We start from the raw sequence: 56,375 nt of genomic DNA, 5'->3' as shown, positions 1-56,375 counted from the left end.
ACAGGAAGAGAGTTCGAGAAGATGAAAATTGCGGTCATTCCCGGTGACGGCATCGGCGTCGAGGTCACGGCCGAGGCCCTGAAGGTGCTGGGCAAGCTCGTAACCGATCTGGACACCACCGAGTACGACCTCGGTGCGCGCCGCTACAACCGGACCGGTGAGCTGCTGCCCGCGGCCGATCTCGCCGCGATCCGCGAGCACGACGCGATCCTGCTCGGTGCGATCGGCGACCCGTCCGTCACCCCCGGTGTGCTCGAACGCGGTCTGCTGCTCAACATGCGGTTCGCGCTCGATCACCATGTCAATCTTCGGCCGTCGCGTCTGTACCCGGGATCGTCGTCACCGCTCGCCGCGAACCCCGATATCGACTTCGTCGTGGTGCGTGAGGGCACGGAGGGGCCGTACACGGGCAACGGCGGTGCGATCCGCGTGGGCACCGACCACGAGATCGCCACCGAGGTGTCGATCAACACGTGGTTCGGCGCCGAGCGCGTCGTCCGGTACGCATTCGAGCTCGCCCGGTCGCGGCGCAAGCATCTGACGTTGATCCACAAGACCAACGTGCTGTCGAACGCCGGGGCGATCTGGACGCGCGCCGTCGAAACCGTCGGCAAGGAGTACCCGGACGTGCAGACCGCGTACTGCCACATCGACGCCGCGACGATCTACATGGTCGACGATCCGGGCCGGTTCGACGTCATCGTCACCGACAACCTCTTCGGCGACATCATCACCGATCTGGCGGGTGCGGTCACCGGTGGAATCGGCCTGGCCGCGAGCGGCAACATCGACGCCTCGGGCACGAACCCGTCGATGTTCGAGCCGGTGCACGGCTCGGCACCGGACATCGCGGGCAAGGGCATCGCCGATCCGACGGCGGCGATCCTGTCCACGGCGCTGCTGTTGCGTCACCTCGGTCGTGAGGACGACGCCGTGCGCGTCGAGCGTGCGGTCGAAGCGGACCTCGCGTCGCGCGGCGACCTGCCGATCGTGACCTCCGAGATCGGCGACCGCATCACCGCCGCCCTGTAGGACACCCCGCGTCCGGTCCACCGTCGCGTCCGGCCCACCCACTTCCGAGCGAATGTATCGTCGGCTCGATTCAATCGAGCGAGTGTACCGTTCGCTCGGGGGTGGGGACCGCCGGATCGGTCGGGACCACCGGGACGGCAGCCGCGGGTGCGATCGCGGAGAGCGCGAACGCCGCCGGGAACCCCACCGCGGCGATCAATGCGCCGAACACCGGGCCCACCGCGGCGGCGAAGACGAACTGGCCGGTGTTCTGGACACCGAGCGCGCGTCCACCCCAGTAGGGTCCGGCGATCTCGGCGACCGCGGTGAACGCCAGCCCGTTGGGGCTCGAGGTCGCGACCGACGCGACGAGCAGTACGGCGACGGCGAGCGCCCCGTTCGGCATCATCGACACCCCCGACAGCGCGAGCATCGACACCGCGACGGCCATCGCCACCGTGCGCAACGGAGCGAGTCGGCTGCCCACCCGATCCGACCACGCTCCCGCCGCGACACGGCCGAGCGCTCCGAGGATCTGCGCTGCGGTGATGACCAGTCCCGCGGAGGTTTCCGACCAGCCCCGGTCGGTGATCAGCCACACCAGGGCGTAGGTCCACACGACGTACTGCGGAATGACGAGCAGGATCGACGCGGCATGGATCCGGGCGAGGACGGATCCCGTCCGGTACGGATTGTCGAGTGCCCCGGTGCGCGCCGCCTCGGACCGTTCGGGACGGGGCGGATCGACGATTCCGACGGCGCAGGCAACCGCGGCGACACCGCACACGACGGCGGGAAATGCCAGAGCCCAAGAGATCCCGTGACCGCTGGCCAGTTGCGGGACGGCCAGCGCCGACGCGGCGACGCCGAGCGGAACCGACATCTGCCGGATGCCCATCGCGAGCCCACGCCGGTGGGGAGGAAACCATCCCACGACGACGCGCCCGCTGGCGGCGTTGGCGCTGACGGCACCGGCACCGCCGACGACGAGAAGGACCGCGAGCACCGGCAGCGACGTGGTGAAGGCTGCGGCAGTGACCGCGGCGGACGTGATGCCGAGCCCGGCCGTGAGCGCGAGTCTCTCACCGTGACGGTCGGCGACCGCGCCCCACAGGACGAGCGTGAACATTCCGCCGAAGAGCGGTGCACCGGCGAGCGTTCCGGCCTGCGCGAGTGTGAATCCGGCATCCTCGTGAAGTGTCGGGATGAGGAACGCGACACCGTTGACGATGGTTGCCTGCGCCGCCTGCGCGAGGACGCCGATCGCAAGGATCAACCATCGCCGGGCACCGATCGTGCGTACGTCCGTCATTAAATCCCACTATCTGAGACTTCGTTCTCGAATCGTAAAATACTGTTCGCACTGTATACCCGTCTCGCCCGGACGTCGATCGGGGAGCGCGGTGCACACCGATAGACTTCCGAACATGCGCCTTGGTCGAATTGCCAGCCCGGACGGTGTCGCCTTCGTCAGTATCGAAGGGGAGGGGGACTCCGCCGTTGCGAAGGAGATCGCCGAACACCCGTTCGGCACACCCACCTTCACCGGCCGTAGCTGGCCCCTCGCCGACGTCCGACTGCTCGCGCCGATCCTTGCGAGCAAGGTGATCGCCGTCGGCCGCAACTACGCGGCGCACGCTGCGGAGTCCGGCAACGAAGTCCCCGACGAGCCCGTGATCTTCCTCAAGCCCAACACGTCCATCATCGGACCCGGTGTCCCGATCGTGATTCCACCCACGTCCACCCTCGTCCACCACGAGGCGGAACTCGCCGTCGTCATCGGACGTCCGTGCAAGGACGTTCCGGTGGCCAAGGCCCGCGACGTCGTGCTCGGATACACCGTCGCCAACGACGTCTCCGCGCGCGACCATCAGAAACAGGACGGCCAGTGGGCGCGCGCCAAGGGGCACGACACGTTCTGCCCGCTCGGCCCGTGGATCGAGACCGACCTCGACCCGTCCGACCTCGCGATCGGCGCCGAGGTCAACGGCGCGGTTCGGCAGAGCAGCCGAACGTCGGCGATGGTCCACGACATTCCGTCGCTCATCGCGTGGGTGTCGGCCGTGATGACGCTGCTGCCCGGCGACGTGATCCTCACCGGCACACCGGAGGGCGTCGGCCCGATCACCGCCGGCGACACCGTGTCCGTCACCGTCGAGGGGATCGGCACGCTGACCAACCCGGTCGTCGCGAAGGGATCCTGACCTGCCGGTCCGGCGATCTCCGGGTCGGGGATGGGGCTAGCCTGAAAGGGTCTCCAACCGTCCCTCGACCCGAGTGAGCCGATGACCTCCAGCGATGTTCGCGTCCGATTCTGTCCGTCCCCGACCGGAACCCCGCACGTGGGTCTCGTCCGTACCGCCCTGTTCAACTGGGCGTTCGCACGGCACCACGGCGGCACCTTCGTGTTCCGCATCGAAGACACCGACGCCGCCCGCGACAGTGAAGAGTCGTATCAGTCGATCCTCGACGCGCTGCGCTGGCTCGGCCTCGAGTGGGACGAGGGTCCCGAGGTCGGCGGCCCGTACGAGCCGTACCGGCAGTCGCAGCGTCGCGACCTGCATCTCGATGTCGTCGCGAAGCTGGTCGAGGCGGGGGAGGCCTACGAGTCGTTCTCGACGCCCGAGGAGGTCGAGGCCCGGCACAGGGCGGCCGGTCGCGACCCGAAGCTCGGATACGACAACTTCGACCGTGATCTGACGCCCGAGCAGCGTCAGGCGTATCTCGACGAGGGTCGCAAGCCGGTGGTGCGACTGCGGATGCCCGATTCCGATCTCACGTGGAACGATCTGGTGCGGGGCGAAACCACGTTCAAGGCCGGCACGGTGCCCGATTTCGCGCTCACGCGCGGCAACGGTATTCCGCTCTACACGCTCGTCAATCCGGTCGACGACGCCCTGATGAGGATCACGCACGTGCTCCGCGGCGAGGACCTGCTGTCGTCGACGCCGCGACAGCTCGCCCTGTATGCCGCGCTGCAGCGCATCGGCGTGACCGACTTCACGCCGGAGTTCGGTCATCTGCCGTTCGTGATGGGGCAGGGCAACAAGAAGCTGTCCAAGCGCGACCCCGAGTCGAACCTGTTCCTGCACCGTGACCGCGGGTTCATCCCCGAGGGGCTGCTCAATTACCTGGCGTTGCTCGGCTGGGGGCTCGCCGACGACCGCGACGTGTTCTCCCTCGACGAGATGGTCGCCGCGTTCGACATCTCCAAGGTCAACTCCAATCCTGCCCGCTTCGACCAGAAGAAGGCGGACGCGATCAACGCCGAGCACATCAGGCTCCTCGAGCCGGCGGATTTCGCAGCCCGGTTGAAGACGTTCCTCATCGACCACGGTCACCTCACCGGCGACGTCGACGACGCGTTGTTCGCGACCGCAGCCGACCTCGTGCAGACGCGCATCGTCGTGTTGTCGGATGCGTGGGGTCTGCTGAAATTCCTGTTCGTCGACGACGCGGATTTCCGGATCGACGAAGCATCCGCTGCCAAGAATCTCGGGGACGGTGCCGCGCCGGTGCTGGACGCGGCGATCGCGGCGGTCGAGGGGCTCGACGCGTGGACCACCGAGGCACTCGAAGGAGCCCTGAAGACAGCGCTGATCGACGAACTGGGACTCAAACCCCGCAAGGCGTTCGCACCGGTGCGGGTGGGTGTCACCGGCTCGCACGTGAGCCCGCCGCTGTACGAGTCGATGGAGTTGCTCGGTCGCGACCGGTCGCTGGCGCGCCTCCGGGCGGCCCGCGCGACCATCTCCTGATCGACGACCGGCGAGCACGCCCGAGCCGGGGTGCTCGCCGGTCGACCGGCCGCATATGGATGCGCCCTGACCAGGCGATTTGTAGTTCATCCCCGGTTTGGTGTTAATCTTTCTCTCGGTTCGGAACGGAGGCCACAGCGCGCGGAGCGCAGGCGTTCGAGACAGACCATTGGGGTATGGTGTAATTGGCAACACAGCTGATTCTGGTTCAGCCATTCTAGGTTCGAGTCCTGGTACCCCAGCTGAGGCACGGTGGTTTGCCCACCGTGTCCCGGCCAGCTAAGCTGGCTGAGCCTCCTTCGGGAGGCAACAGGAGAAGAATGTCTCAGGCCCCCGTCGTCTAGCGGCCTAGGACGCCGCCCTCTCACGGCGGTAGCGTGGGTTCGAATCCCATCGGGGGTACATCGGATCGTCTCCGGTCGCAAGACCGGGGGCGCTCTTTTCCTGAGGCTCGACGACCGGATGCGGTGCCGTCGAGTTGCAAGTTCCAGGCCCCCGTCGTCTAGCGGCCTAGGACGCCGCCCTCTCACGGCGGTAGCGTGGGTTCGAATCCCATCGGGGGTACATCGAAATGGGCGCGTCCGGAATCCGGACGCGCCCATTTTCCGTTCCCGTGAGCGAACGTGCCGGTCGTCTCGTCGGATCGATCGAACGTGCCCTTCGCTCACCTGCGTGGGGACGGAACGCGCGGGGCGGGTGGTGGAGACCGGTGCGCTCAGCTCTCGAAGCGGGGCAGGTACTGCGCCGTGCTGCCACCGATCGGCATCGCAGGCATTCCGAGTTTCCGATGGTCCCACGATCGGGTGCGTTTCGGGACGACGCGCACGGCGACCCGCTTGTGCATCATCTGCTCGACGGCCGACCGGGCATCCTCGGAGTAGGGGCCCGTATAGCGCTCCCACACGTCGCGGCAGACGTCGAACACGACCCCAGGGTCCTCGACGATCTCGGCGCGCCCTTCGACGGACACACCACGGAGTTGGTCGTAGGTGTCGCCCGCCTCGACCAGTGCGGTGATGCGGTCGTCGCGACGCAGATTGACCACCTTCTGCGATTTCGACTTCGTCTCGAACCAGATCTCGCCGTCGAGGACGGCGTACCACATGGCGACGAGATGCGGCGTGCCGCCCGGACCCATCGACGCGAGTGTCGCCACCCGACTCCGGTGGAGGAAGTCGTCGATCTCCGTGCCGGTCATCTCGATCTCGGTGCGGCGCTTGATTCCCATTTCTGCACTGTGACACATCTCGCACATGCCGACAAAACGCCCTCCCGCGGACGATCCGTGGGAGGGTGGGGTGTCAGAGTCGTTTGTGCAGAGCCTCGGCCGCGGCCAGGAGATCGGCCGCCCATCGGGAGCCGGGGCGGCGCCCCATCCGGTCGATGGGGCCCGACACCGAGATCGCGGCGACCACGGTGCCGGTGCGATCCCGGACCGGTGCGGAGACGGAGGCGACGCCGGATTCACGTTCGGCCGCAGACTGCGCCCAGCCGCGGCGCCGAACCTCGGCGAGCACCCGTTCACCGAAAGCGGCTTCGGGCAGCAGCGCTCGCTGGGTGGCGGTATCGGCCCATGCAAGAAGCACTTTCGCGCCGGAACCGGCGGTCATGGGGAGGCGGGCACCCACGAGCACGGTGTCGCGCAGGCCGGTGGGAGGTTCGAGCGCGGCGATGCACACCCGCTGGGTTCCCTCGCGTCGATACAGTTGCACACTCTCCCCGGTGATCTCGCGCAACCGCGGAAGGACGAGAGACGCGGCCTCGACGAGTGGATCCCCGGCGCCGGCGGACAGTTCTGCGAGCCCGGGGCCCGGGCGCCATTGGCCGTCGCCGTCCCGCATGAGGAGGCGATGGACCTCGAGGCCGACCGCGAGGCGATGTGCGGTGGCGCGAGGAAGTCCGGTGCGTTCACACAACTCGTTGAGGTTGCACGGTTGTTCCGCCACCGCGTGGAGTACGGACACCGCTTTGTCCAGAACCCCGATCCCGCTATGCTGTCTCACAGGTCGATACCTCCGTCTCGCATAATGGGAAGCATAGCGCATTGGGCGAATCGGGGACGACACCAGACGCGGACCGGACAGCCCCCGATCCGGGGCCGCGTTCGTCACGGACGACAGGTGGAGATGATGGCTGGAAAAACTCTGGCGGAGAAGGTGTGGGATCAGCACGTGGTCGTGCGCGGTGAAGGTGAGGGTGCAGGGCGTCGGCCCGACCTGATCTACATCGATCTGCATCTCGTACACGAGGTGACCAGCCCGCAGGCGTTCGACGGCCTGCGGCTGGCCGGGCGGCCCCTGCGTCGCCCCGATCTCACCATCGCGACCGAGGACCACAACGTGCCGACGGTCGACATCGACGAACCGATCGCGGATCCGGTGTCGCGCACGCAGGTCGAGACCCTCCGGCGCAACTGTGAGGAATTCGGTGTCCGACTGCACCCGATGGGCGATCTCGATCAGGGGATCGTCCACGTCGTCGGCCCGCAGCTGGGACTCACACAACCCGGCATGACCGTGGTGTGCGGCGACAGTCACACCTCGACGCACGGCGCGTTCGGCGCTCTCGCAATGGGAATCGGCACCAGTGAAGTCGAACACGTCATGGCGACGCAGACGCTGTCGTTGCGACCCTTCAAGACGATGGCGATCACCGTGGACGGTGAGCTGCAGCCCGGAGTGACGAGCAAGGATCTCATCCTCGCGATCATCGCGAAGATCGGTACCGGTGGCGGGCAGGGGTACGTCCTCGAATACCGCGGCGAAGCCATCCGCAAGCTGTCGATGGAAGCGCGGATGACCATCTGCAACATGTCGATCGAGGCGGGTGCCCGCGCGGGGATGATCGCCCCCGACGAGATCACCTACGAATTCGTCAAGGGCCGCCCGCACGCCCCACAGGGCGCCGACTGGGACGCCGCCGTCGTCGCGTGGGAGCAGCTGAAGACCGACGACGACGCGGTGTTCGACGCCGAGGTCCACATCGACGGCAGCGCGCTCACGCCTTTCGTGACGTGGGGGACGAATCCCGGTCAGGGTGCACCGCTCGGTGATCGTGTCCCCGTACCGGCGGAGATCGCGGACGAGACCGAGCGTCAGGCCGCGGAGAAGGCGTTGCGCTACATGGATCTCGAGCCCGGGATGCCGCTGCGCGAGGTCAAGGTGGATACCGTCTTCGTCGGCTCGTGCACCAACGGCCGCATCGAGGATCTTCGTGCCGTCGCCGATGTGTTGAAGGGGCGCAAGGTCGCCGACGGCGTGCGCATGCTCGTCGTTCCCGGTTCGATGCGTGTTCGTGCCCAGGCCGAGTCCGAAGGTCTCGGAGAGATATTCACCGCGGCCGGTGCCGAGTGGCGTCAGGCCGGGTGTTCGATGTGCCTGGGAATGAACCCGGATCAGCTTGCGCCGGGCGAACGGTCGGCGTCGACGTCGAATCGCAACTTCGAGGGTCGGCAGGGCAAGGGGGGACGGACCCACCTGGTGTCGCCCGCAGTGGCCGCGGCGACGGCCGTCCGAGGCACTCTGTCGGCGCCGGCCGACCTGGTTTAGCACACGGGACCCGAGGAGAGAGATTCCATGAAAGCCTTCACCACCCACAAGGGCATCGGCGTCCCGCTGCGCCGATCCAACGTCGACACCGACCAGATCATTCCCGCCGTCTACCTCAAGCGCGTCACGCGGAGTGGTTTCGAGGACGGACTTTTCGCGGCGTGGCGCACCGACCCCTCGTTCGTGCTCAACACCGCACCGTTCGACCGGGGTTCGGTACTCGTCGCCGGCCCGGACTTCGGAACCGGCTCGTCGCGGGAGCACGCCGTGTGGGCCCTGTCGGATTACGGGTTCCGGGTCGTGATCTCGTCGCGGTTCGCCGACATCTTCCGCGGCAACGCCGGTAAGGCAGGTCTGCTCGCCGCTCAGGTCTCGCAGGACGACGTCGAACTGCTGTGGAAGCTCATCGAGCAGCAGCCCGGGCTGGAACTCGAAGTCGATCTGAACAATCGGACGGTCACCGCCGGAACGACCGTGGTGCCGTTCGCCATTGACGACTACACGCGGTGGCGCCTGCTCGAGGGTCTCGACGACATCGGATTGACATTGCGCCAGGTAGAAGCGATTTCCGAGTACGAGAAGTCGCGTCCGGACTGGAAGCCGAAGACTCTGCCGGCACCCTGAGAATCCCTGTCGAATCGGACTGTTCGGGCCCGCACGGATGTGACATCCGATGCGGGCCCGACCTGTTAGTTGCATGAGAATTGGCGTGGCACATAGACTCTTGCCCGTTTGCGGGTTTACCGTGGACTCGAGACGGTCTGACGGTGGACCGTGATGTGCGGAGGATTTCAATGAACAAAGCAGAATTGATCGACGTTCTGACCGAGAAGCTCGGTTCGGATCGGCGTACGGCGACGGCTGCTGTCGAGCACATCGTCGACGCGATCGTGCGTGCCGTGCACGCGGGCAACAGTGTCACGATCACCGGATTCGGTGTCTTCGAACAGCGTCGGCGCGCTGCCCGAGTCGCGCGCAACCCGCGCACCGGCGAGACCGTCAAGGTCAAGCCGACGTCGGTTCCCGCGTTCCGCCCCGGCGCTCAGTTCAAGGCAGTGATCGCCGGCACGCAGAAGCTGCCCGCGACCGGCCCTGCCGTCAAGCGCGGTGCCGCAGCCGCCGCGAAGAAGACCGCCGCGAAGAAGTCCGCGGCCAAGAAGACGGCGGCGGCTAAGAAGACGGCGGCGGCGAAGAAGACCACCGCCGCAGCGAAGAAGACCACGGCGGCGAAGAAGACCACCGCCGCAGCGAAGAAGACCACGGCGGCGAAGAAGACCACCGCCGCAGCGAAGAAGACCACGGCGGCGAAGAAGACCACCGCCGCAGCGAAGAAGACCACGGCGGCGAAGAAGACCACCACCGCGGCCAAGAAGACCACGGCGGCCAAGAAGACCGCAGCCAAGACGACTGCGGCGAAGAAGACCGCAGCCAAGACCACCGCGGCGAAGAAGACCGCAGCGAAGAAGGCTCCGGCCCGGCGGACCGCGAAGAAGTAGGTCGCACTGCGCCATCACCCGGCCCGTTCCGCATGTGCGTCGAGCCGATGCGGAACGGGCGGGGTCGTCACCCGGATGTCCCCGACGCCTCGGGACGAGCGGGAACGGGACCGGCTGTCCCGGGCTCAGGGCCTCGAGGCGGGGAGTGGACTGTCGATGTGATCGGCGGCGACGAGCCGACCGTCGCGCAGTGACAGCACCCACATACTCGCTTTCCTGTTGCGCGCGGCAGGAAGCCGCACGCCGTCCCGGTCGGCCCACCAGCGGATCAGATCGGGAATCACCTTTCCCTGGCTGCTGACGGCCGGTGTGCCGTCGGCCTTCGCGATCTCGAGGATTCGGGCGCGTGTCCGGTCGGGGTCGGCGGCGAACGCCTCCTCCGACAGCGCCGGATCGACGTCGACGGTGATTCCGCGGCTCTGCGCGAAGGGTTCGACGGTGCGGATGCAGCGCACACGATCGGCGGAGACGACCGTGTCCGCGCCGAACGCTCCCAGCTGGGCGACGAGCGCGTCCGCCTGCTCCCGACCTTTCGGGTCGAGTGGGCGGTCGGCATCGTCACCGCGGTACTTCTTCCGGCTTCCGGCCTTGGCATGCCGGACGATCAGCACGGTGTCGGTGTCGGCGGGCTGCGCGAGGAATCGGCGGAGCACCGTGCAGTCCATCGGATACGACAACTGCGCGAACGCGTCCCGCGGCCGAAGCCAACGAAGTTCGTCGACCTCGTGGTTCGGCACGAACCGTCCGTCACCGCATCGGGCCGACCAGTAGTCGACCCGCTTGAGCTTGCGGTGACCCACCACCGGATAGGTGACCTTCCCGAGATAGCGGCCGAGTGTCGACGCGAATCCCGTTTCCTCCTCGATTTCGCGCACCGCCGCCGCGACGGCGGTCTCGCCCGGGTCGAGTTTGCCCTTGGGCATCGACCAGTCGTCGTACCGGGGTCGGTGCACGACGGCGATCTCGATGTCGTCGGTGCCGCCGACGGGGCGCCACAACACGGCACCGGCCGCGAAGATGTTGGCTCGCATGGAATTGTCGGTGGTGGTGTTCACGCTCTCACCCACAGGGCCTCCCGTGTCACAGCATTGTGCATTGCACTGCAAGGACCCGCGTCACGATGTGCGGCTGCGCATCAACTCGACCTGGTGGTCGCGGGCCACCGCCCCCGGTGCCGGTGAGGCCGTCCAGGTGCCGTCCGCCTCGAGGGTCCAGCAGCGGGTCGCCGGATCCAGCGCGGAATCGAAGATTCCGGCCAGTTGCACGCACAGTGTGGGGTCTTTCACCTGCACCATGACCTCGACACGACGGTCGAGGTTGCGGTGCATCATGTCGGCGCTGCCGATCCAGAACTCGTTCCCTCCGCGGAAGTGGAGGATGCGGGAGTGCTCCAGGAATCGGCCGAGTATCGAGCGCACCGTGATGGTCTCGCTCAGACCGGGGACACCGGGTCGGAGCGAACAGATGCCGCGGACGACGACCTCGACCGGGACACCGGCGCGGGACGCGCGGTAGAGCGCGTCGATCACCTGCTCGTCGACGAGCGCGTTGGCCTTGAGCCGGATCCCGGTGGGCTTACCGCTCTCGTGGTGCTCGATCTCGCGGTCGATGCGCTCGATGATGCCCTTGCGGACCCCGTGCGGAGCCACCAGCAGGTTGCGGTAGTGGGCCTTCCGGGAATACCCGGTGAGGGTGTTGAACAGATCCGTCAGGTCCGCGCCGATCTCCGGTGAGCACGTCAGCAGGCCGACGTCCTCGTACAGGCGGGCCGTCTTCGGATTGTAGTTTCCGGTCCCGATGTGGCAGTACCGCCGGATCGTCGAACCTTCACGTCGCACGACCAGCGCGGTCTTGCAATGGGTCTTGAGTCCGACGAGCCCGTAGACGACGTGGACGCCGGCCTGTTCGAGTTCGCGCGCCCACTTGATGTTCGCCTGCTCGTCGAAGCGGGCTTTGATCTCGACGAGCGCCACCACCTGTTTACCGGCCTCGGCGGCGGCGATCAGGGCGTTGACGATGGGCGAATCACCGGACGTGCGATAGAGGGTCTGCTTGATCGCCAGCACCTGATCGTCCGCCGCGGCCTGCTCGATGAACCGCTGCACGCTCGTCGAGAACGACTCGTACGGGTGATGGACGAGCACATCGCTCTCGCGGAGGGCGGAGAAGACGCTCTTCGGGGTCTCCCGTTCGCCGAACGCCGGATGGGTCGCCGGCACGAACGGGATGTCCTTGAGGTCGGGGCGTTCCACCGAGTGGATCTGCCACAGGCTCGACAGGTCGAGCAGCCCGGGCAGCTGCACGACGTCGGCGGGATCGACGTCGAGCTCACGCAACAGCAGTTCGAGCATGTGCTCGGTCATGTCGTCGGACACCTCGAGGCGCACCGGAGATCCGAACCGGCGTCGCGCCAGTTCACGTTCGAGGGCCTGCAGGAGGTCCTCGTCGCGGTCCTCCTCGACATCGAAGTCGGCGTTGCGGGTGACGCGGAACGCGTGATGCTCGACGACGACCATGCCGGGGAACAGCACGTCGAGGTGAGCGGCGATGAGCTCCTCGAGCGGAAGGAACGCCGGGATGCCCGACGTGGAGGCCCCGCGCTCGACACGCACGTACCGGTCGACGTTGTCGGGGACCTTGACCCGAGCGAAATGCTCGCCGGACGAATTGGAGTCCTTCACGGTCACAGCAAGATTGAGGCTCAATCCGCTGATGTACGGGAACGGGTGGGCGGGATCCACGGCGAGAGGCGTGAGGACAGGGAAGATCTGCTCCGCGAAATACCGTGTCAGATCGGTGTGCTCGTCCTCGGTGAGATCGGCCCAGCGGATGATCGAGATGCCCTCGTCGGCGAGCGCCGGGATCACCGAGTCGAGGAAGACCTGGGCGTGACGCCCGGCGAGTTCCTGCGTGCTCGAGGCGATCAACGCCAGCTGCGCCCGCGGCGACAGCCCGTCGGCGGACCGCACCGACAATCCGGTCTCCGCGCGCCGCTTGAGCCCCGCGACCCGCACCATGTAGAACTCGTCGAGATTCGACGCGAAGATCGCCAGGAACTTCGCGCGTTCGAGCAGGGGAATGGACGTGTCCTCGGCGAGGGCCAGCACGCGCGCGTTGAACTCGAGCCAGCTCAACTCCCGGTTCAGATACCGGTCGACGGGTAGACCGTCCGCTCGGGGCTCGAACGAACCCGACGCGGCGGGAGGAGCGGCCGGCGCCGCGGGGGTGCGGCCACGTCGCAGCACAGTGGGGGACGGTCCTGACTGATCGGATCCGACGCGCGCGTCGGTGGTGTCGCCGTGGGTCACCGCCCCATTGTTGCAGGGTCCATCACGGTCCGCGGCCTGTCGGTGCCGTGGCGATCACGACGCCGACACGAACCCGATCCGCGCGAGCATCGCCGACGTCGCGGCCCCCGCCCCGATCCGCGCGACCGCCACGAGATCGTCGACGGTGTCCACATCGTGACGCAGCCCCGGCCGGTCGCCGGTGAGCACGAGAGCGCCCGATGCGGCGTGCCGTGCCGCCGAACCCGGGCCGAAGGCCGGTCGCAGCGGTGTATCGGGTGTGCAGTGCAACAGGGCCGTCGTCCCGTCGCCGTCGTGGTCGGGCACCATGGCGCGGCCTGCGCGTCGCGCTTCGGCGAGCGCGGACGCCAACTCCGTCGAACGCAGCGCGGGAAGGTCCGCCTGGAGTGCGATCAGATCGGTCCCGGGATCCCGGGCGCGGACGGTGGCCGCGGCGGCGCCGAGCGCCGCGTTGAGCCGCGCGGCGGACCCGTGATCGTCCGGGCCGGGTGCGCCCGCCGGATCGGGGAGGAGCCGTGCCCCGTGCGCCGACGCCACCTCGGCGACGTCCGGATCGGACGTCACGACGGTCGGTATCGCGCCGTCGACGCCCCCGACCGCGGCGAGGGTGTCGACGAGCATCGCGACGACCAGGTCGCCGCGCAGATCGGGTTCGAGGGCGTGCGCGAGCCGCGTCTTCGCCAGGCGGAGTCCCTTGACGGGGACGAGCACGTGCACCGCGGTCATGGGCGCCGATTCTGCCAGCACCGGGCTCGCGAGGGCATCTCGACGGTGCCGGCAGGTCCGAGCGGGGCCGCTGCGCGATACTGGGGAAGTACGCGCACCCGAGGGATGCGCGGAGACGGGACAGGACGAACGGACCGAAACGATGTACGGAGAAGGGGGACGCCGGTGACGAGAGCGGCGATGCTGGGGGCCGGTTCGTGGGGAACGGCCTTCGCGAAGGTACTGGCAGAGGCGGGAACGGACGTCACGATCTGGGCGCGCCGCGAGGAGATGGCGCGGGCGATCACCGAGACCCACGAGAACCCCGACTATCTGCCGGGTGTGCAACTGCCCGAGACCCTGTCGGCGACGACCGATCACAGGGTCGCGCTCGACGGCGCGGATTTCGTGGTGCTCGCCGTCCCGTCGCAGACGCTGCGCACCAACCTGACGCGGTGGCGGGACGACATCGATCCGGGTGTGACGCTGCTCAGCCTGGCGAAGGGCATCGAGAGCGGGACCCTGCTGCGGATGAGTCAGGTGATCGCGCAGGTGGCCGAGGTGGACCAGAACCGCATCGCGGTGTTGTCGGGGCCCAATCTGGCGCGGGAGATCGCCGCCGGTCAGCCGGCGGCCACCGTGATCGCGTGCCCCGACTCCGCCCGGGCCATGGAGATCCAGAAGTCCTGTGCCACCGGCTACTTCCGCCCGTACACGAACACCGATGTGGTGGGGTGCGAGATCGGGGGAGCCTGCAAGAACGTCATCGCGCTGGCGTGCGGGATGGCGTCGGGCGTGGGGTTGGGGGAGAACACGGTCGCGTCCATCATCACGCGGGGTCTGGCCGAGATCATCCGGCTCGGAACCGCGCTCGGCGCCAAACCCGCCACTCTCGCGGGCCTGGCCGGTGTCGGTGACCTCGTCGCCACGTGCACGTCGCCGCTCTCGCGTAACCGGTCCTTCGGTGAGCGGCTCGGTCTCGGCGGCTCGTTGCAGAGCGCCCAGGAGGCCACACACGGTCAGGTCGCCGAGGGTGTCAAGTCGTGCACGTCGGTGCGTGCCCTGGCCGCCGCCTACGACGTGGAGATGCCGCTGACCGACGCGGTGCACCGCGTGTGTCACGAGGGCATGTCGGTGCCCGACGCGATCGGTTTGTTGCTGGGACGGCGGATCAAGCCGGAGTGACCGACCCCGTCGGCGGTGGCCGGGCTGCGGGTGCCTCGTCGGGAGGTCTCCGGCCCGGCCTCACGGCGATCGCGGACCCGTGTGAGTCGGGTCCGCGGGAAACCGGCTGGGCCCGCCACCACCGGTACCGGTACGGTTTGTGCCGTGAGTGAGTCCCGCACCCGGGTGGCCGTCGTCTTCGGCGGCCGCAGCAACGAGCATTCCGTGTCCTGCGTCTCGGCAGGCAGCATCCTGAGCAACCTCGACCCGGAGGAATACGAGGTCGTGGCGATCGGGATCACCCCCGACGGTTCGTGGGTCCTCGGCGACACCGACCCCCAGCGCCTCGCCCGGGCGGGACGCGAGTTGCCCACGGTCGACCCGAGCGGATCCGCGCTCGTGCTCACGGCGGATCCCACCCGCAGCGGCGACATCGTGGCCCTCGACGAGGGCGAGTTCGGCAGGGTCCTCGCCTCCGTCGACGTCGTCTTCCCGGTTCTCCACGGTGCCTACGGTGAGGACGGGACCATCCAGGGGCTCCTCGAGCTCGCCGGCATCCCGTACGTCGGACCGGGTGTGCTCGCCAGCGCCGCGGGCATGGACAAGGAGTTCACCAAGAAGCTCCTCGCCGCCGAAGGTCTGCCCGTCGGATTCCAGGTGGTACTCCGCCCCGGCGTCGCCACCGTCACCGACGAGCAGCGACGGCAACTCGGGCTGCCCGTGTTCGTCAAACCGGCCCGCGGTGGGTCGTCGATCGGTGTCAGCCGCGTCGCCGACTGGGCTTCCTTCGACGCCGCGGTGACCGAGGCCCGCCGGCACGATCCGAAGGTCATCGTCGAATCCGCCGTGATCGGCCGCGAGGTCGAGTGCGGTGTGCTCGAGTTCCCCGACGGCGACGTGCGCGCCAGCGTCGTCGCAGAGATCCGCATGCCGGAGTCCCCGGGCGACGACACGGCGTTCTACGACTTCGACACCAAATATCTCGACGACGTGTGCGAGTTCGACGTGCCGGCGAAGATCGACGACGACGTCGCCGACGAGATCCGGGAACTCGCCGTGCGGGCCTTCCGGGCGCTGGACTGTCAGGGCCTGTCCCGGGTCGACTTCTTCGTCACCGACGACGGACCGGTCATCAACGAGATCAACACGATGCCCGGATTCACCTCCATCTCGATGTACCCGCGGATGTGGGAGGCCAGCGGCATCGATTACCGAGAACTCGTCTCGGTTCTCGTGGCGACGGCGCTGCAGCGCGGTACCGGACTGCGCTGACCCCGCGCACCGGAACCGGCCCCGGACCGTGACACGGACCGCTGCCTGTCGGTGTACCCGCCACCCCGGCTAGGCTGGGGCAATGACCGCCGTGACCCCCGACTCCACCGAGACCGGCGCCGCCACCGGCGCCGGAGCCGCATCCGACACCCGCGCAGAGGTGCACGCCGCCGCGCGGCGCGCGCGCGTCGCATCCCGTCGGTTGGCGCTGCTGACCACCGCGCAGAAGGACGCCGCGTTGCACGCGGCCGCTGATGCGGTCCTCGCGGCGACCGACGCCGTCCTCGCGGCCAACGACGCGGACGTGGAGGCCGCGCGCGCCGCCGGCACCGACGAATCCCTGATCGACCGGCTCCGGTTGACCACGGACCGCATCGAGGGCATCGCATCCGGTCTGCGTCAGGTCGCAGGACTGCCCGACCCGATCGGAGAGGTCGTGCGCGGATCCACCCTGCCGAACGGCCTGGAACTGCGTCAGCTCAGGGTGCCGCTCGGCGTCGTCGGCATGGTGTACGAGGCCCGGCCCAACGTCACGGTCGACGCGTTCGGTCTCGCGTTGAAGTCCGGCAACGCAGCGCTGCTGCGCGGCTCGTCGTCGGCGGCGAACTCCAACGCGGCACTCGTCGAGGCGCTGCGCGGGGCGCTCGCCGAGCAGGGGCTGCCGACGGACGCCGTGCAGCTGCTGCCCAGCGCCGACCGGTCATCGGTGACCCATCTGATCCAGGCACGGGGCCTCGTCGACGTCGTCATCCCGCGCGGTGGCGCCGGGCTGATCTCGGCGGTGGTACGCGACGCGACCGTCCCCACCATCGAGACGGGTGTGGGCAACTGCCACGTGTACGTCCACGCGGCGGCGGACCTCGCGACCGCCGAGAAGATCGTCGTCAACGCGAAGACCCGACGACCCAGCGTGTGCAACACGGCCGAGACGATCCTCGTCGACAAGGCGATCGCCGACACTGCGGTGCCGCACCTGCTGCAGGTGCTCCAGACACACAGCGTCACCGTGCACGGTGACCTCCCCGGGCTCGTCCCGGCCACCGAGTCGGATTGGGCCGAGGAGTATCTGACGCTCGACGTCGCGCTGGCCGTCGTCGACGACCTGAATGCGGCGGTCGAACACATCGATCGCTACGGCACCGGACACACCGAGGCCATCGTCACGGCGGATCTCGCGGCGGCCCGCGAGTTCACCGCGCGTGTCGACGCGGCCGCGGTGATGGTGAACGCCTCGACCGCGTTCACGGACGGGGAACAGTTCGGATTCGGTGCCGAGATCGGCATCTCCACACAGAAGCTGCACGCCCGGGGGCCGATGGGGCTGCCGGAACTGACCTCCACCAAGTGGATCGTCTGGGGCGACGGACACACCCGTCCCGCCTGACCCGACCGGGTGGGGTAGCCCCACCCGACGACGAAAGGACCGAGCGTGGATCGTGCGTTGCCGACCACCCCGCCGATCTTCGCGGACGTCGACGACGTCGTGGCCCGTCTCGCCGAGACCGGCTACCTCGCCGACAAGGCCACCGCGACCGCCGTGTTCCTGGCGGACCGCCTCGGCAAGCCGCTGCTGATCGAGGGACCGGCCGGGGTCGGGAAGACGGAACTGGCGCGTGCGGTGGCGCAGACGGCCGGTGCCGAACTGGTCCGCCTGCAGTGTTACGAAGGCGTCGACGAAGCGCGGGCCCTGTACGAGTGGAACCACGCCAAGCAGATCCTGCGGATCCAGGCGGCGGGGGCGAGTGCCGCGGCGGGCGACTCGTGGGACACCACCCGCGAGGACGTCTTCTCCGAGGAATTCCTCCTGCCGCGTCCGCTGCTCACCGCGATCCGCCGCGACGACCCGACGGTGCTGCTCGTCGACGAGGTGGACAAGGCGGATGTCGAGATCGAGGGTCTTCTCCTCGAGGTGCTCAGCGATTTCGCGGTCACCGTGCCCGAACTCGGCACGATCCGCGCCACCCGCGCACCGTTCGCGGTCCTCACCTCCAACGCGACCCGCGAGCTCTCCGAGGCACTGAAACGACGGTGCCTGTTCCTGCACCTGGACTTCCCCGACGCCGACCTCGAACGCCGCATCCTCGCGAGCCGCGTGCCGGAGCTGCCGTCCGCGCTCGCCGACCAACTCGTGCGCACGGTGGGGGTGCTGCGGGACATGCAGCTCAAGAAGGTGCCGTCGGTCGCGGAGACGATCGACTGGGGTCGGACACTGCTCGCGCTCGGCATGGACACGCTCGACGACACCGCCGTGCGCACCACCTTGGGGGTGGTCCTCAAACACCGCTCCGACCAGGTGCGGGCCGCGTCCGAACTGCGGCTGAACTGACATGGGTGCCGTGCATCCCGCCGGGCACGCCGGTGCACCGCTCGCGCCGCACGGCATCCCCGGGCATCTCGTCGGATTCGTCGAGTCGTTGCGGCGCCGCGGGATCGCGGTGGGTCCGTCCGAGACGATCGACGCGGGGCGTGTCATGTCCGTGATCGATCTCCTCGACCGGGATGCCCTCCGGGAAGGACTGGCCTGCACCCTGTTGCGCAGGCCCACCCACCGACCGGCCTTCGATGCGTTGTTCGACCTGTGGTTCCCCGCGGCGATCGGCACGCGGGCCGACGCGGGGCCGGTCGTCGCACTGCCGCGCACTCCCGACGGCGAGGTCGATCTCGACGCTCTGCGTGACGTGCTCGCCGAACTGCTCGCCGACGACTCACCGGACGCCCTGGACACCGCGCAGGCGCTCACCGCGCAGATCGTCGACGAACTCGGCCGATACAACTCGTCGGGTGGTCCGTCCTTCTCGGCGTACCAGGCGCTCCGCGAGGTCGCGCCGGACACCCTGCTCACCCGCATCCTCGAAGGGCTGCTCGGCAACGCGGCACGCGACGACCACGACGGCGGCGCGTACGCCACCGAGGTCGCCCGCCGCACCGCGGCCCGCCGCATCGCCGACTTCCGCGCAATGGTCGAACGAGAGACCCGGCGTCGCTCCGCCGAGCAGCTGGGGCGTGAGCGCGTCGAACGATACGGTGTGCCCAAGCTCGCCGAGGAGGTCGACTTCCTGCGTGCGTCCGACGCGGAGCTGACGGCCCTGCGGCGCAGTGTGCAGCCACTCGCGCGCCTGCTCGCCAGTCGTCTCGCCGTGCGCCGACGCCGGGCCCGGGCGGGCTCGATCGACCTGCGACGCACCCTGCGCAGGTCCATGTCGACCGGCGGTGTGCCGATCGACCTCGTGAACCGCAAGCCGCGCCCGGCACGCCCCGAACTGGTGGTGCTGTGCGACGTGTCGGGCTCGGTGGCCGGTTTCTCCCACTTCACGCTGCTGCTCGTGCATGCGCTGCGCGAGCAGTTCTCGCGGGTGCGGGTGTTCGCGTTCATCGACACCACCGACGAGGTGACCCACCACTTCTCGGCCGGTGCCGAACTCGGTGCGGCGATGTCGACGATGCTGCGTGAGGCGGAGCTGATCACCTACGACGGGCATTCCGACTACGGCAATGCGTTCGCGAGCTTCGTCGAGCAGCACTCCCACAGCCTCACGTCCCGCAGCTCGCTGCTGATCCTCGGCGACGGACGCACCAACTTCCGCAACCCCGACGTCGGCTCCCTCGAACAGATGGTGGCGGTGGCGCGTCACGCGCACTGGCTCAACCCCGAGCCGCGGGGTCAGTGGGGATCCGGTGATTCGGCCGCTCTCGTGTACGGCGACGTCGTCACCATGCACGAATGCCGCTCCGCGGAACAGCTCGCGGCGGTGGTGGCGGGGCTGCTGCCGGTGTGAACCCGTAAGCTGGACAATCGTGCATCGACCAACCGACGGGAACCCGGAGCCCATCCGACGCCTGGGTGTCATGGGTGGGACGTTCGATCCCATCCACAACGGTCACCTCGTCGCGGCCAGCGAGGTCGCCGACCGTTTCGGCCTGGACGAGGTGATCTTCGTCCCGACCGGCCAGCCCTGGCAGAAGGCCGGACGGCAGGTGAGCGCCGCCGAGGACCGCTACCTCATGACGGTCGTCGCGACCGCCTCCAACCCCCGATTCCACGTCAGCCGGGTCGACATCGACCGACGCACCGTCACCTACACCGTCGACACGCTGCGTGACCTGCGCGCGCAACACCCGGACGCGCAGCTCTACTTCATCACCGGTGCCGACGCCCTCGCCTCCATCCTGTCCTGGCAGGACTGGCCCACCCTCTTCGAACTCGCACGGTTCGTCGGGGTGTCACGACCCGGCTATGACCTGAACGTCGAACACCTCGCCCCGCATCTCGAGGGGCTGCCCCCGGAATCGGTGAGCCTCGTCGAGATCCCGGCACTGGCGATCTCGTCGACCGACTGCCGGTCGCGGGTGCGTCACAACCGGCCGGTGTGGTACCTCGTGCCCGACGGTGTGGTGCAGTACATCAGCAAGCGTCATCTCTACGTCGACTTCCCGTCCGACGTCGGTTCCACCATCGAGAGGAAGAACATCCAGTGAGCGCAACGGCAGAATCGATCGAGATGGCCCGTATCGCGGCCCTCGCGGCCGACGAGAAGCTGGCAACCGACGTCGTGGTGCTCGACGTGTCGGAGCAACTCGTGATCACCGACTGCTTCGTCATCGCGTCGGCACCCAACGAACGTCAGGTCAACGCGATCGTCGACAACATCGAGGAGAAGCTCCGCGACGCGGGTCACAAACCGGCCAGGCGGGAAGGTACCCGTGAAGGACGGTGGACGCTCCTCGACTACGTCGACATCGTCGTACACATCCAGCACGAGGAGGAACGGCACTTCTACGCGCTCGAGCGGTTGTGGAAGGACTGCCCCACGGTGACCGTCGACGGTATCGGAGCCCCGAGGTCCGCTGCCGACACCGACGCATCCGGCGGGGATGCGGAGGGCCTGTGACGGCCTCCGTCCGCGTGCGGCACCTCATCCTGCTACGGCACGGACAGACCGGCTACAACGCGACCCGACGGATGCAGGGGCAACTCGACACCGACCTGTCGGATCTCGGGCGGCGGCAGGCGCTTGCCATCGCGCACACCATCGCCGACTTCGAGCCGATCTCGATCGTGTCGTCCGACCTCCGGCGGGCCTACGACACGGCGGTGGCGATCGGTGATCGCGCGTCGCTGCCCGTCGAGATCGACCCCCGCCTGCGGGAGACGCACCTCGGTGAGTGGCAGGGACTGACACACACCGAGGTCGACGCCCGCGCACCCGGGGCACGCGCCCGATGGCGCGGGGACGCCGAGTGGGCACCGCCGGGTGGGGAGAGCCGCATCGACGTGGCGCGGCGCAGCCGCCCGGTCGTCGAGGAACTGCTCGACAAGCAGGAGCGGTGGGCCGACCGGCCGGTGGTCCTCGTGGCCCACGGCGGTCTGATCGCCGCGTTGACCGCGTCACTGCTCGACCTGCCCGTGAACCGGTGGCCCGCCCTCGGCGGACTCGGCAACACCGGGTGGGTGCGGCTCAGCGGCTACGGTGACGATCCCACGTGGCGCCTCGACGTGTGGAACGCCTCGGCGACGGTGTCACCCGATGACGTCCTCTGAACCGCGCGCGGTGTCGGAGCCCCGCCCCACGCTGCTGGTCATCGGTGACTCCCTCAGCTACTACGGGCCGAAAGGTGGCCTGCCCGCTGACGATCCGAGAATCTGGCCGAATCTCGTCGCCGACTCCCTCGGTTGGGACGTCGAACTGATCGCGCGGATCGGATGGACCACCCGCGACGCATGGTGGGCGATGACGCAGGATCCGCGGGTGTGGGCGGCGATTCCCCGCGCGGGAGCCGTCGTCCTCGCCGTCGGCGGGATGGACACCCTGCCGTCACCCCTGCCCACGGCGCTGCGCGAAGGACTGCGCTACGTGCGACCGCCGGCGCTGCGCCGGGTCGCGCGCAACGCCTACGGGTGGCTGCAGCCGCGACTGGCACCGCTCGGACGGCCCGTCGCGTTGCCTCCGAGGGTGAGCGTCGAGTACCTCGAGACGATCCGGGACTCCGTGGCATACATGCGCCCCGATCTGCCGCTGATCGCGTCGTTGCCGTCGGTGCACCGCAGCGAGCAGTACCGGTCGGTGCACGCCGGGCGGATTCCCGCCGTCCGCGCCGTCTCGCGGTGGGCGACCGAGAAGTCCGTGCCCCTCGTCGATCTCGGAGAGGCCGTTCGGGAGGACATCGCCTCGGATGCGGCCAACCCCGACGGGATCCACTGGGGGTGGGAAGGGCATCGGCGGGTCGCCGAGGCGATGCTCGACACGGTTCGGATGGCCCGTCGGGATGCGCGTCCCGCAGTGGACGACATACGGTAGTCGACGTGTCAGTTGTGGTGGTGACCGATTCTTCGTGCTGTCTCGACCCGGATACGGCGACCTCGTTCGACATCCGGATCGTGCCGCTCCATGTGATCGTGGACGGCCGTGACCTGCGGGAGGGCATCGACGAATTACCGGAGGACCTCGCGGGAGTCACGACGTCCGGGCCGTCCCTCGCGGAACTCGAGGAGATCTACTCGACTGCGCTCGACGACAGCGGCGGCGACGGGGTCGTCGCGGTGCACCTGTCGAGGCTGCTGTCCGGAACGTGGGGGGCCGCGAAGAACGCGGCGGAAGCGTTCGGCGGTAGGGTGCGGCTCGTCGATTCGCGGAACACCGCGATGGGGCTCGGGTTCGCCGCGCTCGAGGCGGCCCGCGCAGCCCGCGGCGGGACCGACCTCGACGGGGTGTACGAGCGGGCCGTCGAGGTGGCGGAGTCCGCGCGGACACTGCTCGTGGTCGACCGACTCGACCATCTGCGTCGCGGAGGTCGGATCGGCACCGCCGCAGCACTTCTCGGAACCGCGTTGTCGATGAAACCGGTGTTGCATCTCGTGGACGGAAAGCTGGCGCTGCGCGAGAAGACACGCACCATGACCAAGGCGATGGCCAAACTCGTCGACGGTGTCGTCGCCGAGGCAGGCGACTCCGCGCTCATCGCGGTGCACCATCGGCGGGCCCCGGAACGGGCACGGGAACTCGCCGACCGCATCGCCGAACGTCTCCCGGACGCCGCCGCCCCCACCGTGTCGGAACTCGACGACGTGCTCGGCGCGCACGTCGGACCGGGCGCCGTCGGGGTGGTCGTGTCGCGACGCTGACCGTCCGTGTCCGGCGAACCCGCGGCCCGCGGGAGTGCTGGAGACCCGCGCCGAACGGCGAGTTGTCCACAACCCCCCGATTCATCCACAGGTAGGCGGTCCGGCGGGACGAACACGGTTCTGCGCCGATCGGCGAGGCTACCGTCACCGCATGCGCAGCGACCACGAGGACCTCGCGAGGACGCGGCTCGACGCGATCGCCCACGGGGGTCGAGAGATCCGGCGCGACGAACCGGACGTGTGGGCCACGGACCCGACGGAGGACGACGACGAACACGGCGGTGGCGCGCGCCGGATCGGCGTTTCCGAGCGGCTCGCCGCGGCCCGATGGGATGTCGGACGGCGCGGGATGGCCGCGGTGGCCGCGGTGGCCTGCACCGCGGCGCTCGTCGCTGCCGTCGTCGCGTGGCGCGAGCGTGCCGTGCCCGATCCGGTGCCGCCGTTGCCGTCGATCGCGACGGTCGATGTCGCGCAGCAGGATGTGCCGTCGCGGGACGCGCTGCCCGGTGGCGCCGCATCGGACGCGGCAGCCGTTCCCGGTGCGGCGCCGTCCGTCGTCGCCGAACTCGTCGTCAGCGTCGTAGGGCTCGTCGCACGACCGGGATTGGTGCACCTGCCACCGGGATCGAGGGTTGCCGATGCCCTCGACGCCGCCGGGGGCACCCTCGATGGTGCAGACCTGCTCGGCCTCAACCTCGCCCGACGGGTCGCGGACGGCGACCAGATCGTGGTCGGAGTCGTCGCACCGGAACCCGAGCCGCCGGAGAGCGGGGTGTCGGGAGACTCCGGAACCGATCCGGGTGCCGGGGGCTCCGAGCCGGATCCGCGGTCGCCGCTGAACCTGAACACGTGCGACGAAGCCGATCTCGATGCACTGCCCGGCGTCGGCCCCGTCACGGCCTCGGCCATCGTCGAATGGCGGCGGGTCAACGGGCCCTTCACGCACGTCGACCAACTCGCCGAGGTGGACGGCATCGGTCCGGCCCGCCTCGCGCGGCTCCGCGAACTGGTGACGGTGTGAGTGCCGGTCCCGCACCACAACTCGATGCCCGGCTCCTACCCGCAGCGTTCGCGGCGTGGGCGGTGACGCTGGCGGGATTGTGGACGGGCCCGGCGGTCACCCTGACGCTTGGCGTGTCCGTCACCGGAATCGCCCTCCTCGCACTGGGATTCCGGATCCCCGTCGACCGGCACGTGCGAGTCGGACTCGTCGTGCTCGTCGTCGCCGCCGGATTCTCCGGTGCGATCACGATCCGGATGTGGTCCGCGCAGACCCACCCGCTCGCGGAATGGGAGGCGGGAACGCGGGTCACCGTCGTCGCGGCACCCACCGACGACCCACGGCCGGTCCGCAGCGGTTTCGACGGAGCACCGCGAGTGCGGCTACCCGTCGCGCTCCACCATGTGAGTCGAGGCCCGGAATCGATGTCGGTCGGTGGTCGCGCCGTCGTCTTCGCGCCCGCCGAAGGTTGGTCGGAACTTCTTCCCGGCCAACAGATCACGATGCGCGCGCGAGTGCATCCCGCATCCGGATCCGGAACCGACGTCGCGATCCTGCGCGTCGAGGGTGCACCCCGCGCGATCGCGGATCCTCCACCGTGGCAACGCTGGGCCGGAACGATCCGCGACCGCTTCGCCGCCGCGTGCGCGTCCGCGTTGACACCCGCCGCCGCCGGACTGCTGCCCGGGCTCGTCGTCGGTGACACCCGCGGTCTCGCCGACGACGTCCGCGAGGATTTCCGGGTGGCGGGACTGGCCCACCTGACGGCCGTATCCGGTGCCAACGTGAGCATCGTCCTGGGCGCGGTTCTTCTCCTGGTGCGCGGTGCGGGGGTCGGCCCGAGAACCGGCGCCGTGCTCGCCGCGATCGCGCTCGTCGCCTTCGTGATCGTGGTGCGACCGACCCCGAGCGTGGTCCGCGCCGCCGCGATGGGTTCGGTGGCCCTGCTCGCGCTCGTCGCGGGGAGGGAACGCGCGGCGCTGCCGGCGCTCGCCGCCTCGGTCGGTGTGCTGCTGCTGATCTGGCCGGATCTCGCGGCCGACGTGGGGTTCGCGCTGTCGGTCGTCGCGACGGGTGCGCTGGTGGTCGTCGCCCCGGTGTGGGTGCAACGACTACGGGCCCGACGGTGGCCGCGCGCGGTCGCCGAAACGTGCGCGATGTCCCTCGCGGCGTACGTCGTCACCGCGCCCGTCATTGCGGCCGCGACCGGCACCGTCAGCCTCGTCGCGGTCGCGGCGAACATCCTCGTCGCCCCGGTCGTCGCGCCACTGGCCGTACTCGGCTCGTTCGTGAGCGTGCTCGCCGCGGTGTGGCCCGCCGCGGCGGAGATCGCGGCGCGTGGTGCGGCACCGATGCTGTGGTGGATGCTCACCGTCGCCGACCGTGCAGCCGATCTGCCGTCCGCGGAAGTATCCGTGCCGCAGGGAGTTCCGGGGGCGTCGCTGGTGCATGCCGTGACGGTCGCAGGGTGGTGGGTGACCCGGTCCGCCGGTGCGCGACGGTTCGGCGCGATCGTCGCCGCGGTGGGGTTGGTCGTGTGGCTGACGGTACGCGCGGTGCTGCCGAGTTGGCCCGGTCCGGAATGGGTGCTGGTGGCCTGCGACGTCGGTCAGGGGGACGCATTGGTGTTCTCCGCCGGGGCGGGCCGAGCGGTGGTCGTCGACACCGGAACCGAGGAGCGGTCCGTCGATCGGTGCCTGCGGCGGTTGGGGATCGGGGAGGTGCCCCACGTGGTACTGACCCACCTCCACGCCGACCATGCGGGAGGTCTCGCCGACGTCCTTCGCGGACGGAACGTCGGTGAGATCGTCGTGGGTGCCGCCGCGTCGGCGGGCGGGACGGCGCCGCTCGATCCCGCCGCCGGGTCGGGTGTCCCGGTCCGGGAGGCACGTGCGGGGGACGTGATCGCCGCCGGGCGGTCGACGCTGCGGGTGATCGGTCCACCGGAATCGACGTGGGTGACGACCGAGAACGACGGGTCGCTGATCGTGCTCGCGGACACCGTGGTGGGTACGGTTCTGGTGGCGGGCGACGCCGAGGCCCCCGGGCTCGACGCGCTACTGCGCAGCGGTGTCGATGTGCGCGCCGACGTGCTCGTCGTCCCGCATCACGGATCCCGGACGACCCCGGAGCGATTCGTCACGGCCGTCGGACCGAGGGTCGCGGTGATCAGCGTCGGCGCCGACAACCCGTACGGGCATCCGCACCCCGACGTCGTGGCCGCGCTGGACGGTTTGGGGGTGCGTGTGCTCAGGACGGACGTCGACGGGGATGTCGCGGTGGTCCGCTCGGGCGGCGGCGCGTTGGCCGTCGTCACCGACCGCTGACCGCCGTGTCGGCGCGGCGTGGCACGATCGAGCGATGAGCGACACCGGTCTGCACCTCGTGCTGGGAGACGAAGACCTTCTGATCGACCGGGCGGTCGCGCGGATCGTCACCGACATCCGTTCCCGCAGCGGCGCCGGCAACGATCTGCCGGTGTCGCGGCTGCGGGCCGGGGACGCGAGCGTCGCGGAACTCGCGGAACTGCTGAGCCCGTCACTGTTCGCGGAGGACCGCGTGGTGATCCTCGAATCGGCGGCGGAGGCCGGCAAGGACGCCGTGTCGGTGATCCTCGACGCGGCGTCCGCGCCGCCGGACGGGGTCACGCTCGTCGTCCTGCACAGCGGTGGGGGTCGGGCCAAGGCGATGGTCGGTGCGTTGCGTAAGGTCGGCGCCGCCGAACACGATTGTCAGGGTCCGTCGTCGAAGTCCGCGCGGGATCGCGTCGAGTGGATCCGGCGTTTCGTGCACGGCGAGTTCGCCGCGGCGGACGTCCGGGTGTCCGGACCCGTCGAACAACAACTCATCGAGGCCGTCGGGTCGGATCTGCGGGAACTCGCCGCGGCGTGCAGCCAACTCGTCGCCGACACCGGAGGCAGGATCGACGCGGCCGCGGTGCGGCGGTACTACTCGGGCAAGGCCGAGGTGAACGGCTTCGACATCGCGGACGCCGCGGTGGCCGGTGACGTGCCGGGCGCCCTCGAGGCCCTGCAGTGGGCGACCCATCGCGGTGTCGCGCACGTCGTGCTGGCCGATGCACTCGCCGATGCGGTGCACACGATCGCGAAGGTCGGTTCCGCGGGTGGGGGAGACCCGAACGCTCTCGCTTCGGGGCTCGGGATGCCGCCGTGGAAGGTCCGTAAGGCGCAGGGGCAGGCGCGACGATGGACCCCGTCGTCGATCGCCGACGCGCTGCAGATCGTCGCGACACTCAACTTCGAGGTCAAAGGTGGCGCAGCCGACGCGGGTTACGCCCTCGAACGCGCGGTGCGGACCGTCGCCGAACTCGCCCGCTGACCCGCCGGCCTCCGGCCGGCCCGAGCGAGTGTATCGTTCGCTCGATTGATTCGAGCGAACGATACACTCGCTTGCTCGGATGGACGACCGGAACAGACGAAGGCCGCCCCGATACGGGGCGGCCTTCGTCCAGCAGAGCTTGCGTCGTCTACCGCGGGTGAACGTGCTCGCATTCACCGATTCGGGGACGTCCGGGTGAACGCGCGGGCACGCTCAGAGCTGGTTGGCGACCTTCGCGAGAGCCGACTTCTTGTTGGCGGCCTGGTTGGGGTGGATGATCCCCTTGCTGGCGGCCTTGTCGAGCTGACGGCTGGTGGAGACGAGGAGCTCGGTGGCCTTGCCCTTGTCGCCGGCGGCCGCGGCCTCGCGGAACGAACGGATCGCTGTGCGCAGCGAGGACTTCACCGACTGGTTCCGGAGCCGGTTGCGCTCGTTGGTGCGAATCCGCTTCACCTGGGACTTGATGTTGGCCACGCGTAAAATCCTGTCGTCTTGCTGGTAGCTGGTATGAAAGCTCTGGGTGCACTACGGCACGACGACCGACGATACCAGCGACGGCCACCGAACCCCAAACCGGTGCTGCGGATCGGTCCCCGCGATGGCTCCGGCCGCACCTCGTGAACCCGGCGAAGCGCCGGGATCGTGCGCTTCGGTCGGGACGCCGGGGTCAGGCCCAGCCGTAGTCGTCCCGCAGTCGTCGGGCGACGTCGTCGAAACGTGACCGGTCGAGGACGGCGCCCTCACGGCGGATGCCGTCCTCCGGAACGTCGAGGACGCGGTCGAGGCGGATCCACGACGGTCGCCCCTGCGAATCCCACGCACCGGTGCCGATGCCCACCCAGTCGCGTTGGCCGTCGCGGTCGCCGTTCGACGACAGCATCAGCCCGAGCAGGGTGGACCGATCGCGGCCGACGACGAGTACGGGACGGTCCTTGCCCTGGGTGGCATCCTCCTCGTACTCCACCCACGTCCACACGATCTCGCCGGGATCGGCCTGCCCGTCGAGATCGGGCGCGTACTCGACCCGTCGGGCTCGCTGCGCGGTGGGCATCGTCCGCGACGCGACGGGGCGTCCCGGCATCGGGCCGGGTTTCGGTGATGCGGGCGCGGACGGTGTCGACGGAGCATCCTTCCCCGATGCGCTCGACACCGCGCCGATCGCCCGATCGATCACACCGGACCGCTGGAGTTGCCGGTACAGCTGCGGTCCGCGCGCGACCGCGAGACGTCCGAGTTCCTTGCCCAACTTCATCCACTTACCCGCCACGGGCGACGAGCTTAGCGGCGTGTGTCGTGGCCGATCGTCCGGGCACCGCGCGTCTTGGATATTCTGCAGGGGTGACCGCGGCCTGCAGGGCCGCCGCCGGCCCGAGTCAGGAGCACGACATCACCACCTTCGCCGACACCACGTTCACGGACCCGTCGAAGATCCGGAACTTCTGCATCATCGCGCACATCGACCACGGCAAGTCGACGTTGGCCGATCGCATGCTGCAGCTCACCGGTGTCGTCGAGGAACGGCAGATGCGCGCGCAGTACCTCGACCGCATGGACATCGAGCGGGAACGCGGCATCACCATCAAGGCGCAGAACGTGAGATTGCCGTGGAAGCTCGACGGCGAGGACTACGTGATGCACCTGATCGACACGCCCGGGCACGTCGACTTCACCTACGAGGTGTCCCGCGCGCTCGAGGCGTGTGAGGGTGCCGTCCTGCTCGTCGACGCCGCCCAGGGAATCGAGGCGCAGACCCTCGCGAACCTGTATCTGGCTCTCGACAAGGACCTCACGATCATCCCGGTCCTGAACAAGATCGACCTGCCGGCCGCCGACCCCGACCGCTATGCGTCCGAGATCGCGCACATCATCGGTTGCGAACCGGAAGACGTGCTACGGGTGTCCGGCAAGACGGGCGAGGGCGTCGCGGAGCTGATCGACGAGGTGATCCGGCAGATCCCGGCCCCCGTCGGCGATCCGGACGCCCCGGCGCGCGCAATGATCTTCGACTCGGTCTACGACACCTACCGCGGAGTCGTCACCTATGTTCGCGTGGTCGACGGGAAGATCGTCCCCCGCGAGAAGATCAAGATGATGTCGACGGGTGCCACCCACGAACTGCTCGAGGTCGGGATCGTCTCACCCGAACCCAAGGCCACCAGGGGACTGGGTGTCGGTGAGGTCGGCTACCTGATCACCGGGGTGAAGGACGTCCGCCAGTCGAAGGTCGGCGACACGGTGACCACCGCCCGCGACGGTGCCACCGACCCGTTGACGGGATACCGCGAACCCCGCCCGATGGTGTACTCGGGGTTGTACCCGGTCGACGGGTCCGATTACCCCGATCTGCGCGAAGCCCTCGACAAGCTGCAGCTCAACGACGCAGCGCTGACCTACGAGCCGGAGACGTCGGTGGCGCTCGGATTCGGTTTCCGATGCGGCTTCCTCGGTCTGCTGCACATGGAGATCACCCGCGAGCGTCTCGAACGGGAATTCGGTCTGGGCCTGATCTCGACGTCCCCGAACGTGGTGTACCGGGTGATCACCGAGGGCGGGCACGAACAGATCGTCACCAACCCCTCCGATTGGCCGGAGGGCAAGATGCGTGAGATCTACGAGCCGATCGTCAAGTGCACGGTCATCGCGCCCAGCGAGTTCATCGGCTCGATCATGGAACTGTGCCAGTCGCGCCGTGGAGAGCTCGGCGGCATGGACTACCTCTCGGAGACCCGCGTCGAACTGCGCTACACACTGCCGCTCGCCGAGATCATCTTCGACTTCTTCGACTCGCTCAAGTCCCGTACGCGCGGTTACGCGAGCCTCGACTACGAGGAGGCCGGTGAGCAACTCGCGGACCTGGTCAAGGTCGACATCCTGCTGCAGGGTGAGGCCGTGGACGCGTTCAGTGCGATCGTGCACAAGGATGCCGCGGCCGCATACGGCAACAAGATGACCACCAAGCTCAAGGAACTGATCCCGCGCCAGCAGTTCGAGGTGCCGGTGCAGGCAGCGATCGGGTCGAAGATCATTGCGCGAGAGAACATCCGAGCGATCCGCAAGGATGTGCTCGCCAAGTGCTACGGCGGCGACATCAGCCGCAAGCGCAAACTGCTCGAGAAGCAGAAGGAAGGCAAGAAGCGCATGAAGACGATCGGACGTGTCGACGTGCCGCAGGAGGCCTTCGTCGCCGCCCTGTCGTCGGAGGCGTCGGCCGACAAACCCAAGAAGTAGCCGGACCGAAGAAACGACGACCATCGGAAGGATCTCCCGTGCTCGACACCTGGCTCACCCGAGAACTCGGAATCACGTTGCCGCTGGTGGGAGCTCCGATGGGAGGCCGTGCCGGGGGAGCGCTCGCCGGGGAGGTCACCCGCGCCGGCGGTCTCGGACTGATCGGTGCCGCGCGGTACAACACGGCGGAGTGGCTCGACACCGAGGCGCGTACCGCGCGGGAGGTCGGCGGTGGTCTCCTCGGGTTCGGGCTGATGACGTGGTCGCTGCACGACGACGATGCGTTGCTCGACGCGGTCCTCGCCCTGGAACCGCGGGTCGTGACGCTGTCGTTCGGTGATCCTGCTCCGTTCGTGGAGCGCGCGCACGCCGCCGGTGCGCTCGTGCTGTCGCAGATCAACACGGTCGACGACCTGCGGGTCGTCGAGGCGGCGGGAGTGGATGCCGTCGTGGCGCAGGGGCACGAGGCCGGTGGGCACACGGGCCGGATCGGCACGTTGCCGTTGCTGCAGGAGATCCTCGAGTCGACGTCGCTGCCGGTGTTGGCGGCCGGTGGGATCGCCTCCGGACGGGGCCTGGCGGCAGTGCTCGCCGCGGGCGGTGAAGGCGCGTTCGTCGGAACCGCTCTGCTGGCGAGCCCCGAGACCGTCGGTCCCGCGTACGCGCGGGGGCGACTCGTCGACGCGGGCAGCACCGACACCGTGTACACGGACGTCTTCGACAAGGCACGGCACCAACCGTGGCCGCAGCGGTGGGGCGGTCGCGCGCTCACCAACGCGTTCACCGAGCGGTGGCACGGTGCCGGGGCCGACGAGCAGACCCTCGCCGACGCGTACACCGCGGACGATCCGGACACCGGCGTCGTGTACGCGGGTGAGGCCGCGGGACTGGTGACCGCGGAACGACCGGCCGGTGACGTGATCCGGGACATCGGCGCTCAGGCCGACGAACTGCTCGCGCGGTTCCGCTGAATCGTGACGCCCCCGCCCGACCCACCGTCGTTGTAAGGTCTGCCTCACTCGATGAGGGAGGCAGTTCATGCGCGTTCGGATCCTGTCGTTGTGCGCGGCGGTGCTCGTCGGTTCGGCGATCACCGGTTGCGCGACCGACGACGGCGACACCGGCGGTACCGCGCCGGCGACGGTGGCGGCGGTCGACCATCTCTACGGCACGACCACGGTCGACGGGACGCCGGACCGAATCGTCGCGACGTCCAGCCAGTGGGTCGACGCGCTCCTCGAGTTCGATGTGCAACCCGTCGGGTACATCAGCGCCGGCACGATGGGGGACGACCGCGGTCTGTACCCGTGGCAGCAGGCCGTCTCGGCCGACGCGGTGGAGCTCGACGCAGGCAACATCGCGGCGGGGCAGGGACCGCTACCCACGGAGGAGATCGCCGCACTCGAACCCGATCTGATCCTGGGGAACTGGCAGATCACCGACCGGTCGGCATACGACACACTCGCCGCGGTCGCGCCGACCGTCGCACCGTTGTCCGGCGCCGTCGACCCGTGGGACGATCAGATCCGCGCGCTCGGTGTCCTGTTGGGTCGCGAGGACGACGCGGACCGGATCGTCGCCGACCGCAACGCGGAGATCGACGAGTACGCGCTGCCCGGCCTCGACGGCAGGACCGCGGTGCTGTCGCAGTTCTTGTTCGGACCCCAGCAGTTCGTGCTCGTGGCCGACCCGGGGGACGGCGCCGCCACCGTCTTCGAGCAGATCGGAATGACGCTGCCGCCGTCTCTGGTCGAGGAGGCCGGGGTCAGCATGGGCCGGCTGACGCTCAGCCCCGAGCGTGTCGACGCACTCGTCGCGGACCTGCTCATCATCCTCCCCAACGGCGGAACCGAGGCGGACCTGATGGCGCTGCCCGGATTCGACCAGCTCCCCGCGGTACGAAGTGGTGCCCTCGCGGTCCTCGACTATCCGACGGTCGTCGCATTCAACACCCCGTCGGCGGCGTCGGCGCTGTACGGTCTCGACGCGATCCGTCCCCAGCTGGAAGCGGTCGCCGCGGCCTGAGCCGCGCTCAGTGCTCGAGATGAGCGGCGCTCAGTGCCGCAGATGTGCGGGACGGAACTCTCCCGACCCGAGGTGCTGCTCCGCGCGGATCACGTGCACCACCGCGTTGATCTGCGCGAGATGCGTGAACGCCTGCGGGAAGTTGCCGAGATGCTGCCCGGTCGTCGGATCGATCTCCTCGGCGTAGAGCTTGAGCGGGCTGGCATAGTCGAGCAACCTGCGGCACAACGTCGCGGCGCGTTCGACCTCGCCGATCTCGACGAGGGCCGACACCAGCCAGAACGAGCAGATCGTGAAGGCACCCTCGGAGCCCGACAGGCCGTCGTCGGTCTCCTCGATCCGGTACCGCAGGACGAGGCCGTCGTGGGTCAGTTCGTCGGCGATCGCGAGGACGGTGGCCCGGACCCGCGGATCGTCCGGTGGTAGGAACCGCATGAGGACGATCAGCAGATTCGAGGCGTCCAACGCCGGATCCCCGTAGCGCTGGGTGAACACACCGCGCTCGTCCACGCCGTGCGCCAGCACATCGTCCTTGATCTCCTGGGCGGTCGCCGCCCACCGCTGGGCGTAGTCCGGCTGACTGTGCATCTCCGCGAGACGAGCACCGCGGTCGAGAGCCACCCAGCACATCACCTTCGACGACGTGAAGTGCTGCGGTTCGCCACGCACCTCCCAGATGCCGCGGTCCGGTTCGCTCCAGTGCTCGACGGCCTCCTCCACCTGGTTCCGCAACACCGGCCACAGGGATTCGGGGATCTGCTGCCGCGACTTGACGTGTAGGTACACCGAATCGAGCAGCGCACCCCAGACGTCGTGTTGCCGCTGCCGGTACGCGTCGTTGCCGACGCGGACGGGACGGGCGTCGTCGTATCCGGACAGGTGGTCGAGGGTGCTCTCGGTGAGGACACGTTCGCCGCCCACCCCGTACATCACCTGCAGGGGGTGGGTGGAGCCGTCGGCGGTCTCCGACACGTCCAGGACGAACGAGAAGAAGTCGTCGGCCTCGCGGTCGAGACCCAGCGTGTACAGGCCCCAGAGCGCGAAGGTCGAGTCGCGGACCCACGCGTACCGGTAGTCCCAGTTCCGCTCGCCTCGCGGCGTCTCCGGCAGTGAGGTGGTCGGCGCGGCCAGCAGTGCGCCGGTGGGTGCGTAGGTGAGGCCCTTGAGGGTCAGGGCGCTGCGTTCGAGATAACTGCGCCAGCGATGGTCGGGGAAGCGGCCGGTGGTGATCCATTCCCGCCAGAAATCCTGGGTGGTGACCATCTTCGCCGCAGCGTCGGCGAATGTGCGGGGAGGTTCCTGTTCGCCCCAGGACAGTGCCACGAACACCGAGTCCCCCTGACGCATGCGGGTGCGTGCCCGTGCTTCGCGTCCCTCCAACCCGAGCCGCAGGTCCGAGGTGAGCCTCAGCCGCGGATGGTCCTCGGAGGCTGCCGAGCACACCGCGGTCGCCTCCTCGTACACCTGCCCGGTGTACTCCCAGCGGGTGCTCTCGCGGTGGTAATCGAAGGCGGGTTCGCAGCTCATGTCCAGTTCAACTGTGCCGTTGACGCAGCGCACGGTGCGTAACAGCATGTGCTCGGCCTCCCAGTCGGAGGGGGTGCGCCGCTGAGTTCCCGGCCGCGCGTGCACGTCGTACCAGGGCCCCATGACCAGGGCGTCGCGCACCACGATCCAGCCGGTGTCGGTCTGCCACGTCGTCTCCAGCACGATTCCGCCCGGTAGATAGCGACGTGCCGCCGGCACCGTCCGGTCGTGCGGGCCGATCCGGAAATGCCCGGCGCTGCGATCCAGCAGCGCCCCGAACACGCTGGGGGAGTCGGGGCGGGGCACACACATCCATTCGACGGAGCCGTCCGGGCCGACCAGGCAGGACGTGTGGCAGTCGGACAGGAAGGCGTAGTCGTCGATGGGCGGGAACGCGGTGCGGTGCTGCGCGGTCACGTGCAGTCGCGATGTGGGGGCCATCACTCCATGATCACTGCCGGGAGGGGGTGGCGCGGCCCGAACGCGCGGACGGATAGGGTGGACGTCGTGGATCGGGTCGCGGCATGGTGGGACGGTTTCGAGCTGTGGCTCGCCGGGCTGTCGTTCGTACCGCAGGCCGCGTTGGTATTCGCGGTGATGGTGCCCCTGTGCGGTGCGGTGGCCTGGTTGCTGGACCGCGTGATCGCCACGGTGTTCACGGTGATCGGCCGCGGCGAATCCGAACCACCGGCACGGACGACGGAGGATTGCTGATATGCCACGCTCCCGCGTGACCCTTGCGCTGATCGCGCTGCTCGTGCTCGTCGTCGTGGCGTGGTTGCTCACCCGCTGACCTTTCTTCGTCTCCGTGCGTTTCGGTGTTGCGGACACCTCTGCTACAGTTCCGCGCATGTCCGCTACCGCCGTCCCGAGCGTGCGCCACCAGTTGGCGCTGATCGCTGTGGGCATGCCGTCGGTGGCCGACGTCGACTGTTGTCGCTGTTGATCCACCCGTCCCGAGGTGCGCGGAGTCGTCCGCTTCGGTGACCGGATGCGAATTCCCGTGCGCCGCAGTGATCATTTCCCGGTGGTGTCCGTTGTCGACGGAACCGGTACCGGTCGTATCGTGGCGGGGCGAGGTGCCGCATCGGGCTACGCACGTGGTCGGCGACGTCGATCCTCTCCCTCGGAATTCTCCGTTCCGGTCGCCGTGACCGGACAGCCCACACAGGAGTGAACCCCCATGCATCATCACCGTTCTGCGCATCCGCGCTCGCGAGCCCGCCGTGCTCTCGCCGCCGCCGCCGTCCTCGCCGCCGTCACCGCGACGGCCGCGTGCTCCGGTGGTTCCAGCGACACCGTCGGAGCGGGCGGCACAGGATCCGAGATCACCGGCACCGTCAACTTGTACGCCTATGCGGTACCGAAAGTCGGATTCGACCGGGTGATTCCTGCGTTCAAGGAGACGGAGGCGGGGGAGGGTATCGACTTCCAGCAGTCCTACGGTGCGTCGGGCGATCAATCCCGCAAGGTGCGCGACGGCGCGGAGGCAGACTTCGTGAACTTCTCCGTCGAACCGGACATCACCCGGCTCGTCGATGCCGGCCTCGTCGATGAAGACTGGAACAGCGGTGCCTACGAAGGGATTCCGTTCGGATCGGTCGTCACCATCGTAGTCCGCGAAGGCAATCCGAAGAACATCCGGGACTGGGACGACCTGTTGCGTGAGGATGTCGAGGTCGTCACACCCAACCCGTTCAGTTCCGGGTCGGCCAAATGGAATCTGCTCGCTCCCTACGCGGCGAAGAGCAACGGCGGTGCCGACCCCCAGGCGGGGCTCGACTACGTGACCGCGCTGGTCGAAGAACACGTGAAAGTGCAGCCCAAGTCCGGCCGTGAGGCCACCGAGACGTTCCTGCAGGGCACCGGTGACGTGCTGCTCAGCTACGAGAACGAGGCGTTGTTCGCCGAACGTAACGGCGATCCCGTCGAGCACGTCACCCCGCCGGTCACATTCAAGATCGAGAATCCCGCGGCGGTGGTGAAGAACGCACCGAACATCGAGGCGGCGCAGGACTTCAACGACTTCCTCTACACCGAACAGGCCCAGCGACTGTGGGCGCTGGCCGGATTCCGGCCCGTCGACCCCGCGGTCGCCGCCGAGTTCGCGGACGAGTTCCCCACGCCCGAGAAGCTGTGGACCATCGACGATCTGGGTGGCTGGAGCACGGTCGACGAAGAACTGTTCGCCGACGGATCAGGCTCGATCGCCGTGATCTACGACAACGCGACGAAGTAGCGCCGCGCCGTGAGTTCCACCGCCACCACCGTCGGTCCGGGCACCGAGGCGGCCGCCGCGAAACCACCCCGTCGCCGTCGCGCCGTCCGTACCGTCACCGGTGCGGTCGGGCCCCTCGGAATCGGTGTAGCCACACTGTGGTTGAGCATCGTGGTCCTGCTACCACTGGCGGCGTTGACCACCCACGCCTTCGCGGACGGGATCGCCGGATTCGTCACTGCCGTCACCGCCCCCGGAGCGCTGGCGACGCTGCGCATCACCGTGATCGTCTCGATCGTCGTCGCGCTGATCAACGCGGTGATGGGTACCCTCATCGCCTGGGTGCTCGTGCGCGACGACTTCCCCGGGAAACGGGTCGTCAACGCGCTGATCGATCTGCCGTTCGCCCTGCCCACCATCGTGGCGAGCATCGTGCTCCTCGCTCTCTACGGGCCGCAGAGCCCCCTCGGTGTGCACCTGAACGCCACCCGGCCCGGCCTCGTCGTCGCCCTCGCTTTCGTGACCCTCCCGTTCGTCGTGCGGTCCGTGCAGCCCGTGCTGCTCGAGACGGACCGCGAAGTGGAAGAAGCCGCGGCATCCCTCGGGGCCGGAAACTTCACGATCTTCCGGAAGGTCGTGCTCCCGGCTCTCGGCCCCGCGATCCTCAGCGGTGTGGGTCTCGCGTTCTCCCGAGCGATCGGCGAGTACGGCTCGATCGTGTTGATCGGCGGGAACATTCCCGGGCACACCCAGGTGGCATCGCAGTACATCCAGCAGCAGATCGAGATCGACCGGCCCGTCAATGCCGCCGCCGTCTCGGTGGTGTTGTTGCTCATCGCGTTCGCGGTGCTGCTTGCGCTCCGGGTGATCGCGCATCGGGGCCGCGCACGTGAGGAGGTCGACGCGTGAAACTCTCCCGACCAGCCCGGATCTCGCTGCGTGCCGTTGCGCTCGGCTACCTGACGGTGCTGCTGCTCGTCCCGATCGGCGTGATCCTGTACCGCAGTTTCGAACACGGAATCGTGGCATTCGTGGAGTCGATCAGCACGCCCGCCGCGATCTCCGCGCTGAACCTGTCGCTGCTCATCGTGGCGATCGTCGTACCCGTCAACGTCGTCTTCGGAATTGTCGTGGCACTTGCATTGGCACGCGGACGTTTCCGTGGACGTGGCCTGCTGCAGGCCGTCGTCGATCTGCCGTTCGCGGTGTCCCCGATCGTCGTCGGTGTCGCACTGATCATGCTGTGGGGGGTCAACGGCTGGTTCGGCGGAATCGAATCGACCGGTGTGAAAGTGATATTCGGGCTTCCGGGCATGGTTCTCGCCACGATCTTCGTGACATTGCCCTTCGTGGTCCGCGAGGTCGAACCCGTGCTGCACGAGATCGGGGAGGAACAGGAACAGGCCGCCGCGACACTCGGTGCGGGCCGGTGGCAGACCTTCCGGCGTATCACCTTGCCGACGATCCGCTGGGGCCTGACCTACGGTGTCGTACTCACCGTCGCCCGTGCACTCGGCGAGTTCGGCGCCGTCATCATGGTCTCGTCCGAGTTTCCCGGCGTGTCCCAGACGTTGACGCTGCTGGTGCACGCCCGCTACATCGACGACCACAACGCATTCGGCGCGTACTGCGCTGCGACACTTCTCATGGGCATCGCCGTCGTGGTTCTGCTGCTGATGACTCTGCTCGACCGCAAGAGGAGCACCACATCATGATCACTGTGACCGGGGCACGCAAGAACTACGGCGATTTCGTCGCACTCGACGACGTGTCCCTCGACATTCCGTCCGGATCGCTCACGGCGCTGCTCGGCCCGTCGGGGTCGGGAAAGTCCACGCTGCTGCGATCGATCGCCGGTCTCGAGGACCTCGACGACGGCACCATTGTCATCGCGGGCCGGGATGTGACCGGGGTGGCCCCGCAGAAACGCGGAATCGGATTCGTATTCCAGCACTATGCGGCGTTCAAGCACATGACGGTGCGCGAGAACGTGGCATTCGGCCTGAGCATCCGCAAGCGCCCGAAGAAGGAGATCGACGCGAAGGTCGACGAGCTTCTCGAGGTCGTCGGTCTCGCCGGGTTCCAGCAACGCTACCCGGCTCAGTTGTCGGGCGGTCAACGTCAGCGGATGGCGCTGGCCCGGGCACTGGCGGTGGATCCGCAGGTGCTGCTGCTCGACGAACCGTTCGGTGCGCTCGACGCGAAGGTCCGCGCCGATCTGCGGGCGTGGCTGCGCAGGTTGCACGACGACGTGCATGTGACGACGGTGCTGGTGACCCACGACCAGGAGGAAGCGCTCGACGTCGCGGACCGGATCGCGGTGCTCAACCGAGGACGTATCGAACAGGTGGGAAGCCCCGACGACCTCTACGACCGGCCCGCGAACCGGTTCGTCATGTCCTTCCTGGGTGCAGTTTCCGAGTTGGGCGGGCGGCTGGTTCGCCCCCACGACATCCTGCTCGCCCGCGACCCGGAACTCGCGCACGTCGTGGGCCCGGACGGGCCGGGTGTCGTGCGCGCGACTGTGCTGCGGGTGGTGCGCCTGGGGTTCGAGGTTCGGGTGGAGCTGCGGGACACCGACACGGGAGAACCCTTCTTCGCCCAGATCACCCGAGGTGAAGGGCAGGCGTTGGACCTTGCTGTGGGAGAGACCGTCTACGCGCACATCGCCGCGGGCGCAACCACGGCGGACACCGCGGAGGCGAGCGTGCCCGCGGATGTCTGAGCGAGTACGGGCAGGTCAGTTCCGGCAGATCAGCACCGGGCATTTCGCATGGTGGATCAGCCCCTGACTGGTCGACCCGACCACGGCCGATGCGAGCGCGCCGCGTCCGTGACTGCCGACGACCACCAGTTGCGCATTCGCGGACTGCTCGAGCAGCACGACATCGGGCTTGCCCCGTTCGACGCTGTAGGTGACCTCGACGTCGGGATACTGCTCGGACAGACCGGCGAGGTTCTCCGCGAGCATCGCGGTGCGGTGCTCACGGAAGGCACTCCAGTCCGAGAACCGCGACGCCTCGCCGTAGGTGAGCGTGGAGTGTTCCTTCCACGTGTGCACCGCCACGAGCGGCGCCCCCGCCAGGTCTGCGAACTCGAATGCGTGCTCGACCGCCTTCGAGCTGAGGTCGGTTCCGTCGACACCGACGACCACCGGTCGGTCGTCGACCGCTGCCGGGGCGGGTTCACCGCGCCAGGTCGCGACCGGACACGGGGCGTGGTTGGCGGTGTGCACGACATTCGAGCGCGTGATCATCGACTCCCACTCGGTCGTCGTGGTGTGCCCGAGCACGAGGACGCGGGCGCTCTCCGATCTCTGCATCAGAGCGTCCGCTGCGCGACCCGATCCGACCGTGCGTTCGACGGCGACGTCCGGACGCGCGGCGTGTACGGCGTCGGCCGCTGTCGTGAGCGCCGCATCGCTGTCGGCGTCGACGGCACCGTCCGGGACGATGTGGGTGAGGTACAGGGGTTCGTGCAGCAGATGCGCGATGGATGCCGCCCACTGTGCGGCACCCAGCGCACTGTCGGAGCCGTCGATCCCCGCGACGATCCCACGCTTGATCGATGCTGTGCTCATGGTGGTCTCCTTGGTCTCACCACCAGTGTGTGCCAGACCACGCGGTCTTGTCAGCGGATGCGCCGTCGGGGTGTACCGCTGCTCAGTCGCCGACGGCGTCCTTACCGCGCTGCACGATTCTGGTGTCGGCGGGGAACACCACCTGCCGGTCCTTGCCGTCGTAGTCGAACCGGTCGAGGAAGAAGCGCATCGCGTTGATCCGGGCGCGCTTCTTGTCGTTGGACTTGATGGTGGTCCACGGCGCATGATCGCTGTCGGTGCGTCGGAACATCTCCTCCTTGGCCTCGGTGTACCTGTCCCACTTGTCGAGGGACTCGAGATCCATCTCCGACAGTTTCCAGCGGCGCACCGGGTCGAGTTGCCTGATCGCGAACCGTGTCCGCTGCTCGTTCTGTGTGACGGAGAACCAGAACTTGGTGAGGCTGATACCGGCGTCGACGATCAGCTTCTCGACCGACGGGACCTGGTCCATGAACAGTTCGTACTCGTCGTCGGTGCAGAAACCCATCACCCGTTCGACACCCGCCCGGTTGTACCAGGACCGATCGAACATCACGAGTTCACCGGCGGTGGGGAAGTGTCGGATGTAGCGCTGCATGTACCACTGGCCCGCTTCGCGTTCGGACGGCTTGTTCAGCGCCACCACCCGGGCGTGCCGGACGTTGATGTACTCCTGGAACCGCTTGATCGTGCCGCCCTTGCCCGCCGCGTCGCGACCCTCGAACACGATGATGTGCCTGGAACCGTTGTCGCGCGCCCACGCCTGGAACTTGAGCAGTTCGATCTGGAGCAGGTACTTCTCGACCTCGTACATGGCGCGGTCCATCCGCTTCGTGTACGGATAGTTCTCGCGCCAGGTGTCGACCGCCCGGCCGTGGATGTCGATCAGATCCGGATCCTCGCCGTGATCGTCGCGCACCGAGAACCCCTCGATACGGAGACGGTCGATGTACTGGCGCAGTTCGTTCTGCACGATCTCTCCTCGGCGGTGTACGGACCCGTTCGTACAGTGTGTAGCGAACGAACGTGAACCGGAGGAGAACTCGCGCAACGCCACGCCGGGCCGTGCGATGCGCATCACGCGGCGCGCAGCAGCCCCATCCGCTCGAGGGCGGTCGTGTAGCGGGCGAGGACGACCTCGCCGACGGCCTCATCGTCGGCGAGGTGCGGCGCGATCACCACGTCGGCAACCGACTCCGCGGCGGCACAGACGCGATCCCACAGCAACCCCGGCGCCAGCATCCACGGCGCGAGCACGAGCCGGCGCGCACCGGCGCGGACGAGTTCCTCGAGCGCGACGGTCACCGACGGCTGCGACGCGGTGGCGAAACACACCGCGGGGCGACGCCATGCCGTACCTGCCGTCACCCGCGGCGCCACGCCGCGCGTCGCCGCATCCGCTCCGGGTCGACGTGACCCGACGGCGCACAGTGCGACGCCCACGTCCGGGTCGTCGACGGGCACACCCGTCGAGACGATGCCGTCGCGGCAGGCGGTGACGAGCAGTGGGTCGTCACCGAGGATGTCGGAGACGACCACGTCGAGGTGGGCGTTGCGGACTCGGGATTCGGCGATCAGGGCGGGGAGGTCGACCCGCGCGTGGAATGCGCTTCCGAGCAACAGCGGTACCACCACGGCCCGTCGATGACCGTCCGCGGCGACCGCATCGAGAACCTGCGACACCGACGGCGTGTTCAGGTCCAGGAAGGCCAGCCGTACGTCCAGATCGGGGTGACGCGCCCGGAGCGCCGCGAGCGCGGCAGCGACGGCCCGTGCGGAACGCGGGTCGCGGCTGCCGTGCGCGACGGCGACGAGCGGGATCACGCGGGGACGCTGTCCCCGCGTTCGACCGCGGCGAGGGCGTTGCCGACCAGACCCGCCGCCAGCGTGTTGCCGTTCGCGGGGTCGATGAGCAGGAAGCTGCCCGTGCGACGGTTGACGGTGTAGTCGTCTGCCGCGATCGGCTCGGCGACCCGCACCGAGATCCGCGCGATCTCGTTGAGTTCCAACGATTCCGGGCTGTCCTCGGAGGTGAGGGTCTGCTCGTCGAATCGTTCGTCGAGGGCGCCGACGATGGCCTGCGTGGTGCGGGTGCCGTGCTTGAGGAGCAGACGCGCGCCGGGGCGCAGCGGCTTCTCGGCCAACCAGCAGACGGTGGCCTCGAACTCGCCGATCGGTTCGGGTGCGTCGACGGGGGAGGCGAGGACGTCCCCGCGGGAGACGTCGACATCGTCGGTGAGGATCAGCGTCACGGATCGTCCGGCGTGCGCGACGTCGAGTTCGCCGTCGGCGGTGTCGATGCGTTCGACGGTGGTCCGCACCCCGGACGGGAGCACGACGATCTCGTCGCCGGGCCGGACCGAACCGGCACCGATCTGTCCGGCGTAGCCCCGGTAATCCGGGAACTCCGCGGTGCGGGGCCGGATGACGTACTGGACCGCGAACCGCAGGCCCACCTCGTGACGACCGTGCACATCGGCGTCCACCGGAACGGACTCGAGGTATTCGATCAGCGTCGGACCGTCGTAGAACGGGGTGTTCTCCGAGCGGGTCGCGACGTTGTCGCCGTGCAGCGCCGACACCGGGATCTCCTGCACGTCCTCGGGTGCCCAGCCGAGCGAGGTGGTCAGGGAGGTGAACTCGCGGGAGATGTCGGCGAACACCGCGGCCGCGTCCTCGACGAGGTCGATCTTGTTGACGGCCAGCACGAGCTTGGGCACGCCCAGCATCGCCAGCACCGCCGCGTGCTTGCGGGTCTGCGAGATCACGCCCTTGCGCGCGTCGACGAGCAGCACCACGAGCTGCGCGGTGGACGCACCGGAGACCGTGTTGCGGGTGTACTGGACGTGGCCGGGGGTGTCGGCGAGCACGAAGCTGCGCTTCGGGGTCGCGAAGTATCGGTAGGCGACGTCGATGGTGATGCCCTGTTCGCGTTCGGCGCGCAGGCCGTCGACGAGCAGCGACAGGTCGGGGGTGTCGAGGCCCCGGTCGACCGACGCGCGGGTGACGGCGTCGATCTGGTCGGCCAGGACGGATTTGGTGTCGTACAGCAACCGTCCCACCAGGGTGGACTTGCCGTCGTCGACGCTCCCGGCGGTAGCCAGGCGAAGAAGATCGCTCATCAGAAGTAGCCCTCTCGCTTGCGGTCTTCCATGGCCGCTTCGGAAACACGGTCGTCGCCTCGGGTGGCGCCGCGCTCGGTGAGACGCGATGCGGCGACCTCGGCGAGGATCTCCTCGTTGGTGGCGGCCTCGGACAGGACCGCACCGGTGGTGGAACCGTCGCCGACGGTGCGGTAGCGCACCCACCGGGTCTCGAGTTCCTCGCCGTCCGCGGGCCCACCCCACACGCCCGGGGTCATCCACATGCCGTCGCGGCGGTAGACGGGACGCTCGTGCGCGTAGTAGATGCTCGCGAGTTCGACGTTCTCACGGGCGATGTAACGCCAGATGTCGAGCTCGGTGAAATTGCTCAGCGGGAACACCCGCACGTGCTCACCCGGGGCGTGCCGGCCGTTGTAGAGGTTCCACAACTCGGGACGCTGACGCTTGGGGTCCCACTGTCCGAACGCGTTGCGCAGCGAGAAGATGCGCTCCTTGGCGCGGGCGCGTTCCTCGTCGCGGCGGGCACCTCCGAAGACGGCGTCGAATCGGTTCGAGGTGATCGCGTCGAGCAGGGGAACGGTCTGCAGCGGGTTGCGGATGCCGTCGGGGCGCTCGGTGAGGCGTCCGTCGGCGATGTACTCCTCGACGCTTGCGACGTGGAGGCGCAGGTTGTACTTCTGCACGACGTGGTCGCGGAACGCCAGCACCTCCGGCAGGTTGTGGCCGGTGTCGACGTGCAGCAACGAGAACGGCAGCGGCGCCGGCCAGAACGCCTTGACGGCGAGGTGCAGCAGGACGGTGGAGTCCTTGCCGCCGGAGAACAGGATCACGGGTCGTTCGAACTCGCCCGCGACCTCACGGAAGATGTGGATCGCTTCCGATTCGAGTGCGTCGAGGGTGTCGAATTTGTTGCCGTCCAACTGGACCCGGCTGTCGGTGAGGTTCGATTCGGTAACTGTCATGAGGAGTGCAACCCGCATTCGGTCTTGGCTCGGCCGGCCCAGCGCCCGCTGCGCGGGTCGGCCCCGGGAAGTGGTTTGACGGTGCACGGCGCGCACCCGATCGAGGGGTATCCCTCGTCGACGAGCGGATTGACGAGAATCCCGTGCTCGTCGATGTAGTTCTGCATGTCCTCGTCGGACCACGCCGCGATCGGATTGATCTTCACGAGCCCGAACGCGTCGTCGAACGAGATGAGCGGGGCGTTGGCACGGGTGGGTGCCTCGACCCGCCGGATGCCGGTGACCCATGCGCGGTAACCGCTCAGGGTCTCCTTCAACGGCACCACCTTCCGGAGCCGGCAGCACTCGTTGGGGTCGCGGGCGAACAGGTCCTTGCCGAGCAGGGCCTCCTGCTCGGTGACGGACTGCTTCGCCTGCGCGTTGATCACGTTGACGCCGTACACCTGCTCGACGGCGTCACGGGTACCGAGGGTCTCGGCGAAGTGGTACCCCGTGTCGAGGAACAGGACGTCGACGCCCGGATGCACCTGGGCGGCCAGGTGCACGAGCACCCCGTCCTGCATGTTCGAGGCCACGATGTACGAGTCCCCGAAGGTTTCCTCGGTCCACCGCAGCAACTCGTCCGTGGAGGCGCCGTCGAGACTTGCCGCCCCCTGCGCGGCGAGCTTCCGAAGGTCCTCGGTGGTCCGGCTGTCGATGCTCATCGCAGGTCCGCCTCGTCTGCCCGAACCACCCACTCGGCGAAACGTTCGCCGGCGTTGCGGTTCTTGATGAAGTTGCGCACGAGCCGCTCGATGTAGTCGGTGGCCTCGTGGGCGAGGATGCGGTGCTGTCGCAGTTTGCGCCCGAACCCGATGTCGAATCCGAGGCTGCCGCCGAGATGCACCTGGAAGCCCTCGATCTGCTTGCCGTCACCGTCGTCGACGAGCATGCCCTTGAACCCGATGTCGGCGACCTGGATGCGGGCGCACGAGTTGGGGCACCCGTTGAAGTTGATGGTGATCGGCACGTCGAGTTCGGAGTTCAGTTCGGCGAGTCGCGCCTCCAGCTCCGGCACGAGATTCTGGGAGCGGCTGCGGGTCTCGGTGAACGACAGTTTGCAGTATTCGAGACCTGTGCACGCGATGAGGTTGCGCCGCCAGCGGGACGGACGCGAACTCAACCCGACCGCTTCGAGGGCGCTGTCCACCCCCGCGACCTTGTCGTCGGGAACGTCCACGACGATCAGTTTCTGGTACGGGGTCAGTCGCAGCGAGTCGGTGCCGGCCTCCTCCATCGCGTCGGCGATGGTGTCGAGGATCGTGCCCGACACCCGACCGGAGACCGCGGAGAAGCCGATGGCGTTGAGCCCGTTCGTCTGCCGGGTGAGCCCGACGTGGTCGATCGGATGGATCGGCTTCTCGGGTGCCGGCCCGTCGATGAGCGGCCGCTTCAGGTATTCCGTCTCGAGGACCTCGCGGAACTTCTCGATGCCCCAATCCTTGATGAGGAACTTCAGGCGGGCCTTCGACCGGAGCCGGCGATAGCCGTAGTCACGGAAGATCGCGACCACGCCCTCCCACACGTCCGGGACGTCCTCGATCGGGATCCACGCGCCGGTGCGCTGCGCGAGCATCGGGTTGGTGGACAGACCGCCACCGACCCACAGGTCGAACCCGGGCCCGTGCTCGGGGTGGTTCACCCCGACGAACGAGACGTCGTTGATCTCGTGCACGACATCGGGCTGGCCCGAGATCGCGGTCTTGAACTTGCGCGGCAGGTTCGAGTACTCGGGATTGCCGATGTACCGGCGCTTGATCTCCGCGAGCGCCGGAGACGCGTCGATCACCTCGTTCGGCGAGAGCCCGGCGAGCGGGGAACCGAGCATGCCGCGAGGGCAGTCGCCGCACGCCTCGGTGGTCTGCAGGCCGACCTCCTCGAGTCGACGCCAGATCTCCGGCACGTTCTCGATCTCGACCCAGTGGAACTGGATGTTCTGGCGGTCGGTGATGTCGGCGGTATCACGCGCGAAGTCCTTCGACACGCTCGCGATGGCCCGCACCTGCGCGGTGTTCAACTTCCCGCCGTCGGTGCGTACCCGCATCATGAAGTACGGGGCCTCGAGCAGATCGGCGTTGTCGTCGCCGGTCCACGTGCCGTCGTAACCCTCGGCGCGCTGGGTGTACAGACCCATCCACCGGAACCGGCTCCGCAGATCCGACTTGTCGATGTTGGCGAAACCGACGTGCTGGTACGTGTCGATGATGCGCCGGCGGACGTTGAGCGGATTGTCGTCCTTCTTGGTCTGCTCGTTGCCGTTGAGTGGTTCCCGGTAACCGAGAGCCCACTGGCCTTCGGCGCGGCGCTTGGCCGGTCGGGCAGGGCGACGCCGGGCGGGAGCGTCCGTCGCGGCGGGGGGAGAGACGTCGGTGGTCGACGACATTCGCAGGTCTCCTGGATTTCGCGATGATCCGGGCCGACGGTGCGCAGAGGGGGCTGAACCTCACGCGCGCACGCCTCGACCCGGCGGGATCGGGGTAGTTGCCGGGGCTGATCCGACTAACGACAGTCGGGGCAGGAACAGGCGGCGCAGGGCAGACAGCAGGACGCGCAGACACGCTTGAAGTCGACGTGGCGTCGCGCCACGAGTCGCACTCCGAGTCCGGTCATGGCGACCATTGTGCCACGTCATCGGGGCCGGGGACCAATCCCGGGTCCTATTTCCACTCGAAACGGGGGAAATGTCGAGGTAGGCGCGGCGTGAGGCTTGTCGAAGGCACGGCCCGGGGTGACGGTTCCCCGGTCTGGAACACTGGACGACGTGAGTGGGAACGAAGCCGGCGGTGTCCTGGCGTTACCGGATACCGCGCTCGTCGGCGTCGGCACCCGACCGTTCGGCGTGTACGTGCACGTACCGTTCTGCGCATCACGGTGCGGCTACTGCGATTTCAACACCTACACGGCGGGAGAACTCGGCACGGCGGCGTCCCCGCGGTCGTGGCTCGACGCACTGAAACGGGAACTCGACGCCGGAGCCGCGCTGCTCGACCGCGAGGGACGAGGCGCGCCCCCGGCGCAGACGGTCTTCGTCGGGGGCGGAACCCCGTCACTGCTCGGAGCGGACGGTCTCGCCGAGGTGCTGGACGCGGTGCGTGCCGCGTTCGGGCTGGCCTCGGGCGCGGAGGTCACCACCGAGTCGAATCCGGAATCCACCTCGCCGCACTTCTTCGGCCGGATCCGTGATGCCGGGTACACCCGTGTCTCGCTCGGCATGCAGTCCGCGGCCGAACACGTGCTGAAGGTGCTGGACCGGACCCATACGCCGGGTCGTCCGGTCGCGGCGGCACGTGAGGCCCGGACCGCCGGATTCGACCACGTCAACCTCGATCTGATCTACGGGACACCGGGGGAACGGGACACGGACCTGGAGGCCTCCCTCGACGCCGTGCTCGCGGCCGGGGTCGATCACGTGTCGGCCTACGCGTTGATCGTCGAGGACGGAACCGCGCTCGCACGCCGGGTCCGTCGCGGCGAGATCCCGGCCCCGGACGACGACGTGTTGGCCGCTCGCTACGAACGGATCGATGCGCGACTCGAAGCCGCCGGACTCACGTGGTACGAGGTGTCGAACTGGGCCCGGGCCGACGATCCCGACGCGCGGTGCCGACACAATCTCGGCTACTGGGACGGCGGTGACTGGTGGGGTGCCGGACCGGGTGCCCACAGTCACGTCGGTGGCGTCCGATGGTGGAACGTCAAGCACCCGGCGCGGTACGCGACGATGCTCGCCGACGCTGCCCTGCCGGTCGCCGACAGCGAAACCCTGAGTTCGGGCGACATCCACACCGAACGTGTGATGCTCACCGTCCGGTTGCGTACCGGACTCCCCCTCGAAGTGCTCGGCGCGGCGGAACGACAGGCCGCGGCGAGGGCGGTGGCGGACGGCCTCGCCGTCATAGACGACGAACGGCTCGTGCTCACCGGCCGCGGCCGGTTGCTCGCCGACGCCGTGGTGCGCGACATCCTCCTCGCCTCGGAGGCCGCCTGAGGCGACGAGGGAGCGTGTCGACGGCCGGTGACTCAGCGCAGGAAATCGGTCTCGGTCGAATCGGGTTGCCGGGCGCCGGGCCCGTCCGGCACGGAGGCTTCGGCGGTCGGTGCCAGCACGTCGTAGTCGAAGACACGGGCGTGCAGGACCGGTCGGTTGCGCAGCGCGGACTGCACGGCGCGGTGCAATCCGTCCTCGAGGTACAGCACGCCCTGCCACTGGACGGCGTGGGGGAACAGGTCGCCGTAGAACGTCGAGTCCTCGGACAGCAGACGATCCAGTTCGAGAACCTTGGTGGTGGTGACGATCTCGTCGAGCCTGATCTGACGTGGCGGGATCCTCGACCAGTCGCGGAGCGACAGGCCGTGATCGGGATACGGTTTGCCGTCCCGGACACCCTTGAAGATCATGCTGTCAGCCTACGGGCGCGCGGGAGGAGGGGCGAGACGAAGGGACCGTCGGTGCCACGGAGGGGGGTGTATCGGGGACACGACTAGACTGGTCGGGTACGGAGCGTGGTTGGACCGCACCCACGGGGCGACCGCGCCTTTGGTGCGCGTGGCGGAAACGGAGGTGGGCGGGTTGTCGAGCACCGAGGAACGGAGATTCCAGGTACTGCGTGCGATCGTGGCGGACTACGTGTCCACCAAGGAACCGATCGGCTCGAAGACGCTCGTCGATCGACACAACCTGGGGGTGTCCAGCGCGACGGTGCGCAACGACATGGCGGTCCTCGAAGCGGAGGGGTACATCACCCAGACGCACACGAGCTCCGGCCGTGTCCCCACCGACAAGGGGTACCGTCAGTTCGTCGACCGGATCGCCGACGTCAAGCCGCTGTCGGCGGCGGAGCGTCGGGCCATCCTCCAGTTCCTCGAGTCGGGGGTCGATCTCGACGACGTCCTGCGCCGCGGCGTCCGGCTGCTGGCGCAACTCACCCGCCAGGTCGCGGTGGTGCAGTATCCGATCCTGTCCGCATCGTCGGTGCGGCACATCGAGGTGGTCGCTCTGACACCGGCGCGTCTGTTGCTGGTGCTCATCACCGACTCGGGCCGCGTCGACCAACGCATCGTCGAACTCGGTGACGTACTCGACGAGGACGCTCTCGCGCGACTGAGGGACCTTCTGGGCAGCGCCTTGAGCGGAAAGCGGCTCGCGGCCGCGTCGATCGCGGTGTCGGAACTCGCGGAGGACGCACCGGAGGACCTGCGTGACGCGGTGATCCGGTGCACCACGGTGCTGGTGGAGTCGCTCGTCGAGCATCCCGAGGAGCGCCTCGTCCTCGGTGGCACGGCCAACCTGACCCGCAACGCCGCGGACTTCGAGACAGCGGGCATGTCCGGTTCGTTGCGGCAGGTCCTCGAAGCCCTCGAGGAGCAGGTCGTGGTCCTCAAGCTCCTCGCCGCCGGCCACGATGCGGGGCGGGTCACGGTCCGCATCGGGGAGGAGACCCAGGTCGAGGAGATGCGCAGCACGTCCGTGGTCTCGACCGGATACGGCACCGCGGGCACCGTCTTCGGTGGACTCGGCGTGCTCGGACCCACCCGGATGGACTATCCGGGAACGATCGCAGCGGTGGCGACCGTTGCGAGATATATCGGTGAGGTGCTCGGCGGTCGCTGAGTACCTCCGCACACGTGTAGCGAAGTACATCTGTGTAGAGAAGTAAGGACGAGAACCTAACGTGGCACGGGACTACTACGGGACGCTCGGCGTGTCCAAGGACGCGACCGACCAGGAGATCAAGCGGGCGTACCGCAAGTTGGCGCGCGAACACCACCCCGACGTCAACCCCGACGAGTCGGCGCAGGTGCGATTCCAGGAGATCTCCGCGGCCTACGAGGTGCTGTCGGACCCCGAGAAGCGCCGCATCGTCGACATGGGCGGCGACCCCCTCGCGTCGGCCGGATCCGCGGGCGCCGGTGGCTTCACCGGAGCGGGCTTCGGCGGGCTCGGCGACGTCTTCGAAGCGTTCTTCGGCGGCTCCGCCGGCGGCGGCCGCGGCCCCCGGGGCCGCGTGCAGCCGGGCGCGGATTCGCTGCTGCGCACCCGCCTGACCCTCGACGAGTGCGCCACGGGCATCACCAAGTCCGTCACCGTCGACACCGCGATCCTCTGCGACGCGTGCACCGGTTCCGGCACCCACGGCGACTCGAAGCCCGTACGGTGCGCCACCTGCGGCGGTGCCGGTGAGGTCCAGTCCGTGCAGCGCTCCTTCCTCGGCCAGGTCATGACGTCCCGGCCGTGCCCCACCTGCCGCGGCGCCGGCGAGACCATTCCCGATCCGTGCCGCAAGTGCGGTGGCGACGGCCGTGTCCGCGCCCGGCGCGAGATCACCGTCAAGGTTCCCGCCGGTGTCGGGAACGGCATGCGCATCCGGCTCGCCGGTCAGGGTGAGGTCGGACCCGGCGGCGGTCCCGCCGGCGACCTGTACGTCGAGGTGATCGAGCAGCAGCACGACGTCTTCGTGCGCGACGGCGACGACCTGCACTGCACCATCCGTGTCCCCATGGTCGACGCCGCGCTCGGCACCAGCGTCACCCTCGAGACGATCCTCGACGGTGCGGTCGAGGTGACCGTGGATTCCGGCACCCAGCCGGGTTCGGTCGCGGTGCTGCGCGGACACGGCATGCCGAAACTGCGTTCGTCGGCGCGGGGCGACCTGCACGCGCACCTCGAGGTCGTCGTCCCCAGCCGGCTCGACCACAAGCAGACCAAGCTGCTCGAGGACTACCGTCGCAGCAACGACCGTGAACGCGTCGAGGTCGTGACCAACGGGTCACAGAACTCCTCCGGGCTGTTCTCGCGTCTGCGCGACGCGTTCAGCGCCCGCTAGGCGGACCGGCGTGGTCGCGACACTGTTCTATCTCGATCCGCTGCCCGAGGCCGGCGCGATCGCCGTCCTCGACGGCAAGGAGGGGCGGCACGCCGCGACGGTGCGTCGCATCGCGGTGGGGGAGCGGCTGGTGTTCGCCGACGGTCGCGGCGGGATCGCCGATGTCGAGGTCGTCGCCGTCGCGAAGGACCGCCTCGACGCTGCGGTCCTCGCGCGGCGAACCGTGGAACCGGCGCGCCCGCGAGTGACGATCGTGCAGGCCCTGCCGAAGTCCGACCGGTCCGAGCTCGCCGTCGAACTGGCCACCGAGGCCGGTGCCGACCGGTTCGTGCCGTGGCAGTCGTCGCGGTGCGTCGCACGGTGGGACTCGAAGGCGGACAAGGGTGTCGCCCGATGGCGGGCCGTCGCGACCGCTGCGGCGAAGCAGTCCCGCCGCGCCCACGTACCCGTCGTGGAGCCACTGCACCGCACCGCCGACACACTCGCGTTCGTGCACGGTGTCGTCGCGGCCGGTGGTGTCGTCGCGGTGCTGCACGAATCCGCGACCGTCCCGTTCGCGTCGCTGCCGCTCGCCGATGCCTCCGAACTGGTGCTCGTCGTCGGACCGGAGGGCGGCCTCGACGACGACGAGGTCGACGGCCTCGTCGCGGTGGGCGCGACCGCGGTGTCGCTGGGACCGACGGTGCTGCGCACCTCCACGGCGGCGGCCGTCGCGCTCGGCGCGGTCGGTGTGCTGACCGACCGCTGGACGCAGCGACCCCTCCACTAGCGTTTGCGGTATGCCGCGCACTCGCCTGACCTACGGACCGGAGCCCGAACAGTTCGGGCACCTGTACCTGCCCGACACCACCGGCCCCGTACCGGTCGTCATGGTCGTCCACGGCGGGTTCTGGAGCGGCCGCTACCACCTCAACCTGGGGACGGCGCTCGCTGCCGAACTGGCGCGACGCGGCGTCGCCGCCTGGAACATCGAGTATCGCCGGATCGGTGCTGGTGGTCGCTGGCCGGAGATGTCCGCGGATGTCGTCGCCGCGCTCGAGGCGCTCGGCACGGTCGTGGCGCCGCACGCCCGGTCCGCGGGCGTCGACGTCGACCTCGACCGGGTCCGGGTGGTCGGGCATTCCGCAGGTGGCCAGCTCGCGGTGTGGTTGGCCGGGCAGGACACGAAGATCCGGCCCGAGTTGACCGTGTCCCAGGCGGGTGCGCTCGACCTCGCGTCGGCGGCGGAACGTGGCCGACGCATCGACTACATCGAGGACCTGTTCGGCCGGCGGTTCGATGCCGATCCGGAGCTGTACCGGTCGGCGTCTCCGCAGCACCGGTTGCCGATCGGGGTGCCGGTCGCGGTCGTGCACGGAACGGAGGACGTCCAGGTGCCGGTCAAGGTGGCGCAGCGCTACACCGATGCGGCCCGAGCGGCAGGTGATCCGGTGTCGCTGCACCTCGTCGAGGGCGAGGACCACTTCGCTTTCCTCGACGCGTCCACGCGCGCCTGGGCGATCTCGATCGATCTGCTGCTGAACCGCGACGGTGACGCGGGTATCGGATCGGTTCGGTCGTAGCAACGCAGAATGGTGGTAGCTGCGCGGAATTTCCCGCGGCAATCGCCATTCGACGCGGTTACCGTGTGTGGGCGCGGCCGGGCAGCAGCACCGCGACGAGCACCGCACCGGCGGCCAACCCGATTCCACCGACGAGGCTCGCGTCGGCGATGGCGGCGGCGAACGCCGTCGCGGCTTCGTCGAGCAGGGGTTGCGCGTAGGACTCGGCGAACGGGTTCTTCGCGAGTTCGTCCGCGACGATCGCGGCGCCGCCCACCGAGTCGCGGGCGGCCTCGACGGCCTGCTCCGCCTGCGCGGCCATGGTGCCGGTCAGGTTCGTCGACGGGAGGTCGGCGAGGAACCCGGCGATCCGATCGCTGTAGGTCGTGGCGAGAACGGAACCGAGTAGCGCGATACCGAGGGATCCACCGAGCTCGACGGCGGTGTCGTTGAGGCCGCCGGCGGCGCCGAGTTCGCTCTCGGAGAAGCTCGCCATGATCAGGTCGGTCGCGGGCGGGGTGGCGAGACCGATGCCCAGACCGAGCAGGAGCAGCGACGCGAGCACGAGCGGGTAACCGGGTACGGACGACAGTGCGACGAGTGCGAGCACGCCGGTGGCCGCGATCGTCATGCCCCCGGCGATCACCGTACGCGAACCGATCCTCGGGGCGAGCCGGCTGCTCACTGCGGCACCCGCCGATACCGCGACCGCCAGGGGCAGCAGCCGCACCCCTGTCTCGAGCGGGCCGTATCCGAGCACGAACTGGAACTGTTGCGCGACGAAGTAGATGACGCCGAACGCGGCGAAGAACAGCAGCATGACGGCGATGCAGGCACCGCCGACGGTCCGGTCGGTGACCCGGCGCAGGTTCAGCAGCGGAGCCGGGTGCCGGAGCTCCCACACCACGAACCCGACACTCGCAGCGACCGCCGCGGCCAGGGACCCGAGAGCGGTGATGCCCCAGCCGAAGTGGAAGCCGTCGATGATGGCGAACACGAGGCCGCCGACGGCGATCACCGACAGCAGGCCGCCCAGCCAGTCCGTGCGGGTCACGTGCTCGGCCTTCGACGCGGGAACGAGGACGAGTGCGGTGACGGCCGCGAATGCGGCGATGGGCACGTTGATCAGAAAGGTCGAGCCCCACGCGTGGGATTCGAGGAGCCATCCGGCCAGCAACGGCCCGAGAGCGATCGCCAGGCCGGACGTGGCGGCCCATGCGGCGATGGCCCGGGCCCGTTCATGGGCGGGGAACATCGCGACGAGCAGCGACAGCGTCGCGGGCATGATGACGGCGGCGCCGACACCCATGACGATGCGCGCCGCGATCACCTCGACGGCACTGTCGGCCAGGCTCCCGTACACGGCGCCGGCCGCGAAGACACCGAGGCCCGCGAGCAGTGCGCGGCGTCTGCCGAACCGGTCGCCGAGGACACCGCACAGGAGCATCAGCGCTGCGTACGGGACGGTGTATCCGTCGATGATCCATTGCAGATCGGTGCTGGTGAGGGAGAGCTCGCGCAGCATGCTCGGTGCCGCGACGATCAGCGCCGTGTTGGCCATGACGACGATCAGCAGACTCAGGCACAGGACCGCCAGGCCCGCCCAGCGGCGGGAGTACGGATCCTCGGGGCGGAGCTGGGCGGCGGAGTTCTCGGTGGTGGTCATCGTTCCCCCGGGTCGTGAGCGGAGTTGCACATCACTGTGCAACTTAAGGCTTTGCACAGTCGTGTGCAACTAAACTGGTGGGAGTACCCCGAATCGTCCGAAAGAGGTCCCTCAGCGTGTCGGAGCCGCAGCGGCAGTCCCGCAACCGCGCGAACATCAACCGTTCCCGCATCCTCGACGCCGCGATGCGGTGTTTCGCCGCCGACCCCGATGCGAGCATGGACGACGTGGCGAAGGCGGCAGGTGTCGTGCGCCGCACCGTGTACGCGCACTTCCCCAACCGGGAGGCCCTCGTCGAGGGCATCGCGGAGGACGCCGGTGTCGCCCTCGCCGACTCCCTGGACCATCCCGAACCCGACGATGTCGAGCTGGCCCTGGCCGTGGGGGTGCTCCGGATGAGTCCGGTCGGTGACCGCTACCGGATGCTGCTCTCGTTCGCGCGCAAGGAGGTCGGGGACGAACGCATCAGCGACCTCGTCGCGCCGGTCCGCAACCGGATGTTCGACACGATCGAGCGCGGTCGTGCGTCCGGGGTCCTGCCCGATCATCTACCGACCGTCGTGCTCGTCGCCATGATGGAGGGGCTGACGATGGCCACCTTCGAACAGGTGAACCTGGGGTTCGTCGACGATGCGGGCGAAGTCATCGCGCTCGCGGTCCTCGTTCTCGCGGGAGTCGATGCCGGACGTGCCCGGCGGGTACTCGATGCGGCCCACCGCTGGCTCGACGACGAGCGGTCGGTCGCTGACCCACGTGATGCGGGCGAGTCCGTGACGGTGCAGCGCTAGACTGGTCGGGACACGACGACCGTCGTGCCGTCGATGAACCGAAAGCAGGCCGTTCCGTCCACGTGAGCGAACCAGACCGTCCCCGCGACCCCGACGTAGACCCGACTCCGGTCCGTTCGAGCCTGGAACTCCCGCCCGAGACGGCGGCTCCACTGCTCGGCGCGGCCGACGAGAACCTCATCGCACTCGAAGGTCTTCTGGCAGCCGACATCCACGTGCGCGGCAACTCGGTGACGCTGAGCGGCAGCCCCGCCGACGTCGCTCTCGCCGAACGAGTGATCGGCGAACTCGTCACCCTCGTGCGTCGTGGCCAGCCGTTGACCCCCGACGCGGTGCGCCGCACGGTCGGGATGCTGACCCAGGGACTGTCGGAGTCGCCGGCGGACGTCCTGAGCCTCGACATCCTGTCCCGTCGCGGTAAGACGATCCGGCCCAAGACGCTCAACCAGAAGCGCTACGTCGACGCGATCGACACCAACACCATCGTGTTCGGTGTCGGACCGGCCGGCACCGGCAAGACCTACCTTGCGATGGCGAAGGCGGTGCAGGCCCTGCAGACCAAGCAGGTCACCCGCATCATCCTGACCCGACCGGCCGTCGAGGCGGGCGAACGGCTCGGCTTCCTGCCCGGCACGTTGCACGAGAAGATCGACCCCTACCTGCGCCCCCTGCACGACGCGCTGCACGACATGATGGACCCCGAAGCCATCCCGAAGCTCATCCAGGCCGGGGTGATCGAGGTCGCGCCCCTGGCGTACATGCGGGGTAGGAGCCTCAACGATGCGTTCATCATTCTCGACGAAGCCCAGAACACCACGGCCGAGCAGATGAAGATGTTCCTGACCCGCCTCGGGTTCGGATCGAAGATGGTCGTCACCGGCGACATCACGCAGATCGATCTGCCCGGTGGTGCCCGCTCGGGCCTGGCCGCGGCCACCGAGATCCTCGGCGACATCGACGACATCCACTTCGCGCGCCTCGACAGCAGCGACGTCGTCCGGCATCGGTTGGTCTCCGACATCGTCGATGCGTACGGCCGGTTCGAGGCCGAACAGAGCAGCGGCATCGGCAACCGCGCACAGCGCCGCGCGAGTCAGCATCGGGTGCAACGCCGGTGATCGCTCGTCCCCCCCACCCGTGCGCACTTCTGGT

At 68.7% G+C, this 56,375-nt stretch carries 53 protein-coding genes and 3 tRNA genes; 38 read left to right on the top strand and 18 right to left on the bottom strand.

Annotated elements, in window-relative coordinates; translation table 11 throughout:
• Positions 1-21: 21 nt before the first annotated feature.
• Positions 22-1,032: a 3-isopropylmalate dehydrogenase gene (locus LDQ05_RS07840; RefSeq protein WP_226436338.1), complete on the top strand. Its 1,011-nt coding sequence runs from the start codon at positions 22-24 to the stop codon at positions 1,030-1,032.
• Between the two features lie 70 nt (positions 1,033-1,102).
• On the opposite strand, the gene LDQ05_RS07835 is transcribed toward LDQ05_RS07840, so the two are convergent.
• Positions 1,103-2,323 (bottom strand): MFS transporter, encoded by a 1,221-nt coding sequence (locus tag LDQ05_RS07835; RefSeq protein ID WP_226436333.1) that lies wholly within the window; start codon positions 2,321-2,323, stop codon positions 1,103-1,105.
• Between the two features lie 115 nt (positions 2,324-2,438).
• Here LDQ05_RS07835 and LDQ05_RS07830 point away from each other — a divergent pair, with 115 nt between their 5' ends.
• The 5 genes from LDQ05_RS07830 (at position 2,439) to LDQ05_RS07810 (ending at position 5,333) form a co-directional block, all read left to right on the top strand.
• Complete coding sequence (locus LDQ05_RS07830) at positions 2,439-3,215, top strand: fumarylacetoacetate hydrolase family protein (RefSeq protein WP_226436332.1); 777 nt, start codon at positions 2,439-2,441, stop codon at positions 3,213-3,215.
• A gap of 81 nt (positions 3,216-3,296) precedes the next feature.
• Positions 3,297-4,769, top strand: coding sequence for a glutamate--tRNA ligase (gene gltX / locus LDQ05_RS07825; RefSeq protein ID WP_226436331.1), 1,473 nt, complete (start codon positions 3,297-3,299; stop codon positions 4,767-4,769).
• A 170-nt stretch (positions 4,770-4,939) separates the two neighbouring features.
• A tRNA-Gln gene (locus LDQ05_RS07820) sits at positions 4,940-5,011 on the top strand.
• A gap of 87 nt (positions 5,012-5,098) precedes the next feature.
• A tRNA-Glu gene (locus LDQ05_RS07815) sits at positions 5,099-5,171 on the top strand.
• An 89-nt stretch (positions 5,172-5,260) separates the two neighbouring features.
• Positions 5,261-5,333, top strand: a tRNA-Glu gene (locus LDQ05_RS07810).
• Positions 5,334-5,484: 151 nt separating this feature from the next.
• On the opposite strand, the gene LDQ05_RS07805 is transcribed toward LDQ05_RS07810, so the two are convergent.
• Positions 5,485-5,997 (bottom strand): pyridoxamine 5'-phosphate oxidase family protein, encoded by a 513-nt coding sequence (locus LDQ05_RS07805; protein WP_226436330.1) that lies wholly within the window; start codon positions 5,995-5,997, stop codon positions 5,485-5,487.
• Between the two features lie 73 nt (positions 5,998-6,070).
• Positions 6,071-6,772 carry an IclR family transcriptional regulator gene (locus LDQ05_RS07800; RefSeq protein WP_226436329.1) on the bottom strand — a complete coding sequence of 234 codons (702 nt, stop codon included), beginning with the start codon at positions 6,770-6,772 and terminating at the stop codon, positions 6,071-6,073.
• A 117-nt stretch (positions 6,773-6,889) separates the two neighbouring features.
• On the opposite strand from LDQ05_RS07800, the gene leuC reads away from it, so the two are divergent.
• The 3 genes from leuC to LDQ05_RS07785 all read left to right on the top strand — a co-directional run bounded on the left by leuC (position 6,890) and on the right by LDQ05_RS07785 (position 9,813).
• Positions 6,890-8,317: a 3-isopropylmalate dehydratase large subunit gene (leuC, locus tag LDQ05_RS07795; protein WP_226436328.1), complete on the top strand. Its 1,428-nt coding sequence runs from the start codon at positions 6,890-6,892 to the stop codon at positions 8,315-8,317.
• A 27-nt stretch (positions 8,318-8,344) separates the two neighbouring features.
• On the top strand, positions 8,345-8,941 hold the full coding sequence (gene leuD / locus LDQ05_RS07790) for a 3-isopropylmalate dehydratase small subunit (RefSeq protein WP_226436327.1): 597 nt from the start codon (positions 8,345-8,347) through the stop codon (positions 8,939-8,941).
• A 170-nt stretch (positions 8,942-9,111) separates the two neighbouring features.
• The gene (locus LDQ05_RS07785) at positions 9,112-9,813 is read left to right on the top strand and encodes an HU family DNA-binding protein (RefSeq protein WP_226436326.1); all 702 of its coding nucleotides are present in this window, start codon (positions 9,112-9,114) and stop codon (positions 9,811-9,813) included.
• A gap of 125 nt (positions 9,814-9,938) precedes the next feature.
• Here LDQ05_RS07785 and LDQ05_RS07780 read toward each other — a convergent pair whose 3' ends face one another.
• From LDQ05_RS07780 to cofC, 3 genes are all read right to left on the bottom strand, one after another.
• A complete protein-coding gene (locus LDQ05_RS07780; RefSeq protein WP_226436325.1) occupies positions 9,939-10,868 on the bottom strand; it encodes an NUDIX hydrolase in 930 nt (309 codons plus the stop codon).
• A gap of 60 nt (positions 10,869-10,928) precedes the next feature.
• On the bottom strand, positions 10,929-13,058 hold the full coding sequence (locus tag LDQ05_RS07775; protein ID WP_372461053.1) for an RNA degradosome polyphosphate kinase: 2,130 nt from the start codon (positions 13,056-13,058) through the stop codon (positions 10,929-10,931).
• Positions 13,059-13,175: 117 nt separating this feature from the next.
• The gene (gene cofC, locus LDQ05_RS07770; RefSeq protein WP_226436323.1) at positions 13,176-13,847 is read right to left on the bottom strand and encodes a 2-phospho-L-lactate guanylyltransferase; all 672 of its coding nucleotides are present in this window, start codon (positions 13,845-13,847) and stop codon (positions 13,176-13,178) included.
• A 165-nt stretch (positions 13,848-14,012) separates the two neighbouring features.
• Here cofC and LDQ05_RS07765 point away from each other — a divergent pair, with 165 nt between their 5' ends.
• The 13 genes from LDQ05_RS07765 (at position 14,013) to holA (ending at position 27,721) form a co-directional block, all read left to right on the top strand.
• Positions 14,013-15,011 (top strand): NAD(P)H-dependent glycerol-3-phosphate dehydrogenase, encoded by a 999-nt coding sequence (locus LDQ05_RS07765; RefSeq protein WP_226436322.1) that lies wholly within the window; start codon positions 14,013-14,015, stop codon positions 15,009-15,011.
• 144 nt (positions 15,012-15,155) lie between these two features.
• The gene (locus LDQ05_RS07760) at positions 15,156-16,262 is read left to right on the top strand and encodes a D-alanine--D-alanine ligase family protein (protein ID WP_226436321.1); all 1,107 of its coding nucleotides are present in this window, start codon (positions 15,156-15,158) and stop codon (positions 16,260-16,262) included.
• An 82-nt stretch (positions 16,263-16,344) separates the two neighbouring features.
• Positions 16,345-17,646: a glutamate-5-semialdehyde dehydrogenase gene (locus LDQ05_RS07755; protein WP_226436320.1), complete on the top strand. Its 1,302-nt coding sequence runs from the start codon at positions 16,345-16,347 to the stop codon at positions 17,644-17,646.
• Between the two features lie 45 nt (positions 17,647-17,691).
• Positions 17,692-18,588 (top strand): AAA family ATPase, encoded by an 897-nt coding sequence (locus LDQ05_RS07750; RefSeq protein WP_226436319.1) that lies wholly within the window; start codon positions 17,692-17,694, stop codon positions 18,586-18,588.
• A gap of 1 nt (position 18,589) precedes the next feature.
• The gene (locus LDQ05_RS07745; RefSeq protein ID WP_226436318.1) at positions 18,590-20,038 is read left to right on the top strand and encodes a vWA domain-containing protein; all 1,449 of its coding nucleotides are present in this window, start codon (positions 18,590-18,592) and stop codon (positions 20,036-20,038) included.
• 19 nt (positions 20,039-20,057) lie between these two features.
• A complete protein-coding gene (gene nadD, locus LDQ05_RS07740) occupies positions 20,058-20,738 on the top strand; it encodes a nicotinate-nucleotide adenylyltransferase (protein WP_226436317.1) in 681 nt (226 codons plus the stop codon).
• The gene (gene rsfS, locus LDQ05_RS07735) at positions 20,735-21,151 is read left to right on the top strand and encodes a ribosome silencing factor (RefSeq protein WP_226436316.1); all 417 of its coding nucleotides are present in this window, start codon (positions 20,735-20,737) and stop codon (positions 21,149-21,151) included. Before nadD ends, rsfS begins: the two co-directional genes overlap by 4 nt.
• The gene (locus tag LDQ05_RS07730) at positions 21,148-21,801 is read left to right on the top strand and encodes a histidine phosphatase family protein (RefSeq protein WP_226436315.1); all 654 of its coding nucleotides are present in this window, start codon (positions 21,148-21,150) and stop codon (positions 21,799-21,801) included. The genes rsfS and LDQ05_RS07730 overlap by 4 nt, the downstream gene beginning before the upstream one ends.
• A complete protein-coding gene (octT, locus tag LDQ05_RS07725; protein ID WP_226436314.1) occupies positions 21,788-22,558 on the top strand; it encodes a diglucosylglycerate octanoyltransferase in 771 nt (256 codons plus the stop codon). Before LDQ05_RS07730 ends, octT begins: the two co-directional genes overlap by 14 nt.
• A gap of 5 nt (positions 22,559-22,563) precedes the next feature.
• A complete protein-coding gene (locus LDQ05_RS07720; protein WP_226436313.1) occupies positions 22,564-23,382 on the top strand; it encodes a DegV family protein in 819 nt (272 codons plus the stop codon).
• 151 nt (positions 23,383-23,533) lie between these two features.
• A complete protein-coding gene (locus LDQ05_RS07715; protein ID WP_226436312.1) occupies positions 23,534-24,403 on the top strand; it encodes a ComEA family DNA-binding protein in 870 nt (289 codons plus the stop codon).
• A complete protein-coding gene (locus LDQ05_RS07710; protein ID WP_226436311.1) occupies positions 24,400-26,709 on the top strand; it encodes a ComEC/Rec2 family competence protein in 2,310 nt (769 codons plus the stop codon). The genes LDQ05_RS07715 and LDQ05_RS07710 overlap by 4 nt, the downstream gene beginning before the upstream one ends.
• Positions 26,710-26,743: 34 nt before the next feature.
• On the top strand, positions 26,744-27,721 hold the full coding sequence (holA, locus tag LDQ05_RS07705) for a DNA polymerase III subunit delta (protein ID WP_226436310.1): 978 nt from the start codon (positions 26,744-26,746) through the stop codon (positions 27,719-27,721).
• Positions 27,722-27,934: 213 nt separating this feature from the next.
• Here the strand turns inward: holA and rpsT are convergent, their stop codons facing one another.
• Positions 27,935-28,195 (bottom strand): 30S ribosomal protein S20, encoded by a 261-nt coding sequence (gene rpsT / locus LDQ05_RS07700; RefSeq protein WP_226436309.1) that lies wholly within the window; start codon positions 28,193-28,195, stop codon positions 27,935-27,937.
• A gap of 193 nt (positions 28,196-28,388) precedes the next feature.
• Entirely contained in the window at positions 28,389-28,988 is a 600-nt protein-coding gene (locus tag LDQ05_RS07695; protein WP_226436308.1) for a type II toxin-antitoxin system PemK/MazF family toxin, read from the bottom strand.
• Between the two features lie 71 nt (positions 28,989-29,059).
• On the opposite strand from LDQ05_RS07695, the gene lepA reads away from it, so the two are divergent.
• From lepA to LDQ05_RS07680, 3 genes are all read left to right on the top strand, one after another.
• The gene (gene lepA, locus LDQ05_RS07690; protein WP_287217185.1) at positions 29,060-30,949 is read left to right on the top strand and encodes a translation elongation factor 4; all 1,890 of its coding nucleotides are present in this window, start codon (positions 29,060-29,062) and stop codon (positions 30,947-30,949) included.
• Positions 30,950-30,987: 38 nt separating this feature from the next.
• Positions 30,988-31,920 (top strand): NAD(P)H-dependent flavin oxidoreductase, encoded by a 933-nt coding sequence (locus tag LDQ05_RS07685; RefSeq protein ID WP_226436307.1) that lies wholly within the window; start codon positions 30,988-30,990, stop codon positions 31,918-31,920.
• 67 nt (positions 31,921-31,987) lie between these two features.
• Positions 31,988-32,974: an ABC transporter substrate-binding protein gene (locus tag LDQ05_RS07680; protein ID WP_226436306.1), complete on the top strand. Its 987-nt coding sequence runs from the start codon at positions 31,988-31,990 to the stop codon at positions 32,972-32,974.
• 30 nt (positions 32,975-33,004) lie between these two features.
• On the opposite strand, the gene LDQ05_RS07675 is transcribed toward LDQ05_RS07680, so the two are convergent.
• Positions 33,005-34,942, bottom strand: coding sequence for a glycoside hydrolase family 15 protein (locus LDQ05_RS07675; RefSeq protein WP_226436305.1), 1,938 nt, complete (start codon positions 34,940-34,942; stop codon positions 33,005-33,007).
• A gap of 57 nt (positions 34,943-34,999) precedes the next feature.
• Between LDQ05_RS07675 and LDQ05_RS07670 the strand changes: the two genes are divergently transcribed.
• The 6 genes from LDQ05_RS07670 (at position 35,000) to LDQ05_RS07650 (ending at position 39,444) form a co-directional block, all read left to right on the top strand.
• Positions 35,000-35,215 carry a hypothetical protein gene (locus LDQ05_RS07670; protein WP_264184607.1) on the top strand — a complete coding sequence of 72 codons (216 nt, stop codon included), beginning with the start codon at positions 35,000-35,002 and terminating at the stop codon, positions 35,213-35,215.
• A gap of 136 nt (positions 35,216-35,351) precedes the next feature.
• The gene (locus LDQ05_RS19940; RefSeq protein ID WP_353735286.1) at positions 35,352-35,447 is read left to right on the top strand and encodes an Ms4533A family Cys-rich leader peptide; all 96 of its coding nucleotides are present in this window, start codon (positions 35,352-35,354) and stop codon (positions 35,445-35,447) included.
• Positions 35,448-35,684: 237 nt separating this feature from the next.
• Positions 35,685-36,740, top strand: coding sequence for a sulfate ABC transporter substrate-binding protein (locus LDQ05_RS07665; protein ID WP_226436304.1), 1,056 nt, complete (start codon positions 35,685-35,687; stop codon positions 36,738-36,740).
• A gap of 9 nt (positions 36,741-36,749) precedes the next feature.
• A complete protein-coding gene (cysT, locus tag LDQ05_RS07660) occupies positions 36,750-37,628 on the top strand; it encodes a sulfate ABC transporter permease subunit CysT (RefSeq protein WP_372461052.1) in 879 nt (292 codons plus the stop codon).
• Complete coding sequence (cysW, locus tag LDQ05_RS07655) at positions 37,625-38,434, top strand: sulfate ABC transporter permease subunit CysW (RefSeq protein ID WP_226436303.1); 810 nt, start codon at positions 37,625-37,627, stop codon at positions 38,432-38,434. Before cysT ends, cysW begins: the two co-directional genes overlap by 4 nt.
• A complete protein-coding gene (locus LDQ05_RS07650; RefSeq protein WP_226436302.1) occupies positions 38,431-39,444 on the top strand; it encodes a sulfate/molybdate ABC transporter ATP-binding protein in 1,014 nt (337 codons plus the stop codon). The genes cysW and LDQ05_RS07650 overlap by 4 nt, the downstream gene beginning before the upstream one ends.
• Before the next feature lie 15 nt (positions 39,445-39,459).
• Here the strand turns inward: LDQ05_RS07650 and LDQ05_RS07645 are convergent, their stop codons facing one another.
• From LDQ05_RS07645 to LDQ05_RS07615, 7 genes are all read right to left on the bottom strand, one after another.
• Entirely contained in the window at positions 39,460-40,299 is an 840-nt protein-coding gene (locus LDQ05_RS07645; RefSeq protein WP_226436301.1) for a universal stress protein, read from the bottom strand.
• An 82-nt stretch (positions 40,300-40,381) separates the two neighbouring features.
• Complete coding sequence (gene ppk2 / locus LDQ05_RS07640) at positions 40,382-41,272, bottom strand: polyphosphate kinase 2 (protein ID WP_226436300.1); 891 nt, start codon at positions 41,270-41,272, stop codon at positions 40,382-40,384.
• 104 nt (positions 41,273-41,376) lie between these two features.
• A complete protein-coding gene (locus LDQ05_RS07635) occupies positions 41,377-42,123 on the bottom strand; it encodes a sirohydrochlorin chelatase (RefSeq protein WP_226436299.1) in 747 nt (248 codons plus the stop codon).
• On the bottom strand, positions 42,120-43,421 hold the full coding sequence (locus LDQ05_RS07630) for a sulfate adenylyltransferase subunit 1 (RefSeq protein WP_226436298.1): 1,302 nt from the start codon (positions 43,419-43,421) through the stop codon (positions 42,120-42,122). Before LDQ05_RS07630 ends, LDQ05_RS07635 begins: the two co-directional genes overlap by 4 nt.
• Entirely contained in the window at positions 43,421-44,365 is a 945-nt protein-coding gene (cysD, locus tag LDQ05_RS07625; protein ID WP_226436297.1) for a sulfate adenylyltransferase subunit CysD, read from the bottom strand. The genes LDQ05_RS07630 and cysD overlap by 1 nt, the downstream gene beginning before the upstream one ends.
• Positions 44,362-45,069, bottom strand: a complete 708-nt coding sequence (locus LDQ05_RS07620) for a phosphoadenylyl-sulfate reductase (RefSeq protein ID WP_226436296.1) — start codon at positions 45,067-45,069, stop codon at positions 44,362-44,364. Before LDQ05_RS07620 ends, cysD begins: the two co-directional genes overlap by 4 nt.
• Entirely contained in the window at positions 45,066-46,787 is a 1,722-nt protein-coding gene (locus LDQ05_RS07615) for a nitrite/sulfite reductase (protein WP_226436295.1), read from the bottom strand. The genes LDQ05_RS07620 and LDQ05_RS07615 overlap by 4 nt, the downstream gene beginning before the upstream one ends.
• Before the next feature lie 378 nt (positions 46,788-47,165).
• Between LDQ05_RS07615 and hemW the strand changes: the two genes are divergently transcribed.
• Complete coding sequence (gene hemW / locus LDQ05_RS07610; RefSeq protein WP_226436294.1) at positions 47,166-48,392, top strand: radical SAM family heme chaperone HemW; 1,227 nt, start codon at positions 47,166-47,168, stop codon at positions 48,390-48,392.
• Positions 48,393-48,424: 32 nt separating this feature from the next.
• Here hemW and LDQ05_RS07605 read toward each other — a convergent pair whose 3' ends face one another.
• Entirely contained in the window at positions 48,425-48,802 is a 378-nt protein-coding gene (locus LDQ05_RS07605) for a type II toxin-antitoxin system VapB family antitoxin (protein ID WP_226436293.1), read from the bottom strand.
• Positions 48,803-48,974: 172 nt separating this feature from the next.
• On the opposite strand from LDQ05_RS07605, the gene hrcA reads away from it, so the two are divergent.
• The 4 genes from hrcA to LDQ05_RS07585 all read left to right on the top strand — a co-directional run bounded on the left by hrcA (position 48,975) and on the right by LDQ05_RS07585 (position 52,790).
• Positions 48,975-50,015, top strand: coding sequence for a heat-inducible transcriptional repressor HrcA (gene hrcA, locus LDQ05_RS07600; protein ID WP_226436292.1), 1,041 nt, complete (start codon positions 48,975-48,977; stop codon positions 50,013-50,015).
• A gap of 61 nt (positions 50,016-50,076) precedes the next feature.
• Positions 50,077-51,228 (top strand): molecular chaperone DnaJ, encoded by a 1,152-nt coding sequence (gene dnaJ, locus LDQ05_RS07595; RefSeq protein WP_226436291.1) that lies wholly within the window; start codon positions 50,077-50,079, stop codon positions 51,226-51,228.
• 10 nt (positions 51,229-51,238) lie between these two features.
• Positions 51,239-51,997, top strand: a complete 759-nt coding sequence (locus LDQ05_RS07590) for a 16S rRNA (uracil(1498)-N(3))-methyltransferase (RefSeq protein ID WP_226436290.1) — start codon at positions 51,239-51,241, stop codon at positions 51,995-51,997.
• A gap of 10 nt (positions 51,998-52,007) precedes the next feature.
• Positions 52,008-52,790 carry an alpha/beta hydrolase family protein gene (locus LDQ05_RS07585; RefSeq protein ID WP_226436289.1) on the top strand — a complete coding sequence of 261 codons (783 nt, stop codon included), beginning with the start codon at positions 52,008-52,010 and terminating at the stop codon, positions 52,788-52,790.
• A 58-nt stretch (positions 52,791-52,848) separates the two neighbouring features.
• Here LDQ05_RS07585 and LDQ05_RS07580 read toward each other — a convergent pair whose 3' ends face one another.
• Positions 52,849-54,435, bottom strand: a complete 1,587-nt coding sequence (locus tag LDQ05_RS07580; RefSeq protein WP_226436288.1) for an MFS transporter — start codon at positions 54,433-54,435, stop codon at positions 52,849-52,851.
• Between the two features lie 116 nt (positions 54,436-54,551).
• Between LDQ05_RS07580 and LDQ05_RS07575 the strand changes: the two genes are divergently transcribed.
• Positions 54,552-55,223 carry a TetR/AcrR family transcriptional regulator gene (locus tag LDQ05_RS07575; RefSeq protein WP_308013171.1) on the top strand — a complete coding sequence of 224 codons (672 nt, stop codon included), beginning with the start codon at positions 54,552-54,554 and terminating at the stop codon, positions 55,221-55,223.
• 62 nt (positions 55,224-55,285) lie between these two features.
• On the top strand, positions 55,286-56,341 hold the full coding sequence (locus LDQ05_RS07570; protein WP_226436287.1) for a PhoH family protein: 1,056 nt from the start codon (positions 55,286-55,288) through the stop codon (positions 56,339-56,341).
• Positions 56,342-56,375: the final 34 nt, after the last annotated feature.

The sequence above is a fragment of the Rhodococcus yananensis genome (assembly GCF_020515525.1).
In the GTDB taxonomy this organism is placed as follows: Bacteria; Actinomycetota; Actinomycetes; order Mycobacteriales; family Mycobacteriaceae; genus Rhodococcus; species Rhodococcus yananensis.
This window is presented reverse-complemented; position numbering and strand designations above follow the sequence as displayed.

Coding starts and splice junctions, on each gene's coding strand:
- LDQ05_RS19940 (WP_353735286.1), top strand. CDS start 35,352: ATGTCCGCTACCGCCGTCCCGAGCGTGCGCCACCAGTTGGCGCTGATC.
- LDQ05_RS07830 (WP_226436332.1), top strand. CDS start 2,439: ATGCGCCTTGGTCGAATTGCCAGCCCGGACGGTGTCGCCTTCGTCAGT.
- gltX (WP_226436331.1), top strand. CDS start 3,297: ATGACCTCCAGCGATGTTCGCGTCCGATTCTGTCCGTCCCCGACCGGA.
- cysD (WP_226436297.1), bottom strand. CDS start 44,365: ATGACAGTTACCGAATCGAACCTCACCGACAGCCGGGTCCAGTTGGAC.
- LDQ05_RS07650 (WP_226436302.1), top strand. CDS start 38,431: ATGATCACTGTGACCGGGGCACGCAAGAACTACGGCGATTTCGTCGCA.
- LDQ05_RS07745 (WP_226436318.1), top strand. CDS start 18,590: ATGGGTGCCGTGCATCCCGCCGGGCACGCCGGTGCACCGCTCGCGCCG.
- LDQ05_RS07680 (WP_226436306.1), top strand. CDS start 31,988: ATGCGCGTTCGGATCCTGTCGTTGTGCGCGGCGGTGCTCGTCGGTTCG.
- LDQ05_RS07785 (WP_226436326.1), top strand. CDS start 9,112: ATGAACAAAGCAGAATTGATCGACGTTCTGACCGAGAAGCTCGGTTCG.
- cofC (WP_226436323.1), bottom strand. CDS start 13,847: ATGACCGCGGTGCACGTGCTCGTCCCCGTCAAGGGACTCCGCCTGGCG.
- LDQ05_RS07630 (WP_226436298.1), bottom strand. CDS start 43,421: ATGAGCGATCTTCTTCGCCTGGCTACCGCCGGGAGCGTCGACGACGGC.
- LDQ05_RS07605 (WP_226436293.1), bottom strand. CDS start 48,802: ATGATCTTCAAGGGTGTCCGGGACGGCAAACCGTATCCCGATCACGGC.
- LDQ05_RS07715 (WP_226436312.1), top strand. CDS start 23,534: ATGCGCAGCGACCACGAGGACCTCGCGAGGACGCGGCTCGACGCGATC.
- LDQ05_RS07645 (WP_226436301.1), bottom strand. CDS start 40,299: ATGAGCACAGCATCGATCAAGCGTGGGATCGTCGCGGGGATCGACGGC.
- LDQ05_RS07665 (WP_226436304.1), top strand. CDS start 35,685: ATGCATCATCACCGTTCTGCGCATCCGCGCTCGCGAGCCCGCCGTGCT.
- LDQ05_RS07620 (WP_226436296.1), bottom strand. CDS start 45,069: ATGAGCATCGACAGCCGGACCACCGAGGACCTTCGGAAGCTCGCCGCG.
- LDQ05_RS07840 (WP_226436338.1), top strand. CDS start 22: ATGAAAATTGCGGTCATTCCCGGTGACGGCATCGGCGTCGAGGTCACG.
- octT (WP_226436314.1), top strand. CDS start 21,788: ATGACGTCCTCTGAACCGCGCGCGGTGTCGGAGCCCCGCCCCACGCTG.
- LDQ05_RS07805 (WP_226436330.1), bottom strand. CDS start 5,997: ATGGGAATCAAGCGCCGCACCGAGATCGAGATGACCGGCACGGAGATC.
- holA (WP_226436310.1), top strand. CDS start 26,744: ATGAGCGACACCGGTCTGCACCTCGTGCTGGGAGACGAAGACCTTCTG.
- leuD (WP_226436327.1), top strand. CDS start 8,345: ATGAAAGCCTTCACCACCCACAAGGGCATCGGCGTCCCGCTGCGCCGA.
- LDQ05_RS07580 (WP_226436288.1), bottom strand. CDS start 54,435: ATGACCACCACCGAGAACTCCGCCGCCCAGCTCCGCCCCGAGGATCCG.
- LDQ05_RS07615 (WP_226436295.1), bottom strand. CDS start 46,787: ATGTCGTCGACCACCGACGTCTCTCCCCCCGCCGCGACGGACGCTCCC.
- LDQ05_RS07675 (WP_226436305.1), bottom strand. CDS start 34,942: ATGGCCCCCACATCGCGACTGCACGTGACCGCGCAGCACCGCACCGCG.
- LDQ05_RS07755 (WP_226436320.1), top strand. CDS start 16,345: ATGACCGCCGTGACCCCCGACTCCACCGAGACCGGCGCCGCCACCGGC.
- LDQ05_RS07585 (WP_226436289.1), top strand. CDS start 52,008: ATGCCGCGCACTCGCCTGACCTACGGACCGGAGCCCGAACAGTTCGGG.
- LDQ05_RS07835 (WP_226436333.1), bottom strand. CDS start 2,323: ATGACGGACGTACGCACGATCGGTGCCCGGCGATGGTTGATCCTTGCG.